49 protein-coding genes are annotated in these 56,228 nt (G+C 70.2%); 27 read left to right on the top strand and 22 right to left on the bottom strand.

The window, feature by feature from the left end; all coding sequences use genetic code 11:
* Positions 1–13: 13 nt before the first annotated feature.
* The 5 genes from eda to AAHG03_RS11635 form a co-directional block, all read right to left on the bottom strand.
* Positions 14–631 carry a bifunctional 4-hydroxy-2-oxoglutarate aldolase/2-dehydro-3-deoxy-phosphogluconate aldolase gene (eda, locus tag AAHG03_RS11655; RefSeq protein ID WP_342150833.1) on the bottom strand — a complete coding sequence of 206 codons (618 nt, stop codon included), beginning with the start codon at positions 629–631 and terminating at the stop codon, positions 14–16.
* Positions 632–802: 171 nt separating this feature from the next.
* Complete coding sequence (edd, locus tag AAHG03_RS11650) at positions 803–2,632, bottom strand: phosphogluconate dehydratase (RefSeq protein ID WP_342150832.1); 1,830 nt, start codon at positions 2,630–2,632, stop codon at positions 803–805.
* Positions 2,633–3,009: 377 nt separating this feature from the next.
* Complete coding sequence (locus tag AAHG03_RS11645) at positions 3,010–4,512, bottom strand: PAS domain-containing protein (protein WP_342150831.1); 1,503 nt, start codon at positions 4,510–4,512, stop codon at positions 3,010–3,012.
* Between the two features lie 88 nt (positions 4,513–4,600).
* On the bottom strand, positions 4,601–6,187 hold the full coding sequence (locus AAHG03_RS11640) for a malonate--CoA ligase (protein ID WP_342150830.1): 1,587 nt from the start codon (positions 6,185–6,187) through the stop codon (positions 4,601–4,603).
* 311 nt (positions 6,188–6,498) lie between these two features.
* Positions 6,499–6,963, bottom strand: a complete 465-nt coding sequence (locus tag AAHG03_RS11635; RefSeq protein WP_342150829.1) for an immunoglobulin domain-containing family protein — start codon at positions 6,961–6,963, stop codon at positions 6,499–6,501.
* A gap of 90 nt (positions 6,964–7,053) precedes the next feature.
* On the opposite strand from AAHG03_RS11635, the gene map reads away from it, so the two are divergent.
* Entirely contained in the window at positions 7,054–7,806 is a 753-nt protein-coding gene (gene map, locus AAHG03_RS11630; protein WP_342150828.1) for a type I methionyl aminopeptidase, read from the top strand.
* A gap of 113 nt (positions 7,807–7,919) precedes the next feature.
* Positions 7,920–8,756: a collagen-like domain-containing protein gene (locus AAHG03_RS11625; RefSeq protein ID WP_342150827.1), complete on the top strand. Its 837-nt coding sequence runs from the start codon at positions 7,920–7,922 to the stop codon at positions 8,754–8,756.
* Positions 8,757–8,957: 201 nt separating this feature from the next.
* On the opposite strand, the gene AAHG03_RS11620 is transcribed toward AAHG03_RS11625, so the two are convergent.
* Positions 8,958–10,493, bottom strand: coding sequence for a sensor histidine kinase (locus tag AAHG03_RS11620; protein WP_342150826.1), 1,536 nt, complete (start codon positions 10,491–10,493; stop codon positions 8,958–8,960).
* A gap of 225 nt (positions 10,494–10,718) precedes the next feature.
* Here AAHG03_RS11620 and AAHG03_RS11615 point away from each other — a divergent pair, with 225 nt between their 5' ends.
* Positions 10,719–11,174 (top strand): (2Fe-2S)-binding protein, encoded by a 456-nt coding sequence (locus AAHG03_RS11615; RefSeq protein ID WP_342150825.1) that lies wholly within the window; start codon positions 10,719–10,721, stop codon positions 11,172–11,174.
* Between the two features lie 25 nt (positions 11,175–11,199).
* Positions 11,200–13,398: a xanthine dehydrogenase family protein molybdopterin-binding subunit gene (locus tag AAHG03_RS11610; protein WP_342150824.1), complete on the top strand. Its 2,199-nt coding sequence runs from the start codon at positions 11,200–11,202 to the stop codon at positions 13,396–13,398.
* Between the two features lie 210 nt (positions 13,399–13,608).
* Here the strand turns inward: AAHG03_RS11610 and AAHG03_RS11605 are convergent, their stop codons facing one another.
* From AAHG03_RS11605 to AAHG03_RS11595, 3 genes are all read right to left on the bottom strand, one after another.
* Positions 13,609–15,417 (bottom strand): hypothetical protein, encoded by a 1,809-nt coding sequence (locus AAHG03_RS11605; protein WP_342150823.1) that lies wholly within the window; start codon positions 15,415–15,417, stop codon positions 13,609–13,611.
* Positions 15,418–15,427: 10 nt separating this feature from the next.
* Positions 15,428–17,305, bottom strand: coding sequence for a flagellar hook-associated protein FlgK (gene flgK / locus AAHG03_RS11600; RefSeq protein ID WP_342150822.1), 1,878 nt, complete (start codon positions 17,303–17,305; stop codon positions 15,428–15,430).
* Between the two features lie 62 nt (positions 17,306–17,367).
* Positions 17,368–18,750 (bottom strand): flagellar hook protein FlgE, encoded by a 1,383-nt coding sequence (locus tag AAHG03_RS11595; protein WP_342150821.1) that lies wholly within the window; start codon positions 18,748–18,750, stop codon positions 17,368–17,370.
* A gap of 235 nt (positions 18,751–18,985) precedes the next feature.
* Here AAHG03_RS11595 and AAHG03_RS11590 point away from each other — a divergent pair, with 235 nt between their 5' ends.
* From AAHG03_RS11590 to AAHG03_RS11580, 3 genes are all read left to right on the top strand, one after another.
* On the top strand, positions 18,986–19,453 hold the full coding sequence (locus tag AAHG03_RS11590; protein WP_342150820.1) for a BLUF domain-containing protein: 468 nt from the start codon (positions 18,986–18,988) through the stop codon (positions 19,451–19,453).
* Positions 19,454–19,485: 32 nt separating this feature from the next.
* On the top strand, positions 19,486–19,938 hold the full coding sequence (locus tag AAHG03_RS11585) for a response regulator (protein ID WP_342150819.1): 453 nt from the start codon (positions 19,486–19,488) through the stop codon (positions 19,936–19,938).
* Positions 19,939–20,249: 311 nt separating this feature from the next.
* The gene (locus tag AAHG03_RS11580; protein WP_342150818.1) at positions 20,250–22,628 is read left to right on the top strand and encodes a putative bifunctional diguanylate cyclase/phosphodiesterase; all 2,379 of its coding nucleotides are present in this window, start codon (positions 20,250–20,252) and stop codon (positions 22,626–22,628) included.
* Here the strand turns inward: AAHG03_RS11580 and dusA are convergent, their stop codons facing one another.
* Both dusA and AAHG03_RS11570 read right to left on the bottom strand, forming a co-directional pair.
* The gene (dusA, locus tag AAHG03_RS11575; protein ID WP_342150817.1) at positions 22,629–23,651 is read right to left on the bottom strand and encodes a tRNA dihydrouridine(20/20a) synthase DusA; all 1,023 of its coding nucleotides are present in this window, start codon (positions 23,649–23,651) and stop codon (positions 22,629–22,631) included.
* A 380-nt stretch (positions 23,652–24,031) separates the two neighbouring features.
* On the bottom strand, positions 24,032–26,035 hold the full coding sequence (locus AAHG03_RS11570) for a hypothetical protein (protein ID WP_342150816.1): 2,004 nt from the start codon (positions 26,033–26,035) through the stop codon (positions 24,032–24,034).
* Between the two features lie 454 nt (positions 26,036–26,489).
* On the opposite strand from AAHG03_RS11570, the gene AAHG03_RS11565 reads away from it, so the two are divergent.
* The gene (locus AAHG03_RS11565; RefSeq protein WP_342150815.1) at positions 26,490–26,876 is read left to right on the top strand and encodes a DUF3405 domain-containing protein; all 387 of its coding nucleotides are present in this window, start codon (positions 26,490–26,492) and stop codon (positions 26,874–26,876) included.
* Positions 26,877–27,101: 225 nt separating this feature from the next.
* On the opposite strand, the gene AAHG03_RS11560 is transcribed toward AAHG03_RS11565, so the two are convergent.
* Positions 27,102–27,662: an urease accessory protein UreE gene (locus tag AAHG03_RS11560; protein ID WP_342150814.1), complete on the bottom strand. Its 561-nt coding sequence runs from the start codon at positions 27,660–27,662 to the stop codon at positions 27,102–27,104.
* A 215-nt stretch (positions 27,663–27,877) separates the two neighbouring features.
* On the opposite strand from AAHG03_RS11560, the gene AAHG03_RS11555 reads away from it, so the two are divergent.
* The 3 genes from AAHG03_RS11555 to AAHG03_RS11545 all read left to right on the top strand — a co-directional run bounded on the left by AAHG03_RS11555 (position 27,878) and on the right by AAHG03_RS11545 (position 29,819).
* Positions 27,878–28,147, top strand: a complete 270-nt coding sequence (locus AAHG03_RS11555; protein ID WP_056240730.1) for a hypothetical protein — start codon at positions 27,878–27,880, stop codon at positions 28,145–28,147.
* Between the two features lie 191 nt (positions 28,148–28,338).
* A complete protein-coding gene (locus tag AAHG03_RS11550; RefSeq protein WP_342150813.1) occupies positions 28,339–29,064 on the top strand; it encodes a TerB family tellurite resistance protein in 726 nt (241 codons plus the stop codon).
* Complete coding sequence (locus AAHG03_RS11545) at positions 29,061–29,819, top strand: N-acetylmuramoyl-L-alanine amidase (RefSeq protein WP_342150812.1); 759 nt, start codon at positions 29,061–29,063, stop codon at positions 29,817–29,819. The genes AAHG03_RS11550 and AAHG03_RS11545 overlap by 4 nt, the downstream gene beginning before the upstream one ends.
* A 7-nt stretch (positions 29,820–29,826) precedes the next feature.
* Here the strand turns inward: AAHG03_RS11545 and AAHG03_RS11540 are convergent, their stop codons facing one another.
* Positions 29,827–32,643 (bottom strand): hypothetical protein, encoded by a 2,817-nt coding sequence (locus AAHG03_RS11540; RefSeq protein WP_342150811.1) that lies wholly within the window; start codon positions 32,641–32,643, stop codon positions 29,827–29,829.
* A gap of 295 nt (positions 32,644–32,938) precedes the next feature.
* Between AAHG03_RS11540 and AAHG03_RS11535 the strand changes: the two genes are divergently transcribed.
* Both AAHG03_RS11535 and AAHG03_RS11530 read left to right on the top strand, forming a co-directional pair.
* Positions 32,939–34,504, top strand: a complete 1,566-nt coding sequence (locus tag AAHG03_RS11535) for a cation:proton antiporter (RefSeq protein ID WP_342150810.1) — start codon at positions 32,939–32,941, stop codon at positions 34,502–34,504.
* Positions 34,505–35,243: 739 nt separating this feature from the next.
* Positions 35,244–35,402 carry a hypothetical protein gene (locus AAHG03_RS11530; RefSeq protein ID WP_342150809.1) on the top strand — a complete coding sequence of 53 codons (159 nt, stop codon included), beginning with the start codon at positions 35,244–35,246 and terminating at the stop codon, positions 35,400–35,402.
* Here the strand turns inward: AAHG03_RS11530 and gshB are convergent.
* Positions 35,399–36,352 (bottom strand): glutathione synthase, encoded by a 954-nt coding sequence (gshB, locus tag AAHG03_RS11525; protein ID WP_342150808.1) that lies wholly within the window; start codon positions 36,350–36,352, stop codon positions 35,399–35,401. The genes AAHG03_RS11530 and gshB overlap by 4 nt on opposite strands.
* A 73-nt stretch (positions 36,353–36,425) precedes the next feature.
* Positions 36,426–36,749 (bottom strand): hypothetical protein, encoded by a 324-nt coding sequence (locus tag AAHG03_RS11520; protein ID WP_342150807.1) that lies wholly within the window; start codon positions 36,747–36,749, stop codon positions 36,426–36,428.
* Positions 36,750–37,228: 479 nt separating this feature from the next.
* Between AAHG03_RS11520 and AAHG03_RS11515 the strand changes: the two genes are divergently transcribed.
* Genes AAHG03_RS11515 through AAHG03_RS11500 form a run of 4 tightly spaced genes read left to right on the top strand, consistent with a single transcriptional unit; the run spans position 37,229 to position 39,550 of the window.
* The gene (locus tag AAHG03_RS11515) at positions 37,229–37,447 is read left to right on the top strand and encodes a hypothetical protein (RefSeq protein WP_342150806.1); all 219 of its coding nucleotides are present in this window, start codon (positions 37,229–37,231) and stop codon (positions 37,445–37,447) included.
* A gap of 44 nt (positions 37,448–37,491) precedes the next feature.
* Positions 37,492–38,241, top strand: coding sequence for a hypothetical protein (locus tag AAHG03_RS11510; protein WP_342150805.1), 750 nt, complete (start codon positions 37,492–37,494; stop codon positions 38,239–38,241).
* A gap of 32 nt (positions 38,242–38,273) precedes the next feature.
* Entirely contained in the window at positions 38,274–38,987 is a 714-nt protein-coding gene (rnhA, locus tag AAHG03_RS11505; protein WP_342150804.1) for a ribonuclease HI, read from the top strand.
* 11 nt (positions 38,988–38,998) lie between these two features.
* Positions 38,999–39,550 (top strand): DNA-3-methyladenine glycosylase, encoded by a 552-nt coding sequence (locus AAHG03_RS11500; protein WP_342150803.1) that lies wholly within the window; start codon positions 38,999–39,001, stop codon positions 39,548–39,550.
* A 310-nt stretch (positions 39,551–39,860) separates the two neighbouring features.
* On the opposite strand, the gene zapE is transcribed toward AAHG03_RS11500, so the two are convergent.
* The gene (zapE, locus tag AAHG03_RS11495) at positions 39,861–41,078 is read right to left on the bottom strand and encodes a cell division protein ZapE (RefSeq protein WP_342150802.1); all 1,218 of its coding nucleotides are present in this window, start codon (positions 41,076–41,078) and stop codon (positions 39,861–39,863) included.
* Positions 41,079–41,323: 245 nt separating this feature from the next.
* Between zapE and AAHG03_RS11490 the strand changes: the two genes are divergently transcribed.
* On the top strand, positions 41,324–41,914 hold the full coding sequence (locus AAHG03_RS11490) for a GNAT family N-acetyltransferase (RefSeq protein WP_342150801.1): 591 nt from the start codon (positions 41,324–41,326) through the stop codon (positions 41,912–41,914).
* Positions 41,915–41,920: 6 nt separating this feature from the next.
* Here the strand turns inward: AAHG03_RS11490 and AAHG03_RS11485 are convergent, their stop codons facing one another.
* A complete protein-coding gene (locus AAHG03_RS11485) occupies positions 41,921–42,385 on the bottom strand; it encodes a YcgN family cysteine cluster protein (RefSeq protein ID WP_342150800.1) in 465 nt (154 codons plus the stop codon).
* 504 nt (positions 42,386–42,889) lie between these two features.
* Between AAHG03_RS11485 and AAHG03_RS11480 the strand changes: the two genes are divergently transcribed.
* The 5 genes from AAHG03_RS11480 (at position 42,890) to AAHG03_RS11460 (ending at position 49,018) form a co-directional block, all read left to right on the top strand.
* Positions 42,890–45,166, top strand: coding sequence for a transglycosylase domain-containing protein (locus tag AAHG03_RS11480; protein ID WP_342150799.1), 2,277 nt, complete (start codon positions 42,890–42,892; stop codon positions 45,164–45,166).
* A gap of 17 nt (positions 45,167–45,183) precedes the next feature.
* Positions 45,184–45,855, top strand: a complete 672-nt coding sequence (locus AAHG03_RS11475; RefSeq protein ID WP_342151025.1) for a DUF1214 domain-containing protein — start codon at positions 45,184–45,186, stop codon at positions 45,853–45,855.
* A complete protein-coding gene (locus AAHG03_RS11470) occupies positions 45,852–46,445 on the top strand; it encodes a DUF1254 domain-containing protein (protein ID WP_342150798.1) in 594 nt (197 codons plus the stop codon). Before AAHG03_RS11475 ends, AAHG03_RS11470 begins: the two co-directional genes overlap by 4 nt.
* Before the next feature lie 286 nt (positions 46,446–46,731).
* Entirely contained in the window at positions 46,732–48,024 is a 1,293-nt protein-coding gene (locus AAHG03_RS11465; protein WP_342150797.1) for an HlyC/CorC family transporter, read from the top strand.
* Between the two features lie 523 nt (positions 48,025–48,547).
* Positions 48,548–49,018, top strand: a complete 471-nt coding sequence (locus AAHG03_RS11460) for a MarR family winged helix-turn-helix transcriptional regulator (protein ID WP_342150796.1) — start codon at positions 48,548–48,550, stop codon at positions 49,016–49,018.
* A 70-nt stretch (positions 49,019–49,088) separates the two neighbouring features.
* Here the strand turns inward: AAHG03_RS11460 and AAHG03_RS11455 are convergent, their stop codons facing one another.
* Entirely contained in the window at positions 49,089–49,451 is a 363-nt protein-coding gene (locus AAHG03_RS11455) for a c-type cytochrome (RefSeq protein WP_342150795.1), read from the bottom strand.
* Positions 49,452–49,621: 170 nt separating this feature from the next.
* Positions 49,622–49,984 (bottom strand): c-type cytochrome, encoded by a 363-nt coding sequence (locus AAHG03_RS11450; protein WP_342150794.1) that lies wholly within the window; start codon positions 49,982–49,984, stop codon positions 49,622–49,624.
* A 317-nt stretch (positions 49,985–50,301) separates the two neighbouring features.
* Here AAHG03_RS11450 and AAHG03_RS11445 point away from each other — a divergent pair, with 317 nt between their 5' ends.
* From AAHG03_RS11445 to AAHG03_RS11435, 3 genes are all read left to right on the top strand, one after another.
* Positions 50,302–51,735 (top strand): FAD-linked oxidase C-terminal domain-containing protein, encoded by a 1,434-nt coding sequence (locus tag AAHG03_RS11445; RefSeq protein WP_342150793.1) that lies wholly within the window; start codon positions 50,302–50,304, stop codon positions 51,733–51,735.
* Positions 51,736–51,769: 34 nt separating this feature from the next.
* A complete protein-coding gene (locus AAHG03_RS11440) occupies positions 51,770–52,000 on the top strand; it encodes a hypothetical protein (RefSeq protein ID WP_342150792.1) in 231 nt (76 codons plus the stop codon).
* A gap of 122 nt (positions 52,001–52,122) precedes the next feature.
* Positions 52,123–52,380 carry a DUF6894 family protein gene (locus AAHG03_RS11435; RefSeq protein WP_342150791.1) on the top strand — a complete coding sequence of 86 codons (258 nt, stop codon included), beginning with the start codon at positions 52,123–52,125 and terminating at the stop codon, positions 52,378–52,380.
* Between the two features lie 5 nt (positions 52,381–52,385).
* Here the strand turns inward: AAHG03_RS11435 and AAHG03_RS11430 are convergent, their stop codons facing one another.
* Positions 52,386–53,234, bottom strand: coding sequence for a 23S rRNA (adenine(2030)-N(6))-methyltransferase RlmJ (locus tag AAHG03_RS11430; protein ID WP_342150790.1), 849 nt, complete (start codon positions 53,232–53,234; stop codon positions 52,386–52,388).
* Between the two features lie 107 nt (positions 53,235–53,341).
* On the opposite strand from AAHG03_RS11430, the gene AAHG03_RS11425 reads away from it, so the two are divergent.
* Entirely contained in the window at positions 53,342–54,514 is a 1,173-nt protein-coding gene (locus tag AAHG03_RS11425) for a glycosyltransferase family 61 protein (protein WP_342150789.1), read from the top strand.
* A gap of 98 nt (positions 54,515–54,612) precedes the next feature.
* On the opposite strand, the gene AAHG03_RS11420 is transcribed toward AAHG03_RS11425, so the two are convergent.
* Together AAHG03_RS11420 and AAHG03_RS11415 are read right to left on the bottom strand one after the other, a co-directional pair.
* Positions 54,613–55,287, bottom strand: coding sequence for a ribonuclease T2 (locus AAHG03_RS11420; RefSeq protein ID WP_342150788.1), 675 nt, complete (start codon positions 55,285–55,287; stop codon positions 54,613–54,615).
* 102 nt (positions 55,288–55,389) lie between these two features.
* The gene (locus AAHG03_RS11415; RefSeq protein WP_342151024.1) at positions 55,390–55,857 is read right to left on the bottom strand and encodes a hypothetical protein; all 468 of its coding nucleotides are present in this window, start codon (positions 55,855–55,857) and stop codon (positions 55,390–55,392) included.
* Between the last annotated feature and the right edge of the window lie 371 nt (positions 55,858–56,228).

Here is a 56,228-nt window from a genome sequence, read left to right as displayed (position 1 = left end):
CCCGCTTTATCTCTTATGCCTTGCGCAACTGCCCCGCGGCCTCCGCCAGCCGCCGGATCGCGCTCGGATCGGGCTTGCCCGCGGGCACGACCCAGCTTCCGCCGACGCAGAGCACGGAAGGGTGGGCGAGCCAGTCCGCGGCGGTGGCCTCGGTGATGCCCCCTGTCGGGCAGAAGCGGACCCGATGGAACGGGGCGGCGAGCGCCTTGAGCGCCTTGAGCCCGCCCGCGGCCTCGGCCGGGAAGAACTTGAAGCGGTCGAGTCCGTGGTCGAGGCCGCGCATGATGTCGGCGGAGGTCGCGACGCCCGGCAGGTAGGGCACGCCGGAGGCGAGCGCGGCTTCCGTCAGCGGGGCGGTGAGGCCGGGGCTGACGATGAACTTCGCGCCCGCGCCGATGGCGGCGTCGAGGTCGCGGGCGTTCAGCACGGTGCCGGCCCCGACGACCGCACCCTCGACCGAGGCCATCGCCCGGATCACGTCCAGCGCCGCGGGGGTGCGGAGCGTGACCTCCAGCGCGGTGAGCCCGCCCGCGACCAGCGCCTCGGCCATCGGCACGGCGTCGGCCGCGTCCTCGACGACGAGGACGGGGATGACGGGGACGGAGCGCATCAGCGCGTCGATGGTGCTCATGATGGTCTCCTGCCCTGACGCTGGTCCCCTCCCCCTTGCGGGGAGGGGTTAGGGGTGGGGGTGGTTCAGGATGAGGCGGGGCGGTGCCTTCTGCCCGACCCCCACCTCCTGTCCTCCTCCCCGCAAGGGGGAGGAGAGACCCGCGCTATAAATGACGAGGTGTGCGTTCCCTCAAAGCCCCGCCGCCGCCAGCATCGCCGAGCCGCCGCGTTCGGCGTCGTCGGCGCCCTGGCGCATGAACGCGAACAGCTCGCGGCCGGTGCCGAGGCCGTCGGGGGGCCGGGTCGCGTCCTCACGCGCCTCCCACTCGGCCGGATCGACCAGCACCTCCAGCACGCCGTCTTCCGCCGAGAGGCGGATCACGTCGCCGTCGCGGATGCGGCCGATGGGGCCGCCGCCGACGGCTTCCGGGCTCAGATGGATCGCGGCCGGCACCTTGCCGGAGGCGCCGGACATCCGCCCGTCGGTCACCAGCGCGACCTTGTGGCCGCGGTCCTGCAGCACGCCGAGCGGCGGAGTCAGCTTGTGCAGCTCCGGCATGCCGTTGGCCCGCGGGCCCTGGAAGCGGACCACGACCACCACGTCGCCGTCGAGTTCGCCGGCCTTGAAGGCGGCGATGACGTCGTCCTGATCGGAGAAGACGCGGGCCGGGGCTTCGATGGTGCGCCGCTGCGGCTCGACCGCGCTGGTCTTGAACGTGGCGCGTCCGAGGTTGCCCTTCACCAGCCGCATCCCGCCGTCGGGCTGGAACGGATTGGATGGTGGGCGCAGCATGGTGTCGTCGAGCGGCTCGGCCGGGGCATCTTCGAAGGTGAGCGCGTCTCCGTCTCCGAGAAACTTCGGGTCGCGGGCGTGGTCGCGCAGGCGGGTGCCGGCCACCGTGACGATGTCGTCGTGCAGCAGGCCCGCATCGATCAGCGAGGCGATGACGTAGGACATGCCGCCCGCGGCGTGGAAGTGGTTCACGTCGCCCGCGCCGTTCGGGTAGACGCGGGCGATCAGCGGCACGACGCCGGACAGCCGGTCGAAATCCTCCCAATCGACGACGATGCCGGCGGCGCGCGCCATGGCCGGGATGTGGATCGCGTGGTTGGTCGAGCCGCCGGTGGCGAGCAGGCCGACGATGGCGTTGACGATGGCTTTTTCATCTATGCAGCGCCCGAGCGGGCGGTAATCGTTGCCGTTCCAGCCGATCTCGGTGAGGCGGTGGATCGCCGAGCGGGTGACCGCCTGCCGCAGCCGCGTGCCGGGATTGATGAAGGAGGCGCCGGGCATGTGCAGGCCCATCACGTCCATCATCATCTGGTTGGAGTTGGCCGTGCCGTAGAAGGTGCAGGTGCCGGCGCCGTGATACGAGGCGGATTCGCTCTCCAGCAACTCTTTGCGGCCGACCTTGCCCTCGGCGAAGAGCTGGCGGATGCGCTGCTTCTCCTTGTTGGCGAGCCCCGAGGGCATCGGGCCCGCGGGCACGAGGATCATCGGCAGGTGGCCGAAGCGCAGCGCCCCGATGATGAGGCCCGGCACGATCTTGTCGCAGATGCCGAGCAGCGCCGCGCCCTCGAACATGCCGTGGCTGAGCGCCACCGCGGTCGAGAGCGCGATGGTGTCGCGGGAGAACAGCGACAGCTCCATGCCGCGCTGGCCTTGGGTGACGCCGTCGCACATGGCCGGCGTGCCGCCCGCGACCTGCGCGGTGGCGCCGACCTCGCGGGCAAAGATCTTGATCTGCTCGGGGTAGCGCCCGTAGGGCTGATGCGCCGAGAGCATGTCGTTGTAGGCGGTGACGATGCCGATGTTCATGGCACGCCCCGCGATGATCGCCGGCTTGTCCTCGCCCGAGGCCGCGAAGCCGTGGGCGAGGTTGCCGCAGGCGAGCTTGGGCCGGTGGACGCCGGCCTCGCGCTCGCGCTCGATCAGGTCGAGATAGGCGCGGCGGCTGTCGCGGGAGCGGGCGATCACCCGTTCGGTGACCGCGGCGACCTCGGGATGAAGCTCCGGCATGGCGGATCAAGCCTCGTTCGTTTCCCGAGAGTCTCGTCTTGGACGAGCCTCTCGGTTCTTGTGCCGCATCGACTTTTTCCGACAGCCGGTTCCCACCTGTCGGGCCGATGCTCTGGGCCCCCGCAAGAACGGGACCCGGCTCAAGCCGTCCTTACCATGGAGCGGTTCGAAACGGGATCGCGGCCGATGGACCGTTCGGGCGGGATGTCACCGGGCGACGCCTCTCCCACCCATCCCCCTCATCCTGAGGTGCGGAGCGAAGCGGAGCCTCGAAGGAGGGCTCCAGGGATCGCGCGCGAACTGGAGACCTCCTTCGAGGGCCGCTGACGCGGCCACCTCAGGATGAGGGGAGTGGGTGGGATGACGGCGAAGCGCCGTCAATCCGGCAGCGGCGCCTCGACGGTGAAGACGAGGCCGCGGGGGCGGTAGTCGATGGCCGCGCGGCCGCCGAACTCGGCGGCGAGCACGCGCTCGATCATGCGGGTGCCGAAGCCGACGCGGCTCGGCTTCTCCACCGGCGGGCCGTCGAGTTCCTCCCAGCGCAGGCGCAGCATGGCGGGCGACGCGTCCTGGCCGTCGGCGGAATCCTGCGTCGGGCGGGCACCGGGCCGCCGGCCCTCGACCTCCCAGTTGAGGATCACCTTGCCGGTGTCGTTGGAGAGGGCGCCGTATTTCGAGGCGTTGGTGGCGAGTTCGTGCAGCGCCATCACCACGGCGAGCGTCAGGCGCGGAGAGAGACGCACCTCCGGCCCGCCGACGCGGATGCGGCCGCGCGGGCTGACCCGGAACGGGCTGAGCGCCGTCTCGACCGCCTCGGCGAGCGTCGCGCCGACATCGCTCTCGGAGGTGAGGATGTCGTGGGCACCCGCCAGCGAGTTGAGGCGGGCGTCGAGCGTCTTCTGCGCGTCCTGGATCGAGGCGGCGTTGCGAAGCGTCTGGTGGGCGATCGACTGCACGGTCGCGATCGAGTTCTTGACCCGGTGCTTCATCTCGGCGGCGAGCAAGGCCCGCTGCTCGTCGGCGCGCTTGCGCTCGGTCACGTCGAGCGAGATGCCGGCCATGGAGAGCGGCGCGCCGTCGGCCCGGTAATAGGCCCGGCCGCGCAGCTGCACCCAGCGCACCTCGCCGCCCGGCCCGGTGACGCGGTGCTCGACGTCGTAGTCGGAGCGCCGGTCGATCGCCGCCTGCATCGCGGCCTCCAGCTTCGGCCGGTCGTCGGGTACGACCGACGCGACGAGGTCGTCGTAGGTGAAGGTCTCGCCGGGCTGGCGGCCGAAATTCAGCTTGCACAGCTCCGAGGCGACGAGGCGGCGCTCGGTCAGGTCGAGGCTCCACGCGCCGAGACGGCCGGCGGCGAGCATGAAGTTCAGGCGGCTCTCGCTGCGGTTCAGGTCGTCGTTGCGGCGCTCGACCTCCTGCTCCAGGGCGTCGCGGTCGCGCTGGAGCCGTACCAGCCGGTCGCGCTCCAGCGTGACGTCGAACTGCGAGGCGAAGAAGTAGGTCAGCTGCCCGTCCGAATCGAAGACCGGCGAGATCAGGAGCCGGTTCCAGAAGATCTCGCCGTTCTTCTTGTGGTTCTGAAGGTCGATCTCGATCGGGACGCGCCGCTCGACCGCGTCGCGGATCCTGGCGACGTCGTCGCGGTTCGTCTCCGGCCCCTGCAGGAAGCGGCAGTTCTGCCCGAGAATTTCCTCGCGGGCGTAGCCCGTGAGCTTGGTGAAGGAATCGTTGACGAAGACGATCGGGTTGTCGGGCTGGCTCGGATCGGTGATCAGCATCGGCATCCGGGTCGCCCGCACGGCGGCGGCGAAGGGATCGTTGCTCTTGGCGACGCGGTGCAACTCCGCGTCGATTCGATCGTGCTCCTGGCGGCTGGTCACGGTCAGCGTTGTCCCGACGATTCCTTGAGGCGGTCCAAGTGGCGGCCCCCACACCTCACGGACGGGCAGCCCCATATCATTTCAGTCGCTACCTTCGCATCACAGACGCGAGAGCGCTACCGTTCGTCACCCCTTCGCGCCGCTCTGCGTAGAGCCCGGCATGGATGTCGCGCAAAACATTCTTCTGCACCTTGCCCATGGCGTTGCGGGGCAGATCCTCGGCGAAGAGCACGCGCTTGGGGCACTTGTACTTGGCCAGCCGCTCTTCGAGCGCCGCGAGGATGCCGGCCTCGTCGGGCGCGCCCTCGCCCGCCACCACCACGGCGGTGACGCCCTCGCCGAAATCCGGATGCGCCAGCCCGATCACCGCCGATTCGACCACGCCCGGCAGCGCGTCGATCTCGGTCTCGATCTCCTTCGGGTAGACGTTGTAGCCGCCGGTGATGATGAGGTCCTTGCCGCGCCCGACGATGTGGACGTAGCCGTCGCGGTCCACCTTGCCGAGGTCGCCGGTGACGAAGAAGCCGTCGACCTTGAACTCGGACGCGGTCTTCTCCGGCATGCGCCAGTAGCCCCGGAACACGTTGGGGCCCTTCACCTCGATCATCCCGACCTCGTCCGCGCCGAGCGGGGCGCCGGTCTCGGCATCGACGATCCTCAGCGACACCCCCGGCAGCGGGAAGCCGACCGTGCCGGCCCGGCGCGCGCCCTCGTAGGGGTTCGAGGTGTTCATGTTGGTCTCGGTCATGCCGTAGCGTTCGAGGATCGCGTGGCCGGTGCGCTCCGACCATTCGCGATGCGTGTCGGCCAGAAGCGGCGCCGAGCCCGAGACGAACAGGCGGATGTTGGCGGTCGCCGCGTGGGTCAGGCCCGGCTCCTTGAGCAGGCGGGTGTAGAAGGTCGGCACGCCCATCATCGCGGTCGCCCGCGGCATCAGTTCCAAGATTGTCTTGGCATCCAGCCGCGGCAGGAACAGCATGGTGCCGCCGGTGGCGAGCACGACGTTGGTGGCCACGAACAGGCCGTGGGTGTGGAACACCGGCAGCGCGTGGATCAGCACGTCGCGTTCCGTGAAGTGCCAGTATTGGGCGAGCGTCAGCGCGTTGGAGACGAGGTTGTCGTGGCTCAGCATGGCGCCCTTCGAGCGCCCGGTCGTGCCCGAGGTGTAGAGGATCGCGGCCAGATCGTCGGGCCCGCGGGCCACGTCGGCGAAGTCGGTGGAGGCCGCGTCGGCGGCCTCGGCCATGCTGCCGCGGCCCTCGCCGTCGAGGGTGCGCACCTGCCCGACGCCGGCCTCGCGGGCGACCTTCGTGAGGTCCGTCTCGCGGGCCGGATCGCAGACGAACAGCGCCGGCTCGGCATCATCCAAGAAATAGGCGATCTCGGGCCCGGTATAGGCGGTATTGAGCGGCAGGAAGACCGCACCGGCCCGCACCGCGCCGAGATAGAGGAAGACGACCTCCGCGCTCTTCTCGACCTGCACCGCGACCCGGTCGCCGGGCTTCACCCCGAGCCGCGTCAGGGCGTCGGCATAGGCGCTAGAGCGGGCCAGCAGGTCGGCGTAGCTGTGGTGCCGCCCATCGGGGACGGATTCGATGAAGGTGCGTCCGCCCGGATCGGCCGGGAGATGGGCGCGCACGAGGTCGAACAGGTGGTTGCCGGCTGCCTCGGCCATCGCGTGTCGTCTCCTGCCCGGTCCCGATTCTTTGCTCGGTGACCGCATTGGCGCAGGGCGAAGCGCGGTTCAAGCGGAGCAGGAACGGGGCGGCGGCGGAAAGGAGAACAACGGCGTCACATCGCTTCCGGGCAACCCGCGCGGATTCCAATCCACCCCGTCATCGCGAGGCGGAGCCGAAGCGATCCAGGGCACGCGTTTCCCGAAGAGCGCGACACTGTACCGACGACACGGCTACGCCGCGCTCCGTTCGGACTCTGCGGAGCGCTGGATTGCTTACGTCTCGCCTCGCAATGACGGCGAGAGGCGGATCACTCCGTGGGAATGCGGCCGACCGAGCAGAGGGTGCGCAGCGCTCCGGCGCTGTCGGTGTAGCAGCTCGCCGACCAGCCGTTCTGCTGGATGAAGGACTTGCGGCCCTCGCGGAGCGCCGTCTCGTAGGCCCGCACCAGGATCGGCTGGATCGTCGCCGCCGGCTCGCCGATCACCAGTTCGGAAGCCGTCGTCAACTCGCGAAAATAGGTGGCGGAGGGGGAGGGCTCGCCCGAGGAGGCCTGGACGATGGGCTGGGCCCGGCAGGTGAGGTTGAGCGTCACGCCGCTCGCTGCCCGCACATCGATGCTCGGGCCCATCCGCCGGCCGGGTTTTTTGGCGCCGACCGCCTGGGCGAGTTGCAGGGCCAGCCCCTCGCATTCGTCCGCCCGCGTGGGCGTGGGGGCGAGCAGCGGGAGGGCCAAGAGGACAGCCACAAGGGCGGTGAGGAGCGAGCGGCGCATGGTGGCCCTCTCTGCGCGCGCCCCGCGGCGCTTTCAAGACATCGCGGCATGGCTATACCGGCACGCGGGCCGGTCGAGTGAGGAAACCCCATGACGGTGTCGAGCGAGGACGAGCTGGCGGCCCTGAAGCGGATCGGGCGCATCGTCGCCGACGCGCTGGAGGCGATGGGGCGCGCCATCGAGCCCGGCATGACCACGCGCGAACTCGATGGAATCGGGAGACGCTTCCTGGAGGCGGCGGGCGCGCGCTCGGCGCCCGAGACGGTCTACGGCTTCCCCGGCGCCACCTGCATCAGCGTCAACGAGGAGGTCGCCCACGGCATCCCCGGCGAGCGCCGGATCGCGGCGGGCGACCTCGTCAACATCGACGTGTCGGCGGAGCGGGACGGCTACTTCTCCGACACCGGCGCCTCGTTTCCCGTGCCCCCGGTGACGCGGGCGACGGACTGGCTGTGCAAGGACGGGCGGCGCGCCCTGTGGACCGGCCTGCGGCAGGTCGGCACCGGCCGGCCGATCGCCGGCATCGGCCGGGCGGTCGGAGCGTTCGCGGCGAAGAACGGCTACACGCTGGTGCGCAACCTCGCGAGCCACGGCGTCGGCCGTTCCCTGCACGAGGAGCCGACCGAGATCGCGACCTGGCCCGACGCCTCCGAGCGCCGGATCATGACCGAGGGGCTGGTGCTCACCGTCGAGCCGTTCCTCTCGCTGGGCGCCGACTTCGCCGAGAACCGCGACGACGATCCCTGGACCCTCTACAGCCGCCCCCGCGCCCGCACCGTGCAGTACGAGCACACGGTGGTGGCCACCCGCAACGGGCCGCTGATCCTGACGATGGCGGGGTAGTCGGCCTCCTGCCCGAAAGGTGAGCGAGACCGGGCTTGACCGTCTCGCCTCGCCCGCCGAAACCTTCCCGCCGCCGCGCCGGAAGACGCGCGGATCAGACGGGAGGGACGAGGATGCCTGCGACCGTGGGACGTTGGCCGTGGCCGATCCTGATGGCGGGGGTTTTGTTCACCGCGCCGGCCCTGGCGCAGCCCGCCGAGGCGCCCGCGCCCCGGGCGAAGGCGACTCAAGCCCGTCCGAAGGCGGCGGTCCCGCCGATCCAGGTGTGGGACGCCCGCATCGAGGGCGGCGACCTGCGGATTTCCGGCAGCATCCGCAAGAGCGGCCAGACCGTGATCCTCGACGACGACATCTCCGTGCTGTCGGACAAGCGCGGGCGCTTCGAGTTCCGCCTGCCCTACCGGCCCGCGACCTGCGTGGCGCTGCTGAAGAGCGGCGAGGACGAGCGCGAGGCGGTGGTCGCCAACTGCGCCCCCGAGGGTCCGCCCGGCAAGGCGGGCGAGCCGGGCCCGGCCGGGCCGCAGGGCGAGGCGGGCCTCCAGGGGCCCCCCGGCCCCGCCGGCCTCCAGGGCCCGCCCGGCGCACCGGGGCCGCAAGGCCCGCAAGGCTTGAGAGGCGAGGCCGGCCCGGCCGGTCCCGCGGGGCCCAAGGGGGAGGCGGGCGCCAAGGGCGAGGCCGGTCCCAAAGGTGAGGCCGGAGCGAAGGGGGCGCCCGGCCCGAAGGGCGAGCCCGGCGCGCGGGGCGAGGCCGCCGCGGCGTCCGCCAGCCCGTTCCGGGTGGTGCGCACGCAGACCTGCCCGGAGACCGGCTGCACCCTCTCGTGCGAGCCCGGCGAGGTGTTCGCCTCGGCGATCTGCCTCAAGGGCGCTGCGGCGAGCTTCGACTCGGAGACCGCGGCCATCTGCCCGGCGGGCAGCGGCGGCATGACCGGGTTGTGCGCCAAGCCGTAGGCGGACTTTGGCCCCCTACATCCCATCCAACCCCCTCATCCTGAGGTGCGGAGCGAAGCGTAGCCTCGAAGGAGGGCTCCAGTTCGCTCGGCGACTTCTGGAGCCCTCCTTCGAGGCTGCTTCGCAGCACCTCAGGATGAGGGCGGTGGGGGGATGAAGGTGGCAGAAGACGCTGTGAAAACCTGAGAAAAACCCCCGGCCTCACGCCGCCCGCGCACGCCGCGCGGGAACGGGCGCCGGCGCGGGGGTGGCGAGATCGACGGCGGGGAGCGCGTCCATGCCGCGGCTCGCCGGGAAGGTGACGATCACCTCGGTGCCCTCGCGCGGCTTCGACTTGAGCTGGAAATGGCCGCCGTGGAGGTCGACGAGGCCCTTCACGATCGGGAGCCCCAGCCCCGAGCCCTGCTCGGCGGTCTTGATGGCTAGCGACCCGCGCCCGAACGAGGACATGACGGTGCCGAGTTCGTCCTCGGGGATGCCGGGGCCGGAATCCTTGACGCTGACATACTGCCCGCCCGACGCCGTCCAGCCGACCTTGATGACGATCTCGCCGCCGGGCGGGGTGAACTTCACGGCGTTCGACAGGAGGTTGAGCACGATCTGGCGCACGGCGCGCTCGTCGGCCCAGAGGCGCGGCAGGGTCTCGTCCACGAAGCTCGCGAAGGTCTGGCCCTTGGAGCGGGCGCGCAACGCCATCATGTGGCGGCACTCCTCCACCGTGTGGGCGAGCTGCATCGCCTCCTCGGTCAGGTCGTAGCGCCCGGCCTCGATGCGCGAGAGGTCGAGGATTTCGTTGATCAGCGTCAGCAGGTGCATGCCGCTGTCGTGGATGTCGTTGGCGTATTCCTTGTAGGCGGGCGCGGTGTGGGCGCCGAACACCTCGTTCTTCATCACCTCCGAGAAGCCGAGGATGGCGTTCAAGGGCGTGCGCAGCTCGTGGCTCATGGTGGCCAGGAAGCGGGACTTGGCGAGGTTGGCCTCTTCCGCGCGGCGGCGCGCCTCGTCGGAATTGGCCTTGGCCTGTTCGAGTTCGGCGAAGATCGCGTCCTTCTCGGCCCGCGATTGCAGCGTGCCGACCGCCGAATCGTAGAGGCGGCGCGCGAGCCCCGCGAAGAGCAGCTGGCTGCACACCGTCATGACGACGAGCAGCACCGTGTCGGTGTCGCGGGAGAACAGCAGCAGCGAGAGCGCCGCCAGCATCAGGGGCATCAGGCCCGAGACGGCGGCGATCGGCACGGTCGCGGCCAGCATCGTCGTCACCGCCGCGACGATGACGAGGCCGAACAGGGCGAAGGTGCGGGCGTCGGGGGCGCCGACCAAGAGCATCATCGCCCAGGCGAGGCTCTGCCCGAACTCGGCGGCGATGAAGGCGCGGCGCCAACCCGCCAGCGACAGGCTCTCGGGCGGCTGGCGCAGGAAGCGGCGGGCGAGGCCCACCGTCAGCAGCACCGTGGCGCAGGCGCCGACGCACCACACGGCCGCCATCGCCGGGCGCAGCCAGATCAGCGAGGCGGCGGCGAGCGCCACGGCGAGCGCCAGCAGCGGCAGGGCGGCGCCCGCCCGGTACTGCGCGTAGAGGCGCAGCAATTCGTGGTCGAAGGCGCGCTCCAGCCCGCTCGTCGAGGTCAGCCGCTCGCGGGCCGAGCGCATGTCGCGCGCGATGCCGCGCCGCTTGGCCACCTCCTGCGAGGAGGGCCCGCGGCCGCGCTGTACCATCTCCGCTGTGAGGTCGGCCATGCCTGGGGGTTCGGGTCGCTGAGGTGTCGAGCGTCGCGACCGCGGACCGGCCGGAAACGGGCCCTCAGGGTGCCCGCGAACCGTTAAGAAGCGGCTTCGGGAGTCGGGCGAATTGTCCGGAATCCGTAACCGTACCGGCTATCTTGTATTCAGGTGCGCTGGCGCACATCAGTCGGCGCGCCGCGGGTCCAGACTCGGAACGATTCCAGATTCCGGAGCGGCGGCATGCTGACCATCCACCTGAACGGCGCGGCCCGCGAGGTCGACGCCGATCCCGACATGCCGCTGCTGTGGGCGATCCGCGACCGGCTCGAGCTCACCGGCACCAAGTACGGCTGCGGCATCGCCCAGTGCGGCGCCTGCACGGTCCACATGGACGGGCAGCCGGTGCGCGCCTGCCAGACTAAGGTAGGCGACGTGGGAAGCGCCAAGATCACCACGATCGAGGGCATCAACGGCAAGGTGGCCGAGGCGGTGCAGGGCGCGTGGCGCAAGCTCGATGTGGTGCAGTGCGGCTACTGCCAGTCCGGCCAGATCATGTCGGCGATCGGCCTGCTCACCGAGAACCCGAAGCCCACGGATGCCGACATCGACGGCGCCATGGACGGCAACGTCTGCCGCTGCGGCACCTACCAACGCATCCGCGCCGCGATCCACGAAGCCGCCCGCTCTCTCGCGTAAGCCTCAGACTCCGAAGGAGCCCGGCATGCTCAAGCTCGATCTCACCGATGCGCCCGTCCCGTCCCGGCGCGCCTTCCTCGGCGGCGCTGCGGCGGGCGCCGTGCTGCTCGCCTTCCGGCTCGACCTGCGCGGGGCGCGGGCGGCGGAGGGCGGGGGGCCCGACCTGTCCAAGGGCCCGGCCCAGCCCAACGCCTTCGTGCGCATTGCCGCCGACGACACCGTCACGGTGATGATCAAGCATCTCGACATGGGCCAGGGCAACACGACCGGCCTCGCCACGATCCTGGCCGACGAACTCGACGCCGACTGGGGCCAGATCCGCGTCGCCTTCGCCCCTGCCGACGCCAAGCTCTACGCGAACCTGCTGATGGGCCCGGTGCAGGGCACCGGCGGCTCCACGGCCATCGCCAATTCGTGGTTCCAGCTGCGCAAGGCGGGTGCCGCCGCCCGCGCCATGCTGGTGGCGGCCGCCGCCGACAAGTGGGGCGTGCCGGCCGCCGAGATCAGGGTCTCGAAGGGCGTGCTCTCGCACCGATCGGGCAAGCAGGGCCGGTTCGGCGAGTTCGCCGAGGCTGCCGCCGCCAAGCCGGTGCCGCAGGAGCCGAAGCTCAAGACGCCCGCCGAATGGACCCTGATCGGCAAGGGCGTGCCGCGCATCGATTCCAAGGCGAAGACCGACGGCACCGCGATCTACTCCCTCGACATCCGCCGCCCCGGTCAGGTGACGGCGCTCGTCGCCCACCCGCCGCGCTTCGGCGCGAGCGTGAAGAAGGTGGATGCGGAAGCCGCGCAAGGCATGCCCGGCGTCGTCGCGGTCGTGACGATCCCGACCGGCGTCGCCGTCATCGCCCGCGACACGTGGACCGCGATGAAGGCCCGCGAGGCGCTCAAGGTCGAGTGGGACGATTCCGCCGCCGAGACCCGCTCGTCCGAGGCCATCCTCGACGAGTACCGCAAGACCGCCCGGACGCCGGGCCTCGTCGCCGCGCAGGCGGGCGATGCGGATGCCGCGATCAAGGGCGCGGCCAAGGTGGTGGAGGCGGAGTTCGCCTTCCCCTACCTCGCCCACGCTTCGATGGAGCCGCTCAACGCCACGATCGAGCGGGCCGCGGACGGCTCCTACGACGTCTATGCCGGCTGCCAGCTCCAGACCATCGAGCAGGCGGTGGTGGCCGCGACCCTGGGCGTCACCACCGACAAGGTCCGCCTGCACACGCAATGGGCCGGCGGCTCGTTCGGTCGGCGCGCGACCCCCGGCGCCGACTACTTCGCTGAGGCTGCCGCCATCGTGAAGGCCTGGGGCGGCAAGGCTCCGGTCCACCTCGTCTGGACCCGCGAGGACGACATGGCCGGCGGCTATTACCGCCCGCAGGTCTACCACACGGTCAAGGCCGGGCTCGACGCCAAGGGTCAGGTCGCGGGCTGGCGCCACACCATGGTCGGCAAGTCGATCATGATCGGCTCGCCGTTCGAGGCGATGCTGGTCAAGAACGGCATCGACGGCACCACGGTCGAGGGCGCCTCCGACACCCCCTACGGCCTGCCGGCCTACCGCTTCGAGGTCCACAACGCCCGCGAGGGCGTGCCGGTGCTGTGGTGGCGCTCGGTCGGCCACACCCATACCGCCCACGTGATGGAGGTGATGATCGACGAGCTGGCGCATGCGGCCGGCGCCGATCCGGTCGCCTACCGCCTGTCGTTGCTGACGCGGGCGCCGCGCCTGTCGGCGGTGCTGCGGCTCGCCGCCGAGAAGGCCGGCTGGAGCGGGAAGCCGGGCGAGAAGGGCCGGGGCCTCGGGGTCGCCGTGCATCAATCCTTCGGCTCCTACGTCGCCATGGCGGCGGACGTGACCGCGGGCGAGTCGGGCGTGAAGGTCGAGCGCATCGTCGCGGCCGTCGATGTCGGCATCGCGGTCAACCCGGACGTGATCCGCGCCCAGGTCGAGGGCGCGGTCGGCTTCGCCCTGTCGTCGGTGCTGCGCAACCGCATCACCCTGAAGGACGGCGTGGTGCAGGAGACGAACTTCGACAGCTACCAGCCGACCCGCCTCTCCGAGATGCCGCGGGTCGAGGTCCACATCGTCCCCTCCGACACGCCCCCGACCGGCATCGGCGAGCCCGGCGTGCCGGTGCTGGCGCCGGCGATCTCCAACGCGATTTTTTCCGCCACGGGGCAGCGCTTACGGTCTCTGCCGCTCGATCTGGCGAGCCTGCGGGGGGCGTAATCCCCTTGCGGACCGGACGATGTCCGGTCCGCGCTTCCCCACTCAAACCCCCTCATCCTGAGGTGCGCAGCGTAGCGGAGCCTCGAAGGAGGGCTCCAGTAGACGCGCGATCCCTGGAGCCCTCCTTCGAGGGCGCCGCTCCGCGCCGCCACCTCAGGATGAGGGGGATGGGTGAGAGGAGGGTGACGTCGTGGCGAGGAACCGCCCCCGTCAGCTGATGTAATTCACCAGACTCATCTCCGAGAGCATCGAGGTCACCTTGTAGCTCGCCTGCAACTGGGTCTGCAGGTTGACGAGCTTGGCGGCGACTTCCTGGGTCGAGACGGTGTCGATGCCGTCGAGCGAGTTCTCCAGGGTCGTCTTGGTCGCCGTGGCGATCGATTTGGCGTTGGCCATGCCGCTCGACGCCAGCCCGAAATCCGTGACGAGGCCTTCGAGGCCGGCCCGGTCGGCGTCCGGCGTCAGGGCGGCGGAGACCCGCTCGGCGGTGGCGTTGAAGCGGGCGGTGTCGGCCGTGCCGGTCGCGTCGGTGAAGTTCTCGGCCGCCACCGCGGCGAGGCCGGCGAGCGTCTTGCGGATCGCCGCCTCGTTGGCCTGGGCGCCGATCGCCACGGTGCGGCTCGTGCCGACCTGCACGGTGGCGGTGCCGCGCGGGTCGGTGCCGTCGTCGCCCTGGTACCAGATCACCGTCTTGGCGCTGGCGGCCGAGGCGTAGCCGTTGCCGTCCTCGGCCACGCGCCGGGGCGCGAGGCCCGCGGCCGGCGAGCCCTCGAAGAAGTTCGTGGAGGCCCGCGTCGTCGAACTCGCCGCGAGATCGGTGTTCGCGGCGGTCTTGAGGGCGTTCTGAAGCGTCTGGTTCAGGTTGGCCGCGGTGTCCTCCGGGGTCGCCCCGATGGCGAAGGTGGTGGCCGAAGCCGCGTCCGCGCTGCCGCGCGCCGTCAGCTTGATCGTCGTGGTGGTGCCGTCGTGGAGCGCCAGCGTCACGGTTAGGGCATCGCCCGCCTTCGGGGTACCGGTCACCGAGAGCGCCAGCGAGGCCGGGCTGCCGCCCTCGAAGCCGACCGACAGGCCCGGCGGCGACGCGCTCTGCGCGCTGGCGAGCGCGCCGGCGCCGGGCAATTCCTTGAGCAGGGTCTGGAGGTTGGCCGCGGTCTCCGCCGCGTCGGCGCCGATGGCGAAGGCATCGGTGGCGCCCACCGCCGGGTTGGTCCGGGCGGTGAGGTCGTAGGTCGCCTGCGAGCCGTCGGGGAGGTTGACCGCCACCCGCACCCGCATGCCGTCGGTGGGGTTCTCGGCGAACGTCGGCGTCGCCGTGGCGGGCGTGCCCGCGGTCAGCGCCGCCGTGATGCTGCCGCCCGCGCTCCCCGTGGCGCCGGTGAGCGAGAAGCCGAAATTCGCCCGCGCGGCGGCGTTCGCGTCCTCGGTGAGGGTGATGTCGGCGCCGCTCAGCGCCTGGGTCAGGCGGCCGTTGCCGTCCGGGCCGCGGTCGGCCGCCTTCTGCTCGGCGATCAGGTCCTTGAGGCCGTCGAGCCCCTGGATGGGGTCGCCGTTGAGGATCGTCTCGCGCGAGACCACGGGGCGGGTGTCGGTGGCGCGGCCGGAGAAGACGTAGACGTCGCCGGCCTGCTGGTTCAGCGCGTCGATGGCCGCCGAGAGGTTGTTGTCGGCGAGCTGCACGCTGGTCGCGGGCAGCGCCTGCACGCGCGAGGTCAGCAGGCCGTTGAGGTTGGAGCGGGCGCTGTCGTTGAGCGTCTTGATCTGGGTCAGGCTGGCGGTCGTGAGCTTCACCCGCGTGTCGGCGGAGGTGATCGCGGCGAGGTAGCCGTCCTGCGCGCTGATGCCGGCGCGGGCCGACAGGCTGGTGGCGCGGCCCGCCCCGAGCCCGCCATAGGTCTCGGCGGTGCGCCCGGTGGCGAGCTGGCGCGACAGGTCGTCGAGCTGGCCCTTCATGCTCGTGAGATTCGAGGCCTGCCGATCGAAGCGGTAGGTGCCGGCGGCGAACGCGCTGATGCTGGTCATGGAGGCCCCGTCAGATCCGCATCAGGGTGTCGAGCATGTCGCGGGCGGCGGTGAGCACGCGGGCATTGGCCGTGAAGGCCTGCTGCAGGGCGATGAGGTTCGACATCTCCTCGTCGATGCTGACGCCGGAGGTCGAGGCGAAGCGCCCCTGCGCGGTCGAAAGCGCGATGCTCTGGCCCTCGTCGAGGTCCTGGGCGGCGGCCGCGGCCGAACCCTGCACCGAGATCACCCCTTGCACGAACTCGGCGACGCTGGAGCGCGTCGGCGCGTCGATGCCGCCGATGCCGCTCGCCGATGAGAAGGTGCGGGGCGTCGTCGTCAGGGCGTCGTAGAGCGCCTGCGGCCGGGTCGCGTCGCCGGTGCTCGTCCCCGAGCCAGTGATGCCGACGAGGCTTGCGGCGTTGCCCGCCACCGCCGGGTTGACGCCGATGCGCTGGGCAAAGCCCGTGAGCTGCGAGCCGCCCTCGAACGAGCCGGTGAACAGGGTCGCGGCCTTGCCGTCGACGAAGAGCGGGATCTGGGTCTTGCCGCCCTTGATGTCGGTGGCGGAACTCACCTGCGTGACGCTGGCCGAGGCCGCGAGCAGGCTGGCGCTGCCGGTGCCGGTAATGCGGACCGCGCCGGCTCCGCCCTCCGCCGCCGCGACGTCGTAGCCGCCGCCGAGCGCATCGGACAGGGCCGCCGCCATGGTCGCGGGCGCGCCCTCGCCGCTGCCGGGCAGGCGGAACGGGATCACCGTCGCCTCAGCATCGTCGGTCAGCCCGGCCGGCACCGAATCCGGCGGCGTGCCGGTGAAGGGCATCAGGATCAGGTTGCGCTGCACGCCGCCGTCCTGCACCGTCAGCGTCACCGCGTTGCCCGCGGACAGGCCGGTGAGGTCGATGTCGAGCGCCCCCTTGGTGCCGTCGGTGGGCGCCGTGCCGGTGGCCGCGCGGTCCGACAGCGCGCGAGCGAGGCCGGCGGCGAGGTCGTCGAGCTGGCGCTGGGCCTGGGGCAGCACCGTGTCGCGCAGTTCCACCGCCGCCGCCATCGAGCCGGAGCGGATGGCGCCTGTGGCGATCAGGTCGATCTTGCCGCCGCCCGGCGTCGTCGCCACGATGGTGCCGACGCCGCTCTGGCTCGGATCGTCCGAATAGAGCGCCTGCGCCGAGAGCGTGCCGCGGCTGGAGAAACTCAATGTCGCGGCGTTCTCGTAGTCGAGCAGCGTCGCGCCGGAGCCCGTCAGCACGCTGACGCTGCCGTCGGGGAGCGTCGTCGCGTTGATGTCCATCAGCGCCGAGAGGCCGTTGAGCGCTTGGTCGCGCTGGTCCTCCAGGTCGGGGCGGCTGACGTCGCTCTTGGGCGTGGCGCTCAGCCGCGCGTTGAGCTTGGCGAGCTGCCCGAGCAGGGTGTTGGCGTCACCCGTGTCGGAGGCGAGCCCCGCCTCCAGGCCTGAACGCAGGGCCTGCACGCCGTTGGCCGCGTTTGCGATGGTCGTGGCGAGGCCGGAGGCGGCCGAGACCACGGTGTTGCGGGCCGCCGTCGAGGTCGGGTTGGCGGCCAGCGATTGCAGCGAGCGGGTGAAGCCGTTGAACATCCCGTCGAGCGCCGAGGAGTCCCCCGGCCGCCCGTAGAGCGCGTCGAGCTGGCCGCGGATGCCCGCCATGGTCGAGGTGTAGGCCGCCCCCGAGGTCTCGGAGCGCAACTGCTTGAGCGCCGCCGCGTCGATCGCCCGCGCGATGGTGCCGGAAGCGACCCCGGCATTGCCCGGCCCCGTCGTGATCGGCGTGAGGGTACGCCGGACGTAGCCGACGGTGCCGACATTGGCGATGTTCTGCGAGACGACGCCGATCTGCGACTGCGTCACCCGCAGGCCCGCCGTTGCCGTCGTGAGCGCGTCGAAGGCCAAGGTCAGGCTCCTTCATCGGGTCCGGGGCCCCTCCCCACAAGGGGGAGGAGAGATGTTGAGAATCAGCGAATGACGTTGATCAAATCCGAGATCATGCTCTGCGCCGTCGACATCACCCGGGTGTTGGCCGAGTAGGCCTGCTGGGTGACGATCATCTTGGAGAATTCGGACGCCACGTCGGTGTTCGACTGCTCGACGTTGGCCCCCACCACCGTGGTGTCGCGCAGGCCGCTCAGCGGCTCGCCCGAATTGGTGGTCTGCTGGTAGTTGCCGAGCGAATCGGGCTTGAGCCCGTCGGGATTGATGAACTGCGCCACCGCGACCCGGGCGAGTTCGAGGGTCTTGCCGTTGGAATAGGTGCCGCTGATGACGCCGTTCTCGCCGACATCGACCGCGTTGAGCGAGCCCGAGGCGTAGCCGTCCTGCTTGAGCGCGTTGGTCGAGACCGTGCCGCTCGACGAGGCGTACTGGGTCAGGCCGCCGCTGAGGTCGAGGGTGATGGGGCCGACCGGCACGTCGTCCACCGTCAGGCTGGGGATCGCCAGGGTGCCGCCCGCGGGCGTCGTGAGTTGGCCGTTGCTGAACTGGAACGCCTGTCCGACATTGGTCCAGCTCGTCTTGCTGCCCGAGACGCTGGTCTTGTCGGCGTAGAACAGGTTCCACGTGTCCTTGGTGGCGGGCGTGGTCGCGCTGCTGGCGTTGGCCACCTTGGCCCAGCGGGTCTGCAGGCTCACCGGCGCGCCCGAGGCGTCGTAGACGGTGAGCGCGGGGCCGGCGATGCTGTTGTCGATCAGGGTCTGCGCGCTGGTATCCGCCGGCACCGTCTTGCCGGTCTCGTTGCCCTCGGTCACCAGCCAGTCGCTGCCCTCGACGTTCTGCAGGAGGCCGTTGTTCGCCTTCGGGCCCGTCGTGTTCGGCGTGCGGGGGAGGTTGGCCGCGTAGGTGATCGTGCCCGTGGCCTTGGCCGGCAACAGGTCGTTCGAGATCTGGATCGGGCCGTTGGAGACCGTCTGGCCCGTCGCCGGGTCGAGGCTCGCGCCGGTGAGGTAGGAGCCCGCGCCGTTGACGAGGTAGCCGTCCTTGTCGGGGGAGAAGTCGCCGCGGCGGGTGTAGAGGTTGTTGCCGGAAAACGCCGTGCCGCCGCCGGAATCGACGGACTTCTTCTGCACGACGAAGAAGCCGTTGCCGTTGAGCGCCATGTTGGTCGAGACGCCGGTGTCGCGCAGGTTGCCCTGGATCGTGTTGGTCAGCTCGGAATAGGCCGCGACCGTGCCGGCGACCTGATGCTTGGTGTCGCGCTCGGCGATCAGATCGACGAAGTTGGTGTCGATGCGCTTGTAGCCGGTGGTCTGCGAGTTCGCGATGTTGCCGGAGATGTTGTCGAGGGAGAAGGCCTGCGCCCTCAGGCCCGAGACCGCCGTCTGCAACGCGGAAAAAACGTCCATGGCCCTGGCTTCTCCCAAAGGACCGCTCGCGGCGGCCCGCACCTCGGGACGGGACGGGGCAACCCCCGTGCCAGCGCCAAGTCGTTGAAATCATTGAGATCGATGGAGTCGCGCCCGGCAGATTCGGACCGCGTCGGGGTTTGAGGCCGGCAGAAACTGCCGCCTCGCGTCGTTTACGCCCCGTTATGTCGAATGTTGTTAGCGTGCGCTGCTGGCCTTCGCCCGGACGAGATCGATGAAAAGCAAGAGGACGAGCCTCGTCCACCTGATCTACTTCTCGCGGCTGAACCTCTCGGCCGACCCGGCCGCGCGGACCAAGCAGATCGGCGAGATCACCCGTCAGGCGCAGAAGAAGAACGAGTTCGCGGTCATCACGAGCTTCCTCATCATCGACGGCCCGTTCGCGCTCCAAGTGGTCGAGGGCGAGCGGCAGTCGGTCCACGAGACGTTCCAGCGCATCGCCAGCGACAACCGCCACCGCGACGTGCAGATCGTCGAGTGGCGCGAGATCGTGAAGCGGGAATTCGTCACCTCCTTCACCACGGTGACGCGCGGACCGAACAACGAGGTCCATTTCGCCAAGGCCGGGCTGTTGCCGATGCTCCAGCGCGGCACGCCGAAGGGGGCCGCGATCCACGGCCTCGCCGCGACCCTCCAGGCCGAATCGATGGCCAAGCAGGGCATCGATCACTTGTTCGTGTAAGGTAGAAGGCCTCACAAGGGCTGCGGGAACCCATGAGTGACACCCTCCCCATCCTGATCGTCGACGACCAGCCCAAGCTGCTGCGGCTCGTCATCGAGTTGATGACCCGGCTCGGCTTCCCCGAGGTCGAGGGCGTGGCCGACGGCGCCGAGGCGCTGATCCGCCTGCGCGAGCGCCGCTACGCCCTGGTGATCTCCGACCTCGCCATGGAGCAGATGGACGGCTTGCAGCTCCTGCGCGAGATCCGGGCCGACGACACCCTGATGAACACGCCCTTCATCCTCACCGAGGCCTCGTTCGACTTCGAGGACATCAACCTCGCCCACGTCGCGGGCGCCGACGCCTTCATCCTCAAGCCGTTCGACATCAACTTGCTCAAGACCAAGCTGAAGCAGGTGCTCAACCGCAAGCCCCGCCGCCGCGAAGCCCCGCTGCCGCCGGAATCGACGCTGAGCCAGGAATTCCCGCTGCTCGGCAAGTTCTGAGCGCCGCTTCTCCCATCGAACCCCCTCATCCTGAGGTGCCGCGCAAGCGGCCTCGAAGGAGGGCTCCAGAAGTCGCTGAGCGAACTGGAGCCCTCCTTCGAGGCTACGCTTCGCTCCGCACTTCAGGATGAGGGTTGAGGGTTGGAAAACCGTCGGAGAAAGCCGCTTCGCGACCGAAGTCGCGCGCCCGAACCGCAAATCGCCCGCACAAGCCGCCCCCGATGCCGAAAGCGACCGGCGCGGGTATTTCGTGAGGCGCCCTTAACCTTGTTCCGCTAAAGAGATCGGACGAGGGAGCGGCTCAGGACACCATGCGATCGCCTGCCGAACATCGTGCCGACACGCGCCCGCCGCCCCCATCGGAGGCCGGCGACGGGGCGCCCCTCGATGCCGCGGCCCTGCCCGAGACCATCCGCGAGCGCGTCCTGCAGGCCGGCCTGTGGCTCGGCCTGATCGTCGTCGCCCTCGGGATGAGCGTGCTCGGCGTCCAGTTCGGCCTCGATCCGGCCGCCCGCAGTGACGTCGTCGCGGCCGCGGTGGCGGCGGCCCTGCTCCTCGTCGCCCTGACCCTGGTGCGGCTCGCCCACGACATCGTCCGCAGCGCCGAGCACGCCGGACAACTCGCCGCCGCCATCGCCGAGGGCCCCGCCGCGGCGGCGCACGGACGGACCGGACTGCTCGACTTCGACACCCTGCTCGACCGCCTCGCGAGGCTGCGCGCCGCACGCGACGACCTCGCCGGGCACGTCGCCGCCGCTCGCCGCTCGCCCGAGGCCCGGATCGGCGCGGCGCTTGCCGCCGGCCTGTCCGGCGCGGCGGTCGCCGTCCGGCTGGCCGAGGCCGACGGGCGCGTCGCTCTCACCGGCCCCGCCGCGGAGGTTCTGGGGGAGGGGGACGAGACCGTCCTGCCCGACGGGCGCCGGTTCCGCGCCGCCCGCGCCGCCCTGCCGGACGGAGCCGGGCTGACGCTGCTCATCGACGTCACCGAGGGGCGGGCGCGCGAGGCGGCCCTGAGCGAGCGCCTGTGCCGGCTGGAGACGGCGCTCGACACCATGCCCCAGGGCTTCCTGCTCTACGACGCCGCCCACCGGCTGCTGGCGGTGAACCGGCGCTACCACGAGATCTTCCGCCTGGAGCCCGGCCGCGTCGTCCCCGGCATGAACGCCGCGGAGGTGCTGCGCCTCAACATCGAGGCGGGGAGCCATCCGGAGGCGAGCGTCGCGGATGCGCTGGCCGAGGTCGATGCCCTGCTGCGCTCCGATGCCGCCACGCAGGTCCAGCGGCTGGCCGACGGGCGCGTCGTCTCGGTGGCGATGCATCCGCTGCCGCATGGCGGCTTCGCGGCGATCTACGAGGACGTGACCGAGCGCTGGCAGGCGGAGGCCCGCATCGCCCACATGGCCCGGCACGACGCGCTGACCGACCTGCCCAACCGCCTGCTCCTGCGCGAGCGGATCGAGGGCGCGGTGACGCTGGCGCGGCGCGATACGGGCTTTGCCGTGCTCTGCCTCGACCTCGACAACTTCAAGCAGATCAACGACACGCTCGGCCACGCCGTCGGCGACGAACTGCTGCGGGCGGTGGCCCACCGCCTGCGCGCCTGCCTTCGCGAGGTCGACACCGTGGCGCGGCTCGGCGGCGACGAGTTCGCGATCATCCAGGCCGGGGTCGAGGGGCCGGAGGATGCCGGCACGCTGGCGCGCCGCATCCGCGACGTGGTGAGCGCGCCCTACACCCTGACGCACCACGCGGTGACGGTGGGGGTCAGCATCGGCATCGCCATGGCGCCCGCCGACGGGCTGGAGCCGGACCGCCTGATGCAGCGCGCCGACGTGGCGCTCTACCGCGCCAAGGCGGACGGGCGCGGGGTCTACTGCTTCTTCGAGCCCGAGATGGACGCCCGCCTCCAGGCACGGCGCGCCCTCGAACTCGATCTGCGCGCCGCCTTCGAGGCCAAGGCGTTCGAGCTGCACTACCAGCCGATCTACGACGTCGCCGCCGAACGCATCTGCGGCTTCGAGGCGCTGCTGCGCTGGACCCATCCGGTGCGCGGCCGGGTCGCGCCCGCCGAGTTCGTGCCGCTGGCCGAAGAGATCGGCCTGATCGTGCCGCTCGGCGAATGGGTGCTGCGCCAAGCCTGCCGCGCGGCGGCCGGCTGGCCCGACGACCTCAAGGTCGCGGTCAACGTCTCGGCGGCGCAGTTCACCTCGTCGGGCCTCATCGCCACGGTGCGCGACGCGCTCACCGAGAGCGGCCTGCCCGCCCGCCGGCTCGAACTCGAGATCACCGAGAGCGTGCTTCTGGTCAACGGCAACGCCACGGTGGCGATCCTGCACGGCCTGCGGGGCCTGGGCGCCCGCATCGCCATGGACGATTTCGGCACCGGCTATTCGAGCTTGAGCTACCTGCGCAGCTTCCCCTTCGACAAGATGAAGATCGACCGCTGCTTCATCCGCGACCTCACGGTCGAGCAGGGTTCGGGCTTCATCGTGCGGGCGGTGATCAGCCTCGCCTCCAGCCTCGGCATGACCACCACGGCGGAGGGCGTCGAGACCCCCGAGCAGCTCCGCCGCCTGCGCGAGGAGGGCTGCAACGAGGTCCAGGGCTACCTGTTCAGCCCGCCGGTGCCGGCGAGCGAGCTGCCGGCGCTGCTGAAGGCGTGGAACGGGGGCGGGCGGCGCGCCGCGTGATCACGCCGCCTCCCGCGCGGGCGGCCGCTCCCGCGACACCTTCGCCACCGCCTCGCGCAGGGTGGCGAGGTCGGCGTCCGGGGCCATGCCGGCGGTGGCCAGATGCCGCCGGAACGCCCGCGCGCCGGGCCGCCCGTTGAACAGGCCCAGCATGTGCCGGGTGAAGGAATGCAGCCGCGCGCCGGCGGCGAGCGCGTCGTGGATCGTTGGCGCCAGCGCCTCGACCGCGGCGAAGGCGTCCGCCACCGGGGCGGGCTCGCCGAAAATCTCGGGATCGACGCCGAGCAGGAGCGCCGGCTCGGTATAGGCGGCGCGCCCCACCATCACGCCGTCGACCTCCGTCAGACGTTCCCTCGCGGCCTCCAGGGTCGCGATGCCGCCGTTGATCGCGATCGGCAGGCCGGGCCGGGCCGCCTTGAGGCGGGCGACGCGGCCGTAATCGAGGGGCGGCACGTCGCGGTTCTCCCGCGGCGACAGACCCTTGAGCCACGCCTTGCGGGCATGCACGATCAACCCGTCGACGCCCGCCGCCACGACCGCTTCAGTCATGGCGTCGAGGGCGGTTTCGGTATCCTGCTCATCGACGCCGAGGCGGCACTTCACCGTCACCGGCACGGAGACGGCGGCCTTCATCGCCGCCACGCACTCGGCCACCAGGGCCGGCTCGCGCATCAGGCAGGCGCCGAAGCGGCCCTCCTGCACCCGGTCGGACGGGCAGCCGACATTGAGATTGATCTCGGCATAGCCGAATTCCTCCGCGATCCGCGCCGCCCGCGCGAGATCGCCGGGATCGGAGCCGCCGAGCTGCACCGCCACCGGATGCTCCATGGCATCGAACCCGAGCAGCCGCTGCCGGTCCCCGTGCAGCACCGCCCCCGTGGTTACCATCTCGGTGTAGAGCCGGGCCCGGCGCGACATCACGCGATGGAACGCCCGGCAATGCCGGTCGGTCCAGTCCATCATCGGGGCGACGCTGAACCGCCATCCGCTCAGATTGCCGGGAATCTCGACGCCCGCAGTCACTTCACACCCGTTTCCTGCCGTGCCCGGTCGGCCTCGGGCAGGCTCGTTCGTTACGCATTCCGCAGCGATGCCGTCGCCATGAGCCCATGCCGTCCGCGCAAGCCGGGGCAACGTTGGCCCCGCGGGATACCACGCGCAGGCCCCGGTCCAAAGGGATGGGGTCGCACACCGGTTCGATCCGAGAGTTGCGCCCGACCCCGTCGGGCCGGGCGCAGCTCCAGGTCTTCGTTAGGCCGCCTCGTCCTTCAACGAAGCGACGTCCACTCCGTCGGACAGCGCTTTAGAGCATCGTCTTGGATACTTGATCCGGAACGATGCTCTAAGCTTCTGTGCCGCATCGTCTTTTCCGAAAGCCGGACACCACCTTTCGGGACGATGCTTTAGTAGGCGTTGAGCGCCAGTCGCTGAAGCGTGGAGTTGGCGCCGTTCTTCTGCGAGGGCGCCAGACAGTTCTTCTCGACGCCGACGATGTAGCGGTTGGCGTCGCAGCCGGGCGTTTCGAAGAACGCACGGCCGAAGCCTTCGATGTGGTTGCTCTCGACGGTCACGTTCTGCGTTCCGTATTCGAACGTGTCCTTCGTCAGGCCGACGCCGTGGTTGTAGCTGCCGCCCGCGAAATCGAGCGTACCCCAGGTGTCGACGTTGCGCAGGACGTTGCCCGAAACCATGCCGGCCGAAGCCCCGACGATGGAAATCGCCGCGACGACGGTGCTGTTGGAGACGCTCAGCGGCTTCTCGGGATTGGTGAGACGCCGGCCGACGTTCTTGATCACGTTGCCCGTGGCGATGCATTCCTCACCCGCGAGGATGAGCGCCTGTCCCTCGATCCGCTCCATCATGTTGAGGCTCGCCATCATGCGCGTGCCGTAGGTCGGGCCGCCGACGCTCGCGGCCTTCAAGCCGTTGCCGCAGTCGAGCAGCTTGTTCTTGTCGTAGATCACCCCCTGGAAGGAACGCTTGTACGACGCCGCGTTGCCGCAATAAGCGAAGTAGTTGTTGCTGACCGAGGCCATGAAGCCGGAGGGAAGGCCGAGGTAGTCCGTCCGTTCTTCGGTGAAGAAGTTGTTGCCGTTGTTGATCTGGACGCCGCCGGCGGTCGCCGTGCCGGCCGCCTGGAAGACGAAGCTGTTGTTGTCGATCTTCTGGACGTGGCACCAGCGCTTGGGCAGGGTGATGCCGTCCCAGGTCCGCCCGCTGTCCGGCCAGATGCGCTGCCCGGTCTGAAGGCCGTGGTTGGCGCGCTGGACGAGCACGAGCGGGGAGCCGGCCGCGACCGTGTAGAGCGCCTGCCCGTACTGGACCGGGATGAACTGCGCGTGTTTCGCGGTCGTCTCCTGCTGGTTCTCGTGCCAGAGGATGAGTTCGCCGCCATCGCTGCCATCGGTTCGCGCGCGGTCGGTCCACACGGGCGTTCCGACGCAGACGCCGGACGAGGCCCGGATGACGTAGTCGCTCTCGCCGACGACGAGGACTTCGTAATACACGTCCTTCAGGAAGTTGAGCCCCTGAATGGTGTGATTGCGCGAGAACACCACCTTGTCGCCGACCCAGGTCTGCGTCTGCCGATCCGGCCAGTCGACGACGAGGCGATTGTCGCCTTCGGCGAGCGGCTTGAAGTATTGGGCCCGAACGGTGGGCTGGTCTTTGATGCCGTAGGGAACTTCGACGGTGTTCATCTGGCCGCTGTCGTAGACGCCGCAGTCGTAGCCGCCGATGAAGACGTTGTCCTCGATGGTCTCCTGGAAGCACTGGTGCGTGCCGAACAGGGTGTCGATCCAGCCCGCGGTGGTCGTGTTGGCGCCGATCCTGGTGTCGGCGATGGGCTGGTAGGCGGTGCCCGTGTTCGGGTTGAGCGTCCGGTTGTCGTACCGCTCCGTCAGGCCGCCGAGGAACTTGTTGCGCTTGATGAAGGTGCCCGAATAGAACGCGATGTCGAGAAGACCCGAGCCCGATCCGGTCGGGAGGTTGGGGTTACGGCCTTGACCGGCCTCGTAGGTCTTCTTCGCGTCGGAGTATTCACGACCGTCGAAAATGATGCCTTCGATGTGAATGGCATTCTTCACGTCGAGACCGCGGCCGGACTTGTCGGCGAGCGGTCCGGTCGGGCTCGGGCCCTGGAACGTGCACATGATGGCGGTGGTGTTGGCGAGTTCGGCGCCCAGCGTGAAACGCGTCTTGCCGGTGCCGATCCACTTCAGGGGCGCGTCGCCGCGGTAGCGGACGCAGGCGTTGGGCCAGAGAGAGGCCGGAACCTTCTTCTTGATCTTGTATTCACGACTTCCGAAATGCACCTCCTCGCCGCTGGCCGCGGCGTTGTTGAGGCAGTCGGTCATGTCCGCCTCGGTATCGCTCGAATACCCTGCGAACTCGCTGATATCGCGCATCGGTGATCCTTTGTTGTGTGATCGCCTTTCCGCCGTTTCACCACGTCGTGCGGAAGCCGCTGACGAGAGTCAGCGACGGTTTATTGCGTGGCTTGGGGCTGGGCGGCGGCTCGGCCGCGGGCTCGATTCACAGATCGAAGCTTCGCGACATCGCGAAGTCTTCGTCCACACTTCTCGAGCGTCGGATATCTCTAGCTCGGGAGCGTCGCGCTGTCAAAGCTAAAATTCCTATCATAGGGAAATATGTCGGACGTGGCCAGATCGGCGCGCCGCGCTCGGCGGCATGCGGACGTAGGGTCGCCGCGGATGACATCGTCCGGGGCGGCAAGGAGGCCGGGTGCCCGTGGCGCGCCGTCGGCAAGGCGACGGCGCTACGACATCCGGTCGCCGGACGGGCCCGGACAGAGGAAGAGAGGGACATGCCGCGGCGTTGTCAGCGCCGCATCATCGCGGAATGCGGCGCGCATCTCGACGTGGTGCCGCTCTTCGACGCTCGCACAGCGAGATCGACCGCAGCGCCCTGCCGGAGGGCAGCCTCGTCATCACCTACGACGAGGTCGTCGAGGGCTTGGACTATCCGGAAAAGCTGACATATCGCCCGGGCCACTTCGTGGATCGGGACCTCGATCTGCCGGTGATCTGGTTCTTCCGCCGCTACGGCGGCTACCGGCGCTACTGGCTCACCGAATACGACGTGCGCTTCAGCGGCCACTGGATGGTCCTGTTCGACCATTTCCGCGACAACGCGATCTCCTCGCCACGACGATCTTCGAGTTTTCGATGCGGATTCGTCCTGAGCGAATCCGGCAAGATCGATCGCGAGATGCCGAACATGCTCTGAAACCCGTTCAAGGATTAGGCATCGGCCGCCTCAGGCGCAGCTCGAAGTCCGTTCGAATCGGCTTCTCGCACTCACCCTGGATCGATTCCTCCAACCCTCACCCTCATCCTGAGGTGCTCCGCGAAGCGGAGCCTCGAAGGAGGGCTCCAGGGATCGCGCGTCTACTGGAGCCCTCCTTCGAGGCCCGCCGAGGCGGGCGCCTCAGGATGAAGGGACTGGGTGGGATCAGTCGTGCCGGTGCGCGTGTCCGTGATCATGCGCGTGGGCATGCCCGTGATCGTGCTTCTCGGCGTGATGATGATGGTCGTGGCTGTGGTCGTGACCGTGATGATCGTGAGAATGATCGTGCCCGCAGGTGCTGTGGTCGTGGGCGGCCTTTTCCGGGCGGAAGGCGCGGGAGACCGGCTCGGCGGAGCAGCCCGAGCCGCGCACCAGCTCCGCCGCGCTCGCCGGCACGTAGAGCACGTCGGCGCCGACCTCGGCCGGGACGTGGCTGCCGCCGAGCTGCCACGCGAGGCGCAGCAGCCGGGCCGGGCTGCCGGCGCGGACTTCGAGCAGGGCCTCCTCGGCGGCCTTGATGCCGACGAGGCGCCCGTCCTCCAGGCGCAGCGCATCGCCGTCCTCCAGGCCGGAGGCCCGCTCCAGGGCGAGATCGACGCAGAAGCCCCCCGCCGTGTGGAAGTGGGCGTGCGCCTTTGCGCGGGCCGCATGGTCGAGGGTCAGCGTATCGACGACCTGCTCGGGCCGGACGGCGGCCTTGCGGACGATCTGGCGGGCTATGGGCATGGCATCCTCGGGACGGTCGTGCGGGCCGTGAAGGCCGACGTTTTTGCAACAGGTGCGCCTCAGATGGCAGGCGCGGGCCGAAAAGTCATGCCCCGGCGTGAACCGGTCGCAATCTTGGCCGTTTCACGTGCCGGTGCTGAGAGACCACCGGTGCCCGGCGGAAATCGTGTCCGCGACGAGGCCGGAGTGCCGTTGCACAAGGGAGTTGCACGACCATGAAGACCCTGATCGCCGCCGCGCTCGCCGGTAGCCTCGCGCTCTCGCTCGGCGCCTGCAACACGCCCCAGGACCGCGCGCTCGGCGGCGGCGTCCTCGGCGCCGGCCTCGGCGCCGCGGTCGGCGGCCTCGCCACCGGCCGGGCCGGCGGCGCGCTCGCCGGTGCCGCGATCGGCGGCGCGGGCGGCGCCATCGCCGGTGCCGCCACGGCCCCGCGCTGCCCCTACGGCACCTACCGCGACGAGTTCGGCAACGTCTACTGCCGCTGATCCCAGCGACCCGTCATCGGGAAGGGCCGGGGCTCGTGACGAGCCCCGGCCCTTCCTCGTTTCCGAGCGGGCTTGCGCCGCGCCCCGCTTTGCGGCGTTAAACTCAGGCGATCGATTCCCCTTCCCAAAAATCTCCGAGCGCCCGTGCCCCGTCCCTATCCCTTGCGCGTCCCCTCGAACGGAGCCGGCCGGTGAGCGGCGGCCTCTGGGGCAAGATCGGCGGGGCCGGGCTCGGCGGGCTGGTCGGCGGGCCGATCGGCGCGCTCATCGGCGGCGTCGCCGGCCACTTCCTCGTGGACCGCGAGGGCGCGCCGTTCGGGCCGACGCCGCGGGACGTGGTGTTCACCACCGGCCTCGTCGCGCTGGCAGCCAAGATGGCGAAGTCCGACGGCGTGGTGACGGATTCCGAGATTCACGCCTTCGGGCAGGTGGTGCAGGTCGAGCCGGAGGCGCGGGCCGGCGTGGAGCGCCTGTTCGACCTCGCCAAGGCGACGACCGACGGGTTCGAGGCCTATGCCGGCCAGCTCGCCGCGACCTTCGGCGACGAGCCCGCGCTCTTGGAGGACGTGCTCGACGGCCTGTTCCATATCGCCAAGGCCGACGGGGCGATCCACGAGAAGGAGGAGCGGTATCTGCGCGCGGTCGCCGCCCTCTTCGGCTTCGACGACGACGCCTTCCGCCGCATCGCCGCGCGCCACGTCCGGCTCGCCGACGATCCCTATCTCGTGCTCGGCCTGGAGCGCTCGGCGGACGACGCCGCGCTGAAGGCGGGCTATCGGCGGCTCGTGGCCGAGACCCACCCCGACCGGGCGCTGGCCCGCGGCCTGCCGCCGGAGGCGGTGACGATCGCGACCCGGCGGCTGGCGGCCATCAACGCCGCCTGGGACCGGATCGCGGCCGAGCGGGGCCTGCGGTGACCTTTTCGCCCGATTCCCCGCATGTCGCCGAGGTGCTGGCCTCGCCGAACCGCGGCGAGCGCATCGGCGGGCCGACCGATCTGCTGATCCTGCACTACACCGGTATGGCGACGGGGGCGGGCGCGCTCGCGCGGCTGCGCGATCCGTCGGCGGAAGTCTCGGCCCACTACCTCGTGTTCGAGGACGGGCGCGTGGTGCAGCTCGTGGCCGAGGCCCAGCGGGCGTGGCATGCCGGGCGCGGCTTCTGGGCCGGGATCACCGACATCAATTCCCGCTCGATCGGCATCGAGATCGTCCATCCGGGCCATGTCGGCGGCCTGCCGCCCTATCCCGACGCGCAGATACAGGCCGTCATCGCCCTGTGCGCCGACATCCTCGCCCGCAATCCGATCCCGGCGGCCCGCGTGCTCGCCCATTCCGACGTGGCGCCCGCCCGCAAGGAGGACCCCGGCGAGAATTTCCCGTGGGACCGCCTCGCGGCGGCCGGCATCGGCCACTGGGTCGCGCCGGCCCCGATCCGCGACGGGCGCTTCTTCGCCATGGGCGAGGCGGGCGAGCCCATCGCCGCGCTCCAGGCGATGTTCGCCCTCTACGGCTACGACCAGCCGGTGACGGGCCAGTTCGACGAGGGCCTGCGCGCGGTCGTCACCGCCTTCCAGCGCCATTTCCGGCCGGCCCGCGTCGATGGCGTGGCGGATGCCTCGACGATCACGACGCTGCGCGACCTGATCGCTGCGGCTCCGCCCCCCGGGTGAGGGCGTCTCACAGGACGAGGAAGTCGCCCGCTCCGAGCGTCGCCTTGTTGACGAGCGTGGCGAACTGCACCGCCGCCCCCGCGCCGGAGCCGTCCGCGTCGTAGGACAGGGCCCCGGTCCGGCTGTCGTAGACGATGCGGTCGTCGACATCGAGCTTGGCCCCGGACACGCCGAGATCCTTGAAGGCCGATCCCGGAAGCTGCCCCGGCGCCAGCGCCTTGAACACCGTCTTCGCCAGCTCGATCGTGTCGCTCGCCTCGAAATCGGTGATGCGGTCGATGTTGTTCGCGCCCAGCTTGGTCGAGAAGCGGAAGCTGTCCGCGCCGCTGCCGCCGCTCAGCACGTCCGTGCCCTCGCGCCCGTTCAGCACGTCGGCACCCGCCCCGCCATCCAGAACGTTGCTGCCCCTGTTGCCGTACAGGGCGTTCCCGAGCTCGTTGCCCGACAGGTCGAGATTGTCGTAACCGTTCAAGTCACGGAACTGCAGGACTTCGACCGACTGGCCGGCCGCGAGCTTGTAGCTGACCGTCGACGTGACCGTGTCTTTGCCCTGTTTCGCGGCTTCGTAGACTTTGTCGTCGCTACGGCGAATGATGTAGACGTCGTCGCCGCCCTGTCCGTAGAGGCTGTCGGCGCCACGCGATTTTTCGTACGACGATCCCTGCCCGTCGAGCACGTTGCGGCCACCGTTGCCGGAGATGATCTGGGAATACTCGTTCCCCGTCAGGTTCAAGTTGGCTCTCTTCGTTGCGGTCAGGAGCTGCATGCTCTCGACGCTCGAGCCCGCGTTGAGCGTGTAGCTGGTCAAAGCCAGGATGCGATCCTGGCCCTCGTCGTCGCGCTCGTAGATCACACTGCCCCAGTAGTCCGGATGCCCGCTCGGCCCGACGATGTAGGTATCGTTGCCGGCCCCACCGTAGAGCCGGTCGTTGCCCCCGAGGCCGTTCAGTAGGTTGTTTCCGGCGTTTCCGTACAGGCTGCTGTTGAACTCGTTTCCGGTAAGGCTCAGATTGGCCCGCCCCTGTGGGTCCAGGCGCAGCGTCTCGATCTGATTGCCTGCGGCGAGCTTGTAGCTGGCCGTGCTGATCACTGTATCGTTGCCCTGATCGACGCCCTCGACCACCACGTCGCGAGACTGATCCACGAAGTAGGTGTCGTCGCCGACGCCACCCTCCATCCGATCGATACCCGTGCCGCCGTCCAGGCGGTCGTCGCCGGCCAAGCCGATCAGGCGATCGGCGCCACCGAGGCCGTTCAGGACATCGCCGTTATTGGCCCCCGTCAGGGTCTCGTCGAGGTTGCCGCCGTCGCGCTTGAGGCCCGCGAAGGACGTGTTCCCGAAGACGACATAGGTCGGCAGCGACTTGGAGCCGGTAATATAGTCCCAGCCCGCGCCGATGACGAGGTCCGCGGCCCCGTCGCCGTTGATGTCGCCCGCCGACGATATGGTGGGGTCGGTCGGGAGGCCCGTGATCCGCACACCGTCCTTGCCGTCGAGCTGTTCGAGAGACACGGACGACTTGAAGCCGTCCTTCTTGCCGAACACGATGAAGACGTTGGCCGCGTCTCCGTTCGATCCCTTCCAGCCCCATTCGTCGGGGCTATGAAGCTTTTGGCTGCTCGAGATCGCGATATCGTCGATTCCGTCGCCGTTGAAGTCGCCGATCCGGCTTACTTCGAGTCTGAGGAAGGGTCCCGAAATCCTGAATCCGTCCGTGGCGGAGAGGCTATCGAGCGTGATTTTTGCATCGAAGCCGGTCTTCTTGCCGAAGACGACATGGAGACCGGAACTGATCCCATCCTTGTACCAATTATTTTCTTCCCACACGATCAGGTCGTCGATCCCGTCACCGTTGATGTCGCCCGCGCTGTCGATCGATTCGATGTCGTGGTCACTGTCCCGTCGGCTGATCGTGAAGCCGTTGCGCCCATTGAGCGTCTTCAGGTCGAGGTTGGCTCCGAAACCTCCTTTTCGTCCGAAGACGACGTAGGACGACTGCGCCGCTTGCACGATGATGTCGGCCAGGCCGTCGCCGTTGACATCCCCGGCGGATCCGACCGAAGCGCCGATCCCATGGTCTTGCCCGTCGCGCCCGATGAAGATTCGGGAGCCGTTCGTACCGTCGAGATCGGCGATGTCGAGCTTCGCCTTGAAGCCGCTCTTTCCGCCATAGATGACGAAGACGCTACCGGAGTCTACCTTTTTGGACCACCCAGGTTGCTCGCCGCGCGCGCCGACGATGAGATCGTCGAAGCCGTCGCCGTTGACATCCCCGGCCGATGCCATCGTGTAGCCAAGTCCCCCGAAGCGATCATCGTCGGGTTCAGCGTTGCGGTCGCTGATCTGGAATCCGTTCTTCCCGTCGAGACTCGAGAGAGGAAAGGTGGCTTTGGAACCGGCTCGCGTCCCGAAGATCACGTTGACGCTGCCGCCCTCCCAAGGCTGTCCGTATTTTTCTATGAGAGCCAGTGAGCCGATCGCGATGTCGTCGATGCCGTCGCCGTTGAGGTCTCCCGCCGAAGAGACGTAAGGTCCGGCATTGCCGGTGATCGCGAAGCCGGTGCTGCCGTTCAGGCTCGGCCATGCGAAGCTCGGCGCGAATCCGCTGCTGCGTCCGAACAGAACGTAGGAGACGGATTGCTCAATTGGGCCACCGACATGCCGGAACCCTACGACGAGATCGTCGAACCCGTCGCCATTGACGTCCCCGGCGGATGAGACCTTGCCGTAGTCAAAGCGGTCGCCGCGTTTTTCAAGAACGGTGAACCCGTTCTTGCCGTCGAGGCTCGTCACGGAAATGGTGGCCGGATACGTCGTCGCCATGGTGTCCCCCGCCCGGCCACGTTTCGAGCACCGGTTGCTTCGACGCTACAGCCTTGGGTAGGGGGGCGGGAAGGCGCAATCGGTTCACGACGTGAGTAGCCAAGCTTAATTCGAACCGATGCGGCGGCTTTGTGTACGGATGGTTACATTCGTGTCCAAGTCGCAGCCTGCGATATAGCCATCGGAGACGCCGCAGCCTGAGATGGCGCGGCCCCGATATGTCGCGGCCCCCTCCGCGGCTTCTTGGCGCGAGGCGCGGTGTTCCTTCCCGGGACCGCCCTATCTGCCGGCTCCCATGTTCGTGTTCTACTGGATCGTCGGCGTCCTGTTCGGGGCGGTGTTGCTCGCAGCACTCGCCCGGCGGATCGGCGCGCCCTATCCGGCGCTGCTGGCGCTGGGGGGCGCCGGGCTCGCCTTCGTGCCCGCCGTGCCGAACCTCAGCCTCGATCCGGAGCTGGCGCTGGCCCTGTTCCTCGCCCCCGTGCTGATGGATGCGGGCTACGACATCTCCCTGCGCGACATGGCCCGCAACTGGCGCCCCATCGCCGGGCTCGCCGTCGGCGCGGTGCTGGCCACCACCGCCGCGGTCGCCGCGGTGACGCTGTGGCTGGTGCCGGACATGCCGCTCTCGGCCGCGATCGTGCTCGGCGCCATCGTCGCCCCGCCGGACGCGGTGGCGGCGCTCACGGTGCTCGCCCACGTGCCGCTGCCGCATCGGCTGGCCACGATCCTGCGCGGCGAGAGCCTGCTCAACGACGCCGCCTCCCTGCTGATCTACCGGCTCGGCGTCGCGGCGGCCGTGACCGGGCATTTTTCGGTGGGCGAGGTGGCGCCGGCCTTCCTGTTCAGCGTCGTCGGCGCGCTCATCGCCGGGCCGCTCGCCGCGCTCGTCTACCTGCGGGTGCTGCGCCGCTTCGCCGACGTGTCGATCGCCATCGTGCTCCAGTTCGTCGTCACCTTCGGCCTGTGGATCGCCGCCGAACAGGTGGAGCTGTCGGGCGTGCTCACCGTCGTCAGCTTCGCCATCACGGTGGCGCGCCGCGCGCCGGGCCAGACCGCGCCGCGCCAGCGGGTGATCTCGAATGCGGTGTGGGAGACGGTGATCTTCGTCCTCAACGTGCTGGCCTTCGTGCTGATCGGCAACCAGATCGGGCCGATCCTGTCGCGCCTGAGCGCCGAGCAGGAATTCTCCTACCTGCTGGTCGCCGGGGCGGTCGTCGCCACCGTGATCGTGGTGCGCATCGCCTGGGTGCTGCCGGCCAGCAGCATCCGCCGGATGCGCTTCGGCGAGCCGGGTGAGAGGGCGCCGAAGGCCGATCTTGGGCTCGGCGCGGGCTTCGCCGTCTCCTGGGCCGGGATGCGCGGCCTCGTGACCGTGGCCGCCGCGCTCGCCCTGCCGGAGGGCGGCCCCGGCGGCGGCGGCTTCCCCCATCGCGACCTGATCGTGCTGGCCGCCTTCTGCGTCGTGATCGGCACCCTCGTGCTCCAGGGCCTCACCTTACGCCCGCTGCTGGAGCGGCTCGGCCTGGAGGATGCCGACCCGGTCGGGCGCGAGGTCGGTCGCGCGCGCGCCGAGGCCTACGGCGCCGCAGTCGAGACCCTCAAGGGCGACCGCTCGGAGGCCGCCGACGCCCTGCGCCGGGAGTTCCACGCGGTGCTGGCCCAGGCCGAGGCGCACGAGGAAGGCCTCGCCCCCGAGGGGCTCCCCACCGACGAGCCCCGCCGCCGCGCCGTGCGCGCCGCCCGCGACCGCATCCTGACGCTCCGCCGCACCGGCCGCATCGGCGACGACGCCTTTTTCGTGCTGGAGGAGGAGTTGGACTGGGCGGAGCTGAACGCCACGCCGCGGGCCGAGGCGTAAGACTACCCTTGGGCTGCCGGATCGGGCGCTCTCCTCCCCCTTGCGGAGAGGAGGGAGGAGGTGGTGGTGGTTCAGGATCGGGCGGAGCGGTGCCTTCTGCACCACCCCCACCCCCACCCCTCCCCGCAAGGGGGAGGGGAAACGCGCTCGAACCATCGCGGACTGCTCATACCGAACTTCGCACATCCGAAAGCGCAGACGGGTCGGCCGGCCCACGCCGTCATTGCGAGGTGGAGCCGAAGCAATCCAGGGCGCGACTTGTCCTGTGAAGGCAAGAGCGTGCCGAAGAAGCGGTCGCCCGCGGGATCGATCCGGTGAATGCGGAGCCCTGGATTGCTTCGGCTCCGCCTCGCAATGACGGGTTTGGATTTTGTGCGACGCGAATGATCGTGGATCGCCTTTGAATTTCATCTGATGAGCTTTTTTGGGCTGAGCCTGCTATGCAAATGCAATCTTGAAGCCCCGTGAGGGCTGGGATCGGTACGGATTCAATTCGTAAAATGCTCTGACAATCCAAAGTTGCCCCAAATCCCCCATCCCCACCATTCGCAATTCGGTCAAAAAGATTTGGTTGATCCGCGAAATCCAATGTCCATAACGGCAACGATTGCCCGGACGCCCATACGCCCCGATTCGAAACTGTAAAGTTCCGTACGAATGTTTTCAGCGATCCTCGCAACCCCACACCATCGGGCGCGTTCCGCGAGCGCGCGCCCGCGTCCCGGGAGCGCGTGAGGCGATGGTCGTGGCGTCTCTCGCCTGTCTCGTCGCGGGCGCCGTGCTGGCGGGCACGGCCCATCAGTTCGAGGAGCGCGTGGCGCTCGCCGAATCGGTCGCGGGCGGACTGTTGATCCTCGGACTCGCCCTGATCGGCTCCGGGCTGCCAGTCTTCCGTTAAGCGCGGCGCGCCGCGAGCCGGGTCTCGATCGCGTCCCAGATCGGCCCGGCGAGGTCCGGGCCGCCGAGGCGCTTGATCGTGCGCACGCCCGTCGGCGAGGTCACGTTGATCTCTGTGAGGTGCCCGTCGATCACGTCGATGCCGACGAGGATCAGGCCGCGCCGCCGCAGCTCCGGGCCGATCTTGGCGCAGATCTCGCGCTCGCGCTCCGTGAGGTCGGAGGCGCCGGCTGCACCCCCGCGCACCATGTTGGAGCGGATGTCGCCCTTGGCCGGCACCCGGTTGATCGCCCCCATCGGCTCGCCCTCGACGAGGATGATGCGCTTGTCGCCTTCCGTGATCTTTTCGAGGAAGCGCTGGACCACCCACTGCTCGCGGAAGGTCGCGGAAAACAGGTCGAACATCGAGCCGAAATTCGGGTCCTCCTCCGACACCCGGAACACGGCCGCGCCGCCATGGCCGTGCAGCGGCTTCATCGCGATGGTGCCGTGCTCGGCCCGGAACGCCTCGATCTCGGCGCGGTCGCGGGAGATCAGCGTCGGCGGCATGAGGTCGGGGAAGTCGAGGACGAACAGCTTTTCGGGAGCGTTCCGGACTTCGGCCGGGTCGTTCACCACCAGCGTGCGGGAAGAAATCTTCTCCAGCATGTGGGTGGCGGTGACGTAGGCCATGTCGAAGGGCGGGTCCTGGCGCATCAGCACCACGTCCACTTGGCCGAGGTCGATCCGCTCCGGCGCCTGAAGCGTCGCGTGCGCGCCCTCCACGTCCTGCACCGTCACGGGGCTGGCATGCGCTGTGACGAGCCGGCCCTGCAGCGAGAGCCGGTCGGGCGTGTAGGTGTAGAGGGTGTGGCCGCGCCTCTGCGCCTCCAGCATCAGGCCGAAGGTGGTGTCGCCCGCGATGCGGATCGACTGGATCGGGTCCATCTGGACCGCGACGGTCAACGCCATGCTAGCCCTCGCACCCTTTGCCCACACCCTTGCCCGTCGCTGCCGCCGGGGCGTCCCGGCGGCAGTGAAAAAATTAGTCGTCCGCCTGCCCCTTGCCGCGGCCGTTCTTCGAGCCGGTGCGCTTGTCGTAGTCGGTGATCGCCGAGCGGCACTCGGGCGAGAGCCGCGAGCGGTTGCGGTTCATGCAGTTCTCGGCGTCCGGGCTGTTCGGATCGACGCCCGCGCAGAGGCGGAAATAGTCGTTGGCGCAGCCGAGCTGCAGCCCCTGGTCCTCGCGCTGGGCCTGGGCCGGGGTCACGGCCAGGGCGACGAGGGCGAAGGGGGCGAGTCTCAGGGCCACGGACAATCCCCGCGAGCCACGCGGGCGTCTGCCAAGTCGTGAGAAGTCCGGACGCATCCTGCCTTGTCCTTCGCTCGATCCCGGGGAGTCTTTGCCCAGAGGGTCCTTGAGGCCCCGCATATCGGGCATCCGGCCGAGTTAGCAAGCGCAGCATCGGGGGCACGATCCACGCCGCCCCGCCGGGTCCGCCCATGAAAGCGGCGCTTCGCCCCATAAAGAAGGCCCCGCAGCGGAATGCGCGCGGGGCCTCAAGTCGAAGGGAGGATAAGCCCGCCATGGGCGGGTGGGTCGGAGCAAGAAGCAGGCCGGTGTCGCCGGAATGCAACCTGCGACGCCTCGCCGCTGCGCCCCACGCGGATGACGCCCGCGGACGGGCCGGTCGAAACATTCCGTTAACCACGTCGTGATGAGCTTGGCCTCGACAGCCCGGCCGGACGGACCAGCCCGTCCACGGCGCTCGTACCGCTTCCGCGTCGCCTCGCCCGAGGCGGCGGGGGCGGGCGGCGCCGGTTTCCACCGCATGACGGGACAGGCTCATGACGCCTTCGACCAAGACGACCTCAGAGCGACCCACCTCTTTCCTGCGCAGCCGCGGCCCCGCCGCCGTGGTGCCGTTCCCCAAGGCCCCGGCACGCCGCCTGCGCCGCGAGGACGACGACGCGCCCCGCGGCCAGATCCTGCTGTTCACGGGCGTGCGCTACGAGAGGCTGCCGGACGCGGACGCCCCGGCGGTCCCGCAGCGCCGCCGCTCGTGATCCGCGGGGGCGGGCCCCGCCTTCCCCTCCCGCTGGCTTCGCTGGTGCTCGCCGCGCTCCTCGCTTCCTGCGCGCAGGAGGGCGATTTCGGGCGGCCGGCGAAGGGCACGTGGAACAGCCTGATCGAGACCACCGGGACGATCGCGGCCCGCGAGCGGGGCTTGGCGGCCTCGGCCTCGCCGCTCACCGACGACGAGGAGATCCTGCGCGACCGCGCGTGGCGCTTCCTGATGCCGGCGCAGGGGCGCGCGGCGTTCGAGGACGTGCTGGCCAACCTCACCCGCGTGCGGGCGCTGCCGACCGGGTGGCGCCCCGACGCCATCCCGGCCTATCACGACGGCCTGCTCGATCAGGGCTTCCGCTCGGCGTATTCCCGCTACCGCCGCCTGTCCGAGGACGCCACCGCCGACGGGCGGCTGATCCCCTCCTTCGCCGCCGTCGCGGCCCGCGTGTTCGAGGCCGACGCGATGCGCCTGCGGGCGCTGCCGCTCGCCAAGAGCCTCGACGAGTGGGACATGCGGCAGGCCGCCATGCGGGTCGCCGAGAACCGCTGCCTCGTCGCCTGGGTGCGCATCGAGACGGGGCTGCGCGTCGCGCGCTACCGCTACGCCCTGGAGCACTTCCTGGTCGAGATGCCCGGCCGCGAGGCGGTGCCGGCCGAGCAGGCGCTGGCGTTCCTGGAAGGGCGCCGACGCGGGCTCGATCCGCTGCTGCCGCCGGAGGCCGCCGAGCGCTGCGGGCTGGCCGAGGCCGCCGCGGTGGCTCTGGCCCCGCCGGTGGTGGCCAAGTATTAGGCTCGCCCGGCCCCGAAACGCTCAAGGCAAACATGCGAACCATCGTCTACGCGGATGGCGGCTGCGACCCCAATCCCGGCCCCGGCGGCTGGGGCGTCGTGATCCAGGCGCCCGGCGGTACGGTCGAGCTGTGCGGCGGCGAGCGCGCCACCACCAACAACCGCATGGAGCTGACCGCCGCGATCAGCGCGCTGGAACACTTCCCCGAGGGCGCCGCCATCGAGATGCGCTGCGACAGCCAGTACGTGGTGAAATCCGTCACCGAATGGATGCGCGGCTGGAAGGCCCGCGGCTGGCGCACCGCCACGGGGCCGGTGAAGAACATCGACCTGATGCAGCGCCTCGACGCGCTCGCCTCCGCCCGCGACGTGAAATGGACCTGGGTGCGCGGCCACGCGGGCGAGGCCGGCAACGAGCGCGCCGACCGCCTCGCCGCGCAAGGTCGCCGTGAGGCGCTGACGGGGGTGAAAAGCGCGTCGGCCTCGGCGTCCGCCTCATCGACCACCGTCTCCGCGACGGCGACCGCCTCCGCCACGACCGCCGCCCCGGCGGCGCCGAGCCCCGTCCAGAAGACGACTCCGGTCGCGCTCCCCTCCGACCTCGTCGGGGCGCTCACCCGCGCCGCGGACCGCGCCGGCACCACGCCCCAGGCTTTGCTGGAGGAGGCGGTGCGGCTCGCCCTCGATCTCGGCCCCGCCGGCATCGCCCGCGCGCGGCAGGACTTCTCCGCGCGCAAGGCCTCGTGAGGGGAGGGCGGATGGACGCCGCCTTCTTCGACCGCCCCGCCGCGACCGTCGCGGCGGACCTGATCGGGCACGTCCTGCTGGTCGAGGGCGTCGGCGGCGCCATCGTCGAGACCGAGGCCTACGACCGCACCGATCCGGCCTCGCACAGCTTTTCCGGCCCGACCAAGCGCAACGCCAGCATGTTCGGGCCCCCGGGCCGCGCCTACGTCTACCGCTCTTACGGCCTGCACTGGTGCCTCAACCTCGTCTGCGAGCCCGGCAGCGCCGTGTTGCTGCGCGCGCTCGCCCCGAGCGCCGGCCTCGACGCCATGCGCGCCCGCCGCGGCCTCACCGATCCGCGGCGCCTCTGCGCCGGCCCCGGCCGCCTCGCCCAGGCGCTCGGCATCGATCTTTTGTTTGATGGCGTACCTGTGGACCGGGCGCCGTTCGCGTGGGGACCGCCCGCGGGGCCGGTGAGCGTGGCGGCGACCACCCGCATCGGCATCACCAAGGGCGCGGACACGCCCTGGCGCTTCCTGCTGGCCGGCTCCCCGTTCGTCAGTCGGCCGCTGCCGCGACGATAAGTGCTTATCGTTCAGCGGCTTCGATCCCGCGCATCCCCTCTCCCCGCCCCGAAGTTGGGCTTGCCCAACTTCGGTCTTTAGCTTGCTGATCCCAGGCAAGCCTGGGATCAGTCGGGGAGAGGGCTTCATGCCCCCTCGTCGGGGCATTAAGCGAGGCGGCAGCCGAAGGTGAGGGGGCGTTTTCGGAGGAGGCTCTTACGTCGAAGCCCCCTCACCCCCGCTACCGCTCGTCGCGACGACGACGAGGTCGTCGCGACCCTCTCCCCGCGTGCGGGGAGAGGGGGAGTATGGCCGGCAACCGGAAGGCGGATCAGGTCTCGACCAGCCCCGCGCTCGATTCCGACACCCCATGCCCGTGGGCTTCCGCCAGATACGTTTCCGAGCGCATCTCGATCAGCCGCGAGACGGTGCGCTCGAACTCGAAGGCCTCGCGGCCGTCGGTGGCGGTGTAGAGGCCCGGCGGCTCGGCGGCGGCGGAGGCGACGAGCTTCACCTTGGCGTCGTACAGTGTGTCGACCAGCGTGATGAAGCGCTTGGCCTCGTTGCGCTCGGCCTCGCCCATCACGGGAATCCCCGATACGATCAGCGTGTGGAAGGTGACGGCCAGCGCCATGTAGTCGGAGGCGCCGAGCGGCTTGCGGCACAGGTCGTCGAAACTGAATCGGGCGACGCCGCCGGCCTCCTCCGGCACCGCCACCGTGCGGCCCTTCACCCGCACCGTGCTCGGGTTGCCCTTGGCCTTGCCGGTCAGCGCCTTGAAGGCGGCGTCGAGCGCTCGGCCCGCGGAAGCGTCCGCGGGCACGTGGTAGACCGAGGCGCCGCCGAGCTTTTCCAGGCGGAAATCCGTGCGGGAATCGAGCCGCAGCACGCTGACCCGCTGCTTCAGCTCCGCCACGAACGGCAGGAACAGGGCGCGGTTGAGCCCGCCCTCGTAGAGCCGGTCGGGCTCGACGTTCGAGGTCGCCACCACGGTGACGCCGTGGCGGAACAGGGCGGCGAACAGGCGCCCCAGCAGCATCGCGTCGGCGATGTCGGTGACGGTGAACTCGTCGAAGCACAGGAGCGTGGCTTCCGCCGCCAGCGCCTCGGCGACCGGCGGGATCGGGTCGTCGCCCTTGGCGGTGCCGGCCTTCACCGCCTGACGGTGGGCGTGGATGCGCTCGTGCGCGTCGGCCATGAAGCCGTGGAAGTGGACGCGGCGCTTCGGGCCGGGGGCGGCCTCGTGGAAGATGTCCATCAGCATGGTCTTGCCGCGGCCGACCGAGCCCCAGACGTAGAGGCCCTTGGTGGCCTCCGCCGCCTCGTCCTTGCGGCCGAACAGCCAGCCGAGCGCCGAGCCCTTCTTGGCCCGCCGCCGCCGCGACAGCGCCTGCACCAGATCGTCCAGGGCCGCCACGAGGCGCAGCTGCGCCGGGTCGCGCTCGATCGTGCCGGACGCGACCAGCGCGTCGTAGCGACCGCGCACCGGGCCGGGATGGGGCGCGCCGGAGCGGGCGTGGTCGGAGGGGGCGAACTTGTCCGTGGGCATCCGGGGCCGCGTCTCGGGGCGGCCGTTCGGGCCGGGGTTCGCCTTAAGTGCAGTGCGGTCCCGCCGGGATCAAGTCGGGATGGTCAAGCCGGCGCACGCGGGCCAGCCATGCGGGGGAACCCGCCGATCCGGCACTTTGCTGCATTGCAACAAGGGCGGTTCGCCGCCAGTTTCGTTCGCGGGAGGGGGAGCGTGCCGGCCGTCGATCCTTACGTCGGCCGGGCCTTGAGGCGAAGGCGCGTATCATGCCCTCACCGGACCCGACTTCCCGAGCCGTGCCGTCCGCGATCGTCTGCCGCCGCCTCTGGCCGGGGGACGCCGCCGCCGTGCGGGCCCATTTCCTGCGCCTCGACCGCGACGCCCGCGCCAGCCGCTTCATGGCCGCCCTCGGTGACGCCGCGGTGGCGGCCCATGCCGAGCGGGCGATGCGGGCGCCGGGGCTGATGTTCGGCGTCTTCGTCGATGGCGCGCTGCGGGCCTTGGCCGAGTTGCGCCCCCTCGGCCGCGAGGGACTGGCCGGCCGGTTCGGCTCACTCGCCGAGGGTGCGCTCGCGGTCGAGCGAGGTTTTCGCCGCGCCGGCCACGGCGGGCTGCTGCTGGAGCGGCTGGCGGAGGCCGCGCGCAACCGCGGCGTGCGCGAACTCCATCTGCGCTGTCTGCCGATGAACGGGGCGATGCGGCGGCTCGCCGCCCGCCTCGGCGCCGAGGTCGCCTTGCGCGACGGCGAGAGCGAGGCGGCGCTCCGCCTCACCCGGCCGACGGTGCTCTCGCTCTGGCGCGAGGGCGTGGAGGGGCTGCTCGATCTCGGGCTCGCCGCCCTGCCGCGGGCGGCGTGAGGCCGCTCAGGCGGCCTCGCCCGGCCAAGCCACGATCCGCTCGACGTATTCCTCTTCCGCAAACTCCTCCTCGTTGCCCGAGACGCGCCCGCGCACCGAGATGCCGGCCTCGTGGACGCTGGCGCGGCGGCCCGTGATCAGCGGGTGCCAGCCCGGCAGGTCGCGGCCCTCGCGCACGAGGCGGTAGGCACAGGTCGGCGGCAGCCACGGAATCTCGCGTACCGCCTGCGGGGTCAGCCGCACGCAGTCCGGCACGCGTTTCGCCCGGTTGCGATAGTCGCGGCAGCGGCAGGCATGGGCGTCGAGCAGGGTGCAGCCGATATCGGTGTGGTGAATCTCACCCGTATCGTCGTCCTCGAGCTTCAACAGGCAGCAGCGGCCGCAGCCGTCGCACAGGCTCTCCCACTCCGCCGGGTTCATCTCTTCGAGGGTCTTGACCCGCCAGAACGGCCCCTCGCCGCGCTCCGCCATGATGTCGGCGCCTCGCTTCTCTCACGCATGATCCATTTCAGGACGGGGTTCTCCCTGCCGCATGGCGGGGGACGGGGCAAGCGGAGCCGGCGTAAGTCTCTTCACGCCCGTCATTCCGGGGCCGCGTCAGCGGAACCCGGAATCCACCCGTGATGCGCGGCTACGGAAGGCGTCGCGGCCAGTCGTGGATTCCGGGTTCGCCTTCGGCGCCCCGGAATGACGGTGGGCGAGGAAATCCCCTCGTGCTGCGGCGTTCCTGCTCTTGCCCTCCGCCACACCCCCGCCCGGATCGGCGGCGAGGCTGGAGCCTTATCGCCCCCGTTAAGGTTAAGCGAAACTCAAGGGCCCCGGGCCGGTCCCGCGGCCCCGGTCTCGCGTTCCTTAACGGAGACGAAAGCTCGCCGGCCCGCCTCTGTCCTGTTACAGAACGGCGGGGACCCGGTCGGCCGACGTCCGGTGCCCGAGCGGCCGGCCCCGAAGGTTTCGAGAGAAGCGGATCACCCCGTGCGCCTGCCCAGCCTCAAGACGCTGAAGACACGGCTCTCGCGGGCCTCGCTCGCCTTCGACGCGTGGATGAATTCCAGCCTCTACGAGGGCGGCCACTCCACCACCGAGGCCTACGAGCGCTTCCAGGCGCGCATGCAGGTCTTTTCGTTCCGCGGCTGGAAGCGCGTCGCCCTCGATCTGACGAGCGAGGGCGTCACGGTGGGCGCGGCGGGTGCGATGTTCCTGCTGTTCCTGGCCCAACCCGCCTTCAACCTCACCAGCGACAACTGGCTGAAAGCCCAGGATCTCGCCGTCACCTTCCTCGACCGCTACGGCACCGAGGTCGGGCGGCGCGGCATCAAGCACGACGACTCGCTCAAGTTCGACGACTTCCCCGAGCTGATGATCAAGGCGCTGCTCTCCACCGAGGACCGGCGCTTCTACGAGCATTACGGCATCGACCCGATCGGCACCGCCCGCGCGCTGGTCTCGAACTCGAGCGGAAAGGGCGGCACGCAGGGCGGCTCGACGCTGACGCAGCAGCTCGCCAAGAACCTGTTCCTCTCCAACGAGCGCTCGCTGGAGCGCAAGGTGAACGAGGCGTTCCTGGCCTTCTGGCTGGAGAGCCATCTCACCAAGAACCAGATCCTCAAGCTCTATCTCGACCGCGCCTATATGGGCGGCGGCACCTTCGGCGCGGTGGCGGCGGCCGACTACTACTTCGGCAAGCGCCTGCAGGACGTGACGCTGGCGGAAGCCGCGATGCTGGCGGGCCTGTTCAAGGCGCCGACCAAGTACTCGCCCAACGTCAACCTGCCCGCCGCCCGCGGCCGGGCCGTGGACGTGCTGCACAACATGGTCGAGGCCGGCTTCGTGACGGAGGGCCAGATCCAGACGGCGCTGCGCAACCCCGCGACGCCCGTCACCCGCACCCGCGACATCACCGCCGACTACTATCTCGACTGGGCCTTCAACGAGGTCCGGCGGATGGCGGATGCGGGCAAGCTCCGCTCCGACCGGGTGCTCACCGTCAAGACGCCGCTCGACCTGTCGATCCAGCGCTCCGCCGACCAAGCGGTCGAGGGCATGCTGCGGCGGCTCGGCGACCAGTACGACGTGGACGAGGCGGGCGTCGTCATCCTCGATCCCGATGGCGCCCTGCGCGCCATGGTCGGCGGCGCCGATTACGGCGAGAGCCAGTTCAACCGCGCCACCGACGCGCTGCGCCAGCCCGGCTCGTCGTTCAAGCCCTACGTCTATGCGGCAGCACTCGCCGCCGGGCTCTACAAGCCGGATTCGCCGGTGGTCGATTCGCCGGTCTGCGTCGGCAACTGGTGCCCGCAGAATTACGGCCGCTCCTATTCGGGCCGCCAGCCGCTGTGGCTCGCGGTGGCGAAATCCGTCAACACCATCCCGATCAAGATCACGACCGCCATCGGCAAGGGGATGGGCATCACCCACGAGTGGAACGCGGCCAAGGCCGGCCGGGCCAAGATCATCCAGCTCGCCAAGGCCATGGGCGTGACGACGCCGCTGACCGACACGCCCTCGCTCCCCATCGGCGCCACCGAGGTGACGGTGATGGATCAGGCCGCGGGCTTCGCCGTGTTCGCCAACGGCGGCCGGCTCGCCAAGCCCTACGCCGCCGTCGAGGTGAAGAATTCGAGCGGCGAGGTGATCTATCGCCACGCCGACGAGCCGCCGGTGCAGGTGCTCTCGTCCCAGGTGACGGCGGACATGAACTACATGCTCAACAAGGTCGTCGAGGAGGGCACCGCGCGCAAGGCCCAGATCGAGGGCGTGAAGGTGGCGGGCAAGACCGGCACCACCAACGGCTACCGCGACGCGTGGTTCGTCGGCTACACCGGCAACTATGTCGGCGCCGTCTGGTACGGCAACGACGACCACAGCCCGACCAACAAGATGACCGGCGGTTCGCTTCCCGCGATGACGTGGCACGAGATCATGGCGCCGGCCCACCAGGGCATCGAGTTGAAGCCGATGCCGGGCCTCAACGACCGCAAGGGCAGCCCGCAGGTCGCCCAGGCCGAGACCGCGGCCGCCGCCGCGAGCGCGGGCGGGCGGCTGTCGCGGCGCTCGTTCGAGGTGCTGTCCGGCCTCAACGGCCTGTTCCGCAGCGTCGAGGCGGAAGGGTCGGCCAAGACGCAAGGCGCCACGCAAGGCCCGGGCGGCGGGCCGGCGCGCCAGGGTTCGCTCGGCTCCCCGAAGGTGCCCGGCCTCACCCCGGTGGACGTCGCCGAGGGCGCCCGCGCCGCCGGCTTCGGGACGCCTTGAGCGCCGCCCGCATGGACATGCAGACACCGGCCGGCGCCGGCCAAGGCGCCGAGACCCCCGCCCGACGGGCCCCGCGGCTCGGCGCGCTCCTGCGGGGCGCGACCTCGCGCAGCGCGCGGGTCGGGCTCGTCGTCTACGCGCTCGCGCTCGGCGGGGTGCTCGGCCTCGTCAGCGCCGACTACGCCACCAGCGGCGGCTATCCCTTCGGCGGCACGCCGATCGGCAGCTGGACGGCGTGGCCCAAGGCCGGCGCGTTCGATGCCGACCCCTATGCCCGCGCGGTCAACGCCCGGGCCGGCGACATCCCGCTCGCGGTCGGCGAGGGCATGCTGCTGACGGCCGCCGCCGACGATAGCGGCCGGACGCTCGACGCCACCTGCACCTACAAGCTCTCCGGCATCACGCCCCCGGCCCGCGCCTGGACGCTCACCGTCACTGGCCGCGGCAAGGCCGAGCAGGCGCCGATGCGCGACAACTTCACCTCCACCGAGATCCTGCGCGACGCCGACGGCCAGTTCGCGATCCTGCTCTCGCCGGAGGTCCAGCCGGGCAACTGGCTGCCGATGCCGCGTCCGCGCGGGCCGGTGCGCTTGGCACTCCGCCTCTACGACACGCCGGTCGCCGCGAGCGTCAGTTCCCTCGAACGCGACAGCCTGCCGGCGATCGAGCGCGTGGGTTGCGCCCGATGAGCCGCGGCCCGTTCCTGCTGGCCACCGGCGCCGGGCTGGTGCTCGCCGGCCTCGTCCACGTCGCCACCGTCCTGGCGATCCCGCGCTTCGCGGAAGGGGACGCCTTCTCCCGCGCGCAAGCCTCGGAGACGCTGGACCATCCGCTTCGCATCCACGGCCTGACCGGCGAGGCGCCCCCGCAGGAATCCTGGCTGCCGAACCCCGATCCGGCGGTATCGGTCGGCGTCTGTTCCTACGATCTCGACGACGGGCCGATGCGGGTCTCGGCCCAGGCCGGCTCGCTGATGCTCTCGGTCTCGGTCCACGCCCGCCGCGGCGCCTTCTACGCGCTGACCGATCAGGCGGCGGTGCGCGGCGGCCTCGACCTCGTGGTGATGACCCGCGCGCAGCTCGACGAGGCGCTGGCCAACGACGTCGCGGGCGAGGTGACGCGCGACGTGCGCATCGTCGCCCCCGCCCGCCGCGGCTTCGCGGTGGTCCGCGTCATCGCCGCCCTGCCGAGCCAGCGCGCGGTCGCCGACGCGGCGGTGCAGGCCGTCGCCTGCACCATCGACAGCCCGGCCGAGCCGACCGAAGACGGGAAGGGCTGACGCTGCCGCAAAACCCTCCCCCCAACGGACTTCGGGCTTGCCCGAAATCCGCAAGGGAAAGTCCAAGTCGGGCAAGCCCGACTTGGATGGGGGGAGGGTGCCCCGCGGATGCGGGGCGGGAGAGGGGAGCGACGGTTCCGGATAGTGCGGAGCCAGCCCCTCACCCGACCCCCTCCGGGGGCCACCCTCTACCGCGGAGGGGAGAGGGGACGCGGCGGCTTTCGTATGCGCCTATACTGCTCCGGTTTCGGGCTCGTCGCCCACGCATAAAAAACCGGACGCGCCCATGGACGACCACACCGAGTTCTGGTTCGCGGCGGCCATCGTCGGGATCGCCCTGATCCTCTCGGCCTTCTTCGCGGGCGCCGAGACCGCCTACACCGCCGCCTCGCGCGCCCGGATGCTGGCGCTGGAGACCGCCGGCAGCCGACGGGCGGGTCTCGTCAACCGCATCCTGGCCGGGCGCGAGCGGTTTATCGGCGCGATGCTGATCGGCTACAACGTCGTCGCCATCGGCGCGGCCGCCTTCACCACTGGCGTCGCGGTCCATCTCTTCGGTAAGATCGGCGTGCTCTACGCCACCGCGGCGCTCTCGGTGCTCGTCATCGCCCTCGCGCAGGTGCTGCCCAAGACCCTGGCGATCAACAATCCCGACCGGATCGCGCTGGCGTCGGCCCGCCCCGTCGCCTTCGCGGTCGGGCTGCTGGGGCCGCTGGCGCTCGCCGTCGAGGCGCTGGTGCGGATGCTGCTGCGCCCACTCGGCCTGTCGATCGATGCCGGCCGCTCGATCCTCACCCCCACCGAGGAGATCCGCGGACAGGTCGCCCTGCTCCACCGCGAGGGCGGGGTCGAGAAGGCGCAGCGCGACATGCTCGGCGGGCTGCTCGATCTCGGCGAGCTGACGGTCGCCGACGTGATGGTCCACCGCACCAAGATGCGCACCATCGATGCCGGGCTCCCTTCCGAGGAGATCGTGCGCGCGGTGCTGGCCTCGCCCTACACCCGCATGCCGCTGTGGCGCGACGGCCACGAGAACATCGTCGGCGTGCTCCACGCCAAGGACCTGCTGCGGGCGCTCGACGCCGCGGGCGGCGTGGCGGCGGGGCTGAAGGTCGAGGTATTGGCGCTGGAGACGTGGTTCGTGCCCGGCACCACGACGCTGCGCCACCAACTCAAGGCGTTCCTGGCGCGCAAGACCCACTTCGCGCTCGTCGTCGACGAGTACGGCGAGGTGATGGGCCTCGTGACGCTGGAAGACATCCTCGAGGAGATCGTCGGCGACATCGCCGACGAGCACGACGTCGCGGTGTCGGGCCTGCGCCCGCAGGCGGACGGCTCGGTGCTGGCGGAGGGCAGCGTCGCGGTGCGCGACCTCAACCGGGCGATGGACTGGACGCTGCCCGACGACGAGGCCACCACGGTCGCCGGTCTCGTCATCCACGAGGCCCGCGCCATCCCCGACGCCGGCACCGCCTTCAACTTCCACGGCTTCCGCTTCCAGGTGCTGCGCAAGGCCCGCAACCGCATCACCTCGCTGCGCATCACCCCGGTGGCGCCCGCGCCGCGGCGGGAGGGGTGAGGGATTTCGTGAGAGGCGAGACACCGTTTCTCTCCCCGTCATCCCGGGGCCGCGTAGCGGAACCCGGAATCCACCCGTGATGCGGGATACCCGGTGGAAGCTGAGCCGCCGTGCCCGGTCGTGGATTCCGTGTTCGCCTTCGGCGCCCCGGAATGACGGCGGAGGATTATTCGAACGGGCGTGGCCCGCTCCCCATGGCCCCAACCGCCCGAGCCATCCCCTGGACAGGGGGTTGCGCTGCGCACAGTTTGATTGTGCCCTGCCGGATGTTCCTCTAACGTCCCCACCCTGAGGTCCGCTGCACGCCGTCGGCTGCGCGATCGTCCCGGCTCCGCGGCCCACACCGCAAACGGGGGACGCCTGCCGGTCGCTATCGTGCTCACATGGAAACCGATTCGCCGTCGGCGGGTTGGCGCGTCCGGGGACCGACCATATCTGAGGCGGCTCGCCGCCAGCGCCCTGCCGCGCCCGGCCCCTGGATCGAGGAGACGGCGCGCGTCGGAGCGCGCATCGAGGATGGACCATGAGTGACCCGGGCCGGGATGACCCGCAACTGCTGGACAACCAGCTCTGTTTCGCCGTCTACGCCGCCGCGCACGCGTTCGGCCGCGCCTACCGCAACCTGCTGGCGCATCACGAGCTGACCTATCCGCAATACCTCGTGCTGCTGGTGTTGTGGGAGGAGGATGGTATGTCGGTCAAGGAGATCGGCGGCCGGCTCTTCCTCGATTCCGGCACGCTCACGCCGCTGCTGAAGCGGCTGGAGGCCTCGGGCCATGTGCGCCGCGCCCGCGACCGGCCGGACGAGCGGCAGGTCAGCATCTTCCTCACCGACAAGGGCCGCGACCTGAAGGGCAAGATGGACTGCCTGCCCCTCACGGTCGGCGGCATGACTGGGATGAGCCTGAACGAGCGGCGCGCCCTCCTCGACAGCCTGGAGACCATGCGCGAGGCCCTGCATGCCGGCGCGGCCGGGACCGAGGTCGCGGCCTGAAGATCGGTATCGGACAAAGGAAAAGCCGCCCGAAAGCGGCTCTTCCGAGCGTGAGCGAAGTTCGAAGCGATCAGGACTTGGTCTTGAGGTAGGCGATGATGTCGTCGACCTTCTTCTCGTCCTTGATGCCGGGGAACACCATCTTGGTGCCCGGAACCTTCTGCTTCGGGTTGATCAGCCACTCCTTGAGGTTGGCCTCGTCCCAGGTGATGCCGGAATTCTTCAGCGCCTCGGAGAAGGCGTAGCCGTCGCGGCCCTGACCGGCCTTCTCGCCGACGATGCCCTTGAGCTGCGGACCGACGCCGTTCTTCTCGAAGTTGTGGCAGGACTTGCAGGGCGCGAACGCCTTCTCGCCGGCGGCGGCATCGCCCTCGGCCTGGGCGGCGACGGGCAGCAGCAGCGCGAGGGCGGCGCCGAGGATCAGGTGACGCATGTCGTTTTCCTCCTTGGATGCGGCCGGGTCGCGGCGCGCGTGTGCAGAGGCGTCGTTCCCGCAACCAGCTTGAGACCTTGCGGGCCTTGGACCTCGCTCGCCCCTGCACGGTCCGAGCGAAGCTTGAGGAAGGCCCGGTCGCGCACGGCCGGGCCTTCCGATTCAGGAAATCAGGACTTGGACTTGAGGTAGGCGATGACGTCCTCGACCTTCTTCTCGTCCTTCAGGCCCGGATAGGCCATCTTGGTGCCCTTGACCTTGTTGGAGGCGGGGCCGATCAGCCACTCCTTGAGGTTCGCTTCGTCCCAGGTGATCCCGGAATCCTTGAGGGCCTGCGAGTAGCTGTAGCCCTCGGCCGAAGCGGCCTTGCGGCCGACCACACCCTTGAGGTTCGGGCCGACGCCGTTCTTCTCGAAGTTGTGACAGGCCTTGCAGGGCGCGAACGCCTTCTCGCCGGCGGCGGCGTCGCCCTCGGCCTGGGCAGCGATCGGCATCAGCACCGCGAGGGCGGCGCCGAGGATGAGGTGACGCATCGTGTTCTTTCCTCCGTGGGGACGGCGTCGCCGCCCCGCATGCGGCAGAGCTTCCCTGCCTTAGAACAGATATAGACTAAGCTGTGCCACCGTCCAGTCGAGCTGACACCGGGTAACGCGTGTCACGCCCTGTCCGGTTCCGCTCCCTTGCGGCGGTGGAGCGCCGTGCGCCGCGTCGCGTTTCGCGCTAGATTCCCCTCATTCACGGTGCGCCCGATCCTCGCACGGTGCAGCTGAAGCGGTGCTGAAGACCCGCGCGGCCGGCCCGGCGAGAATCTCCGTAAGGCGCCCGCCCGAAATCCGAGGAGACGCCGCCCATGTCGATCGCTTTCCCCGCCCCCGACGCCAGCGTCGTCGCCCGCCGCGAGGCCATCGTCGAGGGGCTCGCGGCCCTCGTCGCGCCGGAGGCTCTGGTGACGACCGAGGACGAGCGCCGCGCCTTCGAGACCGACGGGCTCACCGCCTACCGCAAGATGCCGCTGGCCGTCGTGCTGCCCTCGACCACCGCGGAGGTCTCGGCGGTGATGGCGTTTTGCCATGCCAACGGCGTGCGGGTGGTGCCGCGCGGCGCCGGCACCTCGCTCGCGGGCGGCGCCATCGCCCAGGAGGACGCGATCATCCTGGGCGTGGGCAAGATGACCCGCATCCTCGATCTCGACTTTCCCAACCGCACCGCGCGCGTCGAGGCCGGCCTCACCAACCTCGCGATCTCGGGCGCGGTGGCGCATGAGGGCTTCTTCTACGCCCCCGACCCGTCGAGCCAGCTCGCCTGCACCATCGCCGGCAACATCGCCATGAATTCCGGCGGGGCCCACTGCCTGAAATACGGCGTGACGACGAACAACCTCATGGGCGTCACCCTGGTGACCAACGACGGCACCGTGGTCGAACTCGGCGGCCAGCATCTCGACGCGCCGGGCTACGACCTGCTCGGCCTGATCTGCGGCTCGGAAGGCCAGCTCGGCATCGTCACCGAGGCGACCGTGCGCATCCTGCGGGCGGCGGAGGGCGCGCGGCCCGCGCTCGTCGGCTTCTCGTCCGTGGAGGATGCCGGCGCCTGCACCGCGGCGATCATCGCGGCGGGCATCATCCCGGTCGCCATCGAGTACATGGACCGCGAGGCGATCCTGATCACCGACGACTTCTCCGGGGCCGGCTATCCGCGCGACGCGGCCGCGATGCTGATCATCGAGGTCGAGGGCTCGGACGAGGAATGCACCGACATGCTGGCCCGGATCGAGGCCATCGCGGCGGACTTCAACCCGACCAGCATCCGCGTGTCGAAGTCCGAGGCCGAGTCGGCGGCGATCTGGAAGGGCCGCAAATCCGCCTTCGGCGCCACCGGCCGCATCTCCGATTACATCTGCATGGACGGCACGATCCCGACCGGCCAGCTCGGCCCGGTGCTGGAGCGCATCGGCGCGATCTGCGCCGAGCAGGGTCTGCGCGTCGCCAACGTGTTCCATGCGGGTGACGGCAACCTCCACCCGCTGATCCTGTTCGACATCAACAAGCCCGGCGAATTGCAGAAGGCGGAGGCCGCGGGCGACGCGATCCTCAAGCTCTGCGTCGAGGTCGGCGGCTGCCTCACCGGCGAGCACGGCGTCGGCATCGAGAAGCGCGAGCTGATGCGCTTCCAGTACGCGCAAGCCGACCTCGAACAGCAGATGCGCGTGCGCAACGTGTTCGACCCGGCCTGGCTGATGAACCCGGCCAAGGTGTTTCCGCTGGAGGGCCGGGTGGCGGCGTGACGCTGTTGCTTGCCTCCGTCACGGCGCCCGCGCGATGAGCTTGATCGAGAACGAGCAGGTCAAGCTGCTCGCGGCCAATATCGATCGTGCGAGCAGTGCCTTCATCATCGCCGGCTTCGTGACGCCGGTCGTGGCACTGAGCTATCAGTTTCCGACGTCACCGCCCGTTACGATCTGGGCGGTAGCGTTCTCGCTGATCTGGCTAGTCGTCGAGATCGGCCTACATTTGGCGGCCCGGCGCGTCCTGCGGAGGTTGAAAGCATGACCTTCCTCGAAGGCTACGTCCTGTTCGGCATCCCCCTGCTTGCCCTAGGCTTGGCGTATGCGGCCGTGCGGCTCAACGAATGGGACCTCGACCGCCGCCAGCCGCCGGGCGAATAGACCCACATGCCCCGCTACTTCTTCCACACCCGCATCGGCGACGCCGTCCTCCCCGACGAGGAGGGCGTGGAACTGGCCGATCCCGATCACGCGTGGCGCGTCGCCCGCGCGACGATCCGCGAGAGCCTCGCCGAGGAGCCCGACACCGCCCGGCTGATGCAGGCCAGCCTGATCGTCGCGGACGGGGCCGGCGAGACGGTGTTCGAGTTTCCGTTCTCGGAGGCCGTCGAGGCCCCGCCCGAGGGCGACGACACCCTGCACTGACGGGCCTACCCCTCCGGCCCGAGCCGCTCGCAGCGGAACGCGCCGTAGCCGCTGCGCGCCAGCCGTTCGGCGAGCGCCGGCAGGAACACGTCGCCCTCCGCGGCGAGCGTCCAGGGCGGGTTGATCACGACCAAGCCGGTGCCGGAGAGGCGCGTCGGGGCGTCGGGCCGCTCGATCATCAGGTCGAGGCGCAAGGCCGGCCGTTCCAGTCCGGCACTCAGCGCCGTGACCATGCGCTCGACAGCCGAAGGATCCTTGATCGGATACCACCCCAGAAAAATGCCGGTCGGCCATTTGCGGGCGGCCTTGAGCAGGCTATGGCCCAGCCGGTCGATCTCGCCGCGCTCCTCGTAGGGCGGGTCGATCAGCACGAGGCCGCGGCGCTCGGGAGGCGGGATCAGGGCGTTGAGCGCGGTCCAGCCGTCGAGATGCATGACCTTGGTGCGGGAATCGCTGGCGTAGCGCTCCGCCAGCGTGCCGACATCGACGGGGTGGAGTTCGACGAAAACCCCCTTGTCACCCGGCCGCAGGGCCTCGCGGATGATCGCGGGCGAGCCCGGATAGGTCGTGGCACCGTAGCGCGCCCGCACCGCGGCGACCGCCGCGCGATAGGGCGCGAGCAGGGCCTCGACCTCGGGGGCGAAGGGCTCGTCGAGCCGGCCGATGCCGTCGTGCCACTCGCCGGTGCGCCCGGCCTCGTCGGCGTCGAGGTCGTAGAGGCCGATCCCCGCATGGGTGTCGATGGCCCGGAACGGCTTCGGCTTGGCGGCGAGGTGTGCTAGCACCCGCACCAGCACGAGGTGCTTGAGCACGTCGGCGAAGTTGCCGGCGTGGAAGGCGTGGCGGTAATTCACCGGACGGCCGGGGACGGCGCCCGATCCTCGTCCCGTCGCGATCGGACCATGATACCAGCTTCCCCATCTCGAAGGTTCGGCGGCCGGACGCCCCAAGGGAGCCGACCATGAGAGGGCCGGGCCGGCCGATGAGCGAGGCGCGGCCCATCGCCGTCACGGACCTGCCCGAGCGCCGGACCATCGCCGTGGGGCGCGATCCCCGCACCGACGCGGCGGTCGTCCCCTCGTTCCGGGGCCAGGACCCGGCGGCCCTCCTGAAGCAGGTTCCGTATCGCGGCACAACCCGGCCGATGCATCTCGACGTGGTGACGATCCCCCGCGGCTGCCTGCTGTTCGGCCCCGGCGTCGATGGGGTCGCCTTCACCGCCGAGGGGCGGCCGGTGCACGACACGGCGGCGTTCCGCCGCGCCGACCCGAACGTGACGCCGGAGCGGCTGCGGGCGGCGATCGACGTGGACGAGGACTGGGTCAGCGTCATCGACTGCGCCTGGGACAACCACTTCCATCTCCTGACGCTGGCGCTGCCGAAGCTGCCGCTGGCGCTGGCGCACCTGCCGGAGGCGGCGGCCGTGCTGCCGGCCCGCCGCACCGGCGCGCCCGGGGACGGCCCGGCGATGCTCGACCAGCTCCTGACCCTGGGCGGCTACGCGGACCGCGTCCGGCCGGTGGCGGACGGCCTCTACCGGCCGCGCAACCTCCACCTGATCTGGCCGAACCACGGCCAGCCGGCCGCGCTCCACGTGTTCGACGCGTCCTTCGCGGCATTCGAGACCCTGGCCCGGGCCGTCCCGGCGGCGCCGGATCGCGCGCTTCCGCGGCGCATCTTCATCGAGCGGGTGCGCGACCCGCGCCTCATCGACCCACGGGCGATCCGCAGCCTCGACCGGCATCTTGCCCATCACGGCTTCGCGAAGGTGCGGCTGGAGACCCTCGACATGGCCGGGCAGATCCGGCTGTTCAAGGGCGCGACCCACGTGGTGGCGGCCCACGGCGCGGGGCTCAGCAACATCGTATTCGGCCGGCCGGACCTGCGGGTGCTGGAGCTGAACTCCGACCTCGACGGCCGGGGCGAGCTGCGGCCGTGGTTCCTGCTGCTCGCTTCCATGCGCGGGCAGCACTATCAGTATCTCGACGCCTCGGCCTGCGAACTCGCCGACCTGCCGCTGGGCCTCGCCTTCGACCGGCTGATGGGCACGAACCGGCAGGCGCTGCGGCTGCGGCTCGCCCGGCTGCGCCGCCGCTTCGACCGCGCCATCGCGCGGCTGACCAACAGAGCCTAGAGCATCGGCCCGAAAGGTGGCCGCCGGCTTTCGGAAAAAAGCCGATGCGGCACAAGGAGCTAGCGCATCGTCCTGGATACGATATCCAGGACGATGCGCTAGCGCGCCGCCTCGATCGTCACCTCGCCCGCGCGGCAATTCTGGCGCGCGACCTCGGGGCAGGGGGTGAAGCCGCGCAGATCCTTCGCGAAGCAGATCCGCACCTCCTGCAACTGCCCGCGGCGGCAGGTGACCGCCATCATGTCCGGGCGCAGGCCCTTGTTGGCGGCGACGAACTGGCGGGCGATGTCGATGGGCGCCGCGCGGATCGTGCCGTCCGGCTTGTTGAGCGCGTCGGGGATCGTCACCGCGGTGCGGGCGGTCTTCACGGCCTTGAAGTAGGTCACCGGATCGAGGCCCGAACAGGTGCCGTGGGTGCGCCATTCGTGGCGGGCCAGCCCCTCGCTCGGCATCACCTCGCCCGCGGCGTCGATGGCGTTGCGGGTGAGCGGGCGCTCGACCGCGGAGCAGTTCGAGGGGAAGCCGCGGTCGTATTGCGGCCACAGCCCGTGCACGACGAAGCCGAGGCCGCGGCCCGGCGCGCATTGGCCGTCGCGGTCGCGACGCGCCCCCTCGCCGTCGCAATAGGTTGGCGACCACGACAGCGCCAGCACGTAGAAGTCGAAGGCGCCGGGCTCGCCCCCGCCGCGCCGGAACCCGCCGAAATCCTGCGCACCCGCACCGGAAATGAGCGTCGACCCGAGGGCGAGCGCGGCAAGCGAACGGCGGAGCATGGCGGTCTCGGTGAAAGCGCGGGTCGTTCCCCGGACGATGCCGGGCCCGGGCCGCAAGTCAAGCTTGTGCTCGAGGCCGCCCGCGCTTTTCCGATCACGTCCTCAGGGCCGGGCCATCCGGCAGGCGGTGGCGTAGGCGTAGGCGAGGTTGCGGTCGAGGCCGTGGACGCAGAAATCGACGCCCCAGGTCGCGCCGATGATGCCGAGGCTCTCGCGCACCGAGTAATCGACCTTGCGCCGCACCCCGTCCGAGGTGGTGGCGACCGCCGAGCAGTAGCGGCGCGGGATGAAGTCGACGCCGTAGGGCCGCCACGCCGTGCGCTCGATCCGCTCGTAGGAGAGGATCGTCAGCGACGAGTTCCAGAACTTCGCCTCCTTCTCGGCGAACTGGTTCGACACCTTCTCCAGCACCGACGTGTCCTGGCAGCCGGGGATGTCGGCGTCGTAGGGGAAGGTCTGCTCCTCGGCCGGCGAGATTTCTTCGCGGCCGGAGCGGGCGAAGGCCGGGTGTACGGCCGAGACCGTGACGAGGCCCAGTGCCAGGACGGCGAGGGGAAGGTTCGGGCGCATGCCGCTCAGATCCGCCTGTTGAGGTTGGGACAGGACGATGCCGGGCGGGGCCGCCAAGTCAAGCTTGCGCGAGCCGGGGCCGTCGTTTTGGCGGTCGTTGGGGTTTGGGGGGCACACCAGCGGCACGCCTCCCACCCATCTCCCTCATCCTGAGGTGCGGAGCGAAAGCGGAGCCTCGAAGGAGGGCTCCAGGGATCGCGCGGCGGGCTGGAGCCCTCCTTCGAGGCCGCTGGCGCGGCACCTCAGAGCCTGTTTGAGATCGCGATCTTATGCGGGATTGTTGAGGGCGTTGGCGGCCATGAGGCAGGCGACGCAGGCAAGACGGCCGGTCGCGACATCGAGGCGGCCGGCCCGCTCGCGCAGCAGACCGC

It is taken from the genome of Methylorubrum subtropicum (assembly GCF_038442325.1).
Taxonomy (GTDB): domain Bacteria; phylum Pseudomonadota; class Alphaproteobacteria; order Rhizobiales; family Beijerinckiaceae; genus Methylobacterium; species Methylobacterium subtropicum.
Note: the sequence above shows the minus strand (reverse complement) of the source record. Positions and strands in the feature narration are given on the sequence as shown.

Bases quoted from the DNA above. Each gene is read 5' to 3' on its own strand.
- eda (WP_342150833.1), bottom strand. From the start codon at position 631: ATGAGCACCATCGACGCGCTGATGCGCTCCGTCCCCGTCATCCCCGTC.
- edd (WP_342150832.1), bottom strand. From the start codon at position 2,632: ATGCCGGAGCTTCATCCCGAGGTCGCCGCGGTCACCGAACGGGTGATC.
- AAHG03_RS11640 (WP_342150830.1), bottom strand. From the start codon at position 6,187: ATGGCCGAGGCAGCCGGCAACCACCTGTTCGACCTCGTGCGCGCCCAT.
- AAHG03_RS11635 (WP_342150829.1), bottom strand. From the start codon at position 6,963: ATGCGCCGCTCGCTCCTCACCGCCCTTGTGGCTGTCCTCTTGGCCCTC.
- map (WP_342150828.1), top strand. From the start codon at position 7,054: ATGACGGTGTCGAGCGAGGACGAGCTGGCGGCCCTGAAGCGGATCGGG.
- AAHG03_RS11625 (WP_342150827.1), top strand. From the start codon at position 7,920: ATGCCTGCGACCGTGGGACGTTGGCCGTGGCCGATCCTGATGGCGGGG.
- AAHG03_RS11620 (WP_342150826.1), bottom strand. From the start codon at position 10,493: ATGGCCGACCTCACAGCGGAGATGGTACAGCGCGGCCGCGGGCCCTCC.
- AAHG03_RS11615 (WP_342150825.1), top strand. From the start codon at position 10,719: ATGCTGACCATCCACCTGAACGGCGCGGCCCGCGAGGTCGACGCCGAT.
- AAHG03_RS11610 (WP_342150824.1), top strand. From the start codon at position 11,200: ATGCTCAAGCTCGATCTCACCGATGCGCCCGTCCCGTCCCGGCGCGCC.
- AAHG03_RS11605 (WP_342150823.1), bottom strand. From the start codon at position 15,417: ATGACCAGCATCAGCGCGTTCGCCGCCGGCACCTACCGCTTCGATCGG.
- AAHG03_RS11595 (WP_342150821.1), bottom strand. From the start codon at position 18,750: ATGGACGTTTTTTCCGCGTTGCAGACGGCGGTCTCGGGCCTGAGGGCG.
- AAHG03_RS11590 (WP_342150820.1), top strand. From the start codon at position 18,986: ATGAAAAGCAAGAGGACGAGCCTCGTCCACCTGATCTACTTCTCGCGG.
- AAHG03_RS11585 (WP_342150819.1), top strand. From the start codon at position 19,486: ATGAGTGACACCCTCCCCATCCTGATCGTCGACGACCAGCCCAAGCTG.
- AAHG03_RS11580 (WP_342150818.1), top strand. From the start codon at position 20,250: ATGCGATCGCCTGCCGAACATCGTGCCGACACGCGCCCGCCGCCCCCA.
- AAHG03_RS11570 (WP_342150816.1), bottom strand. From the start codon at position 26,035: ATGCGCGATATCAGCGAGTTCGCAGGGTATTCGAGCGATACCGAGGCG.
- AAHG03_RS11565 (WP_342150815.1), top strand. From the start codon at position 26,490: ATGCGGCGCGCATCTCGACGTGGTGCCGCTCTTCGACGCTCGCACAGC.
- AAHG03_RS11560 (WP_342150814.1), bottom strand. From the start codon at position 27,662: ATGCCCATAGCCCGCCAGATCGTCCGCAAGGCCGCCGTCCGGCCCGAG.
- AAHG03_RS11555 (WP_056240730.1), top strand. From the start codon at position 27,878: ATGAAGACCCTGATCGCCGCCGCGCTCGCCGGTAGCCTCGCGCTCTCG.
- AAHG03_RS11540 (WP_342150811.1), bottom strand. From the start codon at position 32,643: ATGGCGACGACGTATCCGGCCACCATTTCCGTGACGAGCCTCGACGGC.
- AAHG03_RS11535 (WP_342150810.1), top strand. From the start codon at position 32,939: ATGTTCGTGTTCTACTGGATCGTCGGCGTCCTGTTCGGGGCGGTGTTG.
- AAHG03_RS11530 (WP_342150809.1), top strand. From the start codon at position 35,244: ATGGTCGTGGCGTCTCTCGCCTGTCTCGTCGCGGGCGCCGTGCTGGCG.
- gshB (WP_342150808.1), bottom strand. From the start codon at position 36,352: ATGGCGTTGACCGTCGCGGTCCAGATGGACCCGATCCAGTCGATCCGC.
- AAHG03_RS11520 (WP_342150807.1), bottom strand. From the start codon at position 36,749: ATGCGTCCGGACTTCTCACGACTTGGCAGACGCCCGCGTGGCTCGCGG.
- AAHG03_RS11515 (WP_342150806.1), top strand. From the start codon at position 37,229: ATGACGCCTTCGACCAAGACGACCTCAGAGCGACCCACCTCTTTCCTG.
- rnhA (WP_342150804.1), top strand. From the start codon at position 38,274: ATGCGAACCATCGTCTACGCGGATGGCGGCTGCGACCCCAATCCCGGC.
- AAHG03_RS11500 (WP_342150803.1), top strand. From the start codon at position 38,999: ATGGACGCCGCCTTCTTCGACCGCCCCGCCGCGACCGTCGCGGCGGAC.
- zapE (WP_342150802.1), bottom strand. From the start codon at position 41,078: ATGCCCACGGACAAGTTCGCCCCCTCCGACCACGCCCGCTCCGGCGCG.
- AAHG03_RS11490 (WP_342150801.1), top strand. From the start codon at position 41,324: ATGCCCTCACCGGACCCGACTTCCCGAGCCGTGCCGTCCGCGATCGTC.
- AAHG03_RS11485 (WP_342150800.1), bottom strand. From the start codon at position 42,385: ATGGCGGAGCGCGGCGAGGGGCCGTTCTGGCGGGTCAAGACCCTCGAA.
- AAHG03_RS11475 (WP_342151025.1), top strand. From the start codon at position 45,184: ATGCAGACACCGGCCGGCGCCGGCCAAGGCGCCGAGACCCCCGCCCGA.
- AAHG03_RS11470 (WP_342150798.1), top strand. From the start codon at position 45,852: ATGAGCCGCGGCCCGTTCCTGCTGGCCACCGGCGCCGGGCTGGTGCTC.
- AAHG03_RS11465 (WP_342150797.1), top strand. From the start codon at position 46,732: ATGGACGACCACACCGAGTTCTGGTTCGCGGCGGCCATCGTCGGGATC.
- AAHG03_RS11460 (WP_342150796.1), top strand. From the start codon at position 48,548: ATGAGTGACCCGGGCCGGGATGACCCGCAACTGCTGGACAACCAGCTC.
- AAHG03_RS11455 (WP_342150795.1), bottom strand. From the start codon at position 49,451: ATGCGTCACCTGATCCTCGGCGCCGCCCTCGCGCTGCTGCTGCCCGTC.
- AAHG03_RS11450 (WP_342150794.1), bottom strand. From the start codon at position 49,984: ATGCGTCACCTCATCCTCGGCGCCGCCCTCGCGGTGCTGATGCCGATC.
- AAHG03_RS11445 (WP_342150793.1), top strand. From the start codon at position 50,302: ATGTCGATCGCTTTCCCCGCCCCCGACGCCAGCGTCGTCGCCCGCCGC.
- AAHG03_RS11440 (WP_342150792.1), top strand. From the start codon at position 51,770: ATGAGCTTGATCGAGAACGAGCAGGTCAAGCTGCTCGCGGCCAATATC.
- AAHG03_RS11435 (WP_342150791.1), top strand. From the start codon at position 52,123: ATGCCCCGCTACTTCTTCCACACCCGCATCGGCGACGCCGTCCTCCCC.
- AAHG03_RS11425 (WP_342150789.1), top strand. From the start codon at position 53,342: ATGAGAGGGCCGGGCCGGCCGATGAGCGAGGCGCGGCCCATCGCCGTC.
- AAHG03_RS11420 (WP_342150788.1), bottom strand. From the start codon at position 55,287: ATGCTCCGCCGTTCGCTTGCCGCGCTCGCCCTCGGGTCGACGCTCATT.
- AAHG03_RS11415 (WP_342151024.1), bottom strand. From the start codon at position 55,857: ATGCGCCCGAACCTTCCCCTCGCCGTCCTGGCACTGGGCCTCGTCACG.